Annotated in this window: 48 protein-coding genes and 1 riboswitch (2 of these 49 cut by a window edge); of the genes, 26 read left to right on the forward strand and 22 right to left on the reverse strand. The window is 65.0% G+C overall.

Features of this window, described 5'->3' with window-relative positions; genetic code table 11:
- The 3 genes in view from KXR83_RS03870 to KXR83_RS03880 are tightly spaced (at most 24 nt apart) and all read left to right on the forward strand, a layout consistent with a single transcriptional unit that may run on beyond the window.
- Nucleotides 1-148, forward strand: the 3' end of a protein-coding gene (locus tag KXR83_RS03870) for an acyl-CoA carboxylase subunit beta (protein WP_023961579.1). It extends 1481 nt beyond the left edge of the window; the window shows 148 of its 1629 coding nt (coding positions 1482-1629); its start codon lies beyond the left edge, outside the window; the stop codon is at nucleotides 146-148.
- Nucleotides 145-408: an acyl-CoA carboxylase subunit epsilon gene (locus KXR83_RS03875; RefSeq protein ID WP_437423671.1), complete on the forward strand. Its 264-nt coding sequence runs from the start codon at nucleotides 145-147 to the stop codon at nucleotides 406-408. Before KXR83_RS03870 ends, KXR83_RS03875 begins: the two co-directional genes overlap by 4 nt.
- Before the next feature lie 24 nt (nucleotides 409-432).
- Complete coding sequence (locus tag KXR83_RS03880) at nucleotides 433-1065, forward strand: Maf family protein (protein ID WP_437423672.1); 633 nt, start codon at nucleotides 433-435, stop codon at nucleotides 1063-1065.
- A 46-nt stretch (nucleotides 1066-1111) separates the two neighbouring features.
- On the opposite strand, the gene KXR83_RS03885 is transcribed toward KXR83_RS03880, so the two are convergent.
- From KXR83_RS03885 to KXR83_RS03895, 3 genes are read right to left on the reverse strand one after another with little or no spacing between them, the layout of a single operon-like run.
- Nucleotides 1112-2467, reverse strand: a complete 1356-nt coding sequence (locus KXR83_RS03885) for a hypothetical protein (RefSeq protein WP_437423673.1) — start codon at nucleotides 2465-2467, stop codon at nucleotides 1112-1114.
- A gap of 36 nt (nucleotides 2468-2503) precedes the next feature.
- Nucleotides 2504-3844, reverse strand: a complete 1341-nt coding sequence (locus KXR83_RS03890; protein WP_437423674.1) for a hypothetical protein — start codon at nucleotides 3842-3844, stop codon at nucleotides 2504-2506.
- Nucleotides 3841-5151 carry a glycosyltransferase gene (locus tag KXR83_RS03895; RefSeq protein WP_437423675.1) on the reverse strand — a complete coding sequence of 437 codons (1311 nt, stop codon included), beginning with the start codon at nucleotides 5149-5151 and terminating at the stop codon, nucleotides 3841-3843. The genes KXR83_RS03890 and KXR83_RS03895 overlap by 4 nt, the downstream gene beginning before the upstream one ends.
- 140 nt (nucleotides 5152-5291) lie before the next feature.
- Here KXR83_RS03895 and KXR83_RS03900 point away from each other — a divergent pair, with 140 nt between their 5' ends.
- Both KXR83_RS03900 and KXR83_RS03905 read left to right on the forward strand, forming a co-directional pair.
- Complete coding sequence (locus tag KXR83_RS03900) at nucleotides 5292-6569, forward strand: glycosyltransferase (protein WP_437423676.1); 1278 nt, start codon at nucleotides 5292-5294, stop codon at nucleotides 6567-6569.
- Nucleotides 6566-7441 carry a glycosyltransferase family 2 protein gene (locus KXR83_RS03905; protein WP_437423677.1) on the forward strand — a complete coding sequence of 292 codons (876 nt, stop codon included), beginning with the start codon at nucleotides 6566-6568 and terminating at the stop codon, nucleotides 7439-7441. Before KXR83_RS03900 ends, KXR83_RS03905 begins: the two co-directional genes overlap by 4 nt.
- Before the next feature lie 43 nt (nucleotides 7442-7484).
- Here the strand turns inward: KXR83_RS03905 and KXR83_RS03910 are convergent, their stop codons facing one another.
- Entirely contained in the window at nucleotides 7485-8342 is an 858-nt protein-coding gene (locus tag KXR83_RS03910; RefSeq protein ID WP_437423678.1) for an ABC transporter permease, read from the reverse strand.
- Nucleotides 8342-9340: an ATP-binding cassette domain-containing protein gene (locus tag KXR83_RS03915; RefSeq protein WP_437423679.1), complete on the reverse strand. Its 999-nt coding sequence runs from the start codon at nucleotides 9338-9340 to the stop codon at nucleotides 8342-8344. Before KXR83_RS03915 ends, KXR83_RS03910 begins: the two co-directional genes overlap by 1 nt.
- A gap of 52 nt (nucleotides 9341-9392) precedes the next feature.
- Here KXR83_RS03915 and KXR83_RS03920 point away from each other — a divergent pair, with 52 nt between their 5' ends.
- The 9 genes from KXR83_RS03920 to KXR83_RS03960 all read left to right on the forward strand — a co-directional run bounded on the left by KXR83_RS03920 (nucleotide 9393) and on the right by KXR83_RS03960 (nucleotide 19483).
- Nucleotides 9393-9734 carry a hypothetical protein gene (locus KXR83_RS03920; protein ID WP_437423680.1) on the forward strand — a complete coding sequence of 114 codons (342 nt, stop codon included), beginning with the start codon at nucleotides 9393-9395 and terminating at the stop codon, nucleotides 9732-9734.
- A gap of 210 nt (nucleotides 9735-9944) precedes the next feature.
- Nucleotides 9945-11387, forward strand: a complete 1443-nt coding sequence (locus tag KXR83_RS03925; protein ID WP_437423681.1) for a condensation domain-containing protein — start codon at nucleotides 9945-9947, stop codon at nucleotides 11385-11387.
- A 46-nt stretch (nucleotides 11388-11433) separates the two neighbouring features.
- Complete coding sequence (locus KXR83_RS03930; RefSeq protein WP_437423682.1) at nucleotides 11434-12891, forward strand: condensation domain-containing protein; 1458 nt, start codon at nucleotides 11434-11436, stop codon at nucleotides 12889-12891.
- Complete coding sequence (locus tag KXR83_RS03935) at nucleotides 12872-14215, forward strand: condensation domain-containing protein (protein ID WP_437423683.1); 1344 nt, start codon at nucleotides 12872-12874, stop codon at nucleotides 14213-14215. The genes KXR83_RS03930 and KXR83_RS03935 overlap by 20 nt, the downstream gene beginning before the upstream one ends.
- Before the next feature lie 112 nt (nucleotides 14216-14327).
- A complete protein-coding gene (locus KXR83_RS03940; RefSeq protein WP_437423684.1) occupies nucleotides 14328-15233 on the forward strand; it encodes a sulfurtransferase in 906 nt (301 codons plus the stop codon).
- Nucleotides 15230-15658, forward strand: a complete 429-nt coding sequence (locus KXR83_RS03945) for a SufE family protein (protein WP_023961605.1) — start codon at nucleotides 15230-15232, stop codon at nucleotides 15656-15658. Before KXR83_RS03940 ends, KXR83_RS03945 begins: the two co-directional genes overlap by 4 nt.
- Before the next feature lie 12 nt (nucleotides 15659-15670).
- Nucleotides 15671-17146, forward strand: a complete 1476-nt coding sequence (locus KXR83_RS03950) for a condensation domain-containing protein (RefSeq protein ID WP_437423685.1) — start codon at nucleotides 15671-15673, stop codon at nucleotides 17144-17146.
- A 198-nt stretch (nucleotides 17147-17344) separates the two neighbouring features.
- Nucleotides 17345-19132: an acetyl/propionyl/methylcrotonyl-CoA carboxylase subunit alpha gene (locus KXR83_RS03955; RefSeq protein ID WP_437423686.1), complete on the forward strand. Its 1788-nt coding sequence runs from the start codon at nucleotides 17345-17347 to the stop codon at nucleotides 19130-19132.
- 9 nt (nucleotides 19133-19141) lie between these two features.
- Nucleotides 19142-19483, forward strand: a complete 342-nt coding sequence (locus KXR83_RS03960; RefSeq protein ID WP_437424432.1) for a hypothetical protein — start codon at nucleotides 19142-19144, stop codon at nucleotides 19481-19483.
- A 119-nt stretch (nucleotides 19484-19602) separates the two neighbouring features.
- Here the strand turns inward: KXR83_RS03960 and KXR83_RS03965 are convergent, their stop codons facing one another.
- Nucleotides 19603-20163, reverse strand: coding sequence for a nucleotidyltransferase family protein (locus KXR83_RS03965; RefSeq protein ID WP_437424433.1), 561 nt, complete (start codon nucleotides 20161-20163; stop codon nucleotides 19603-19605).
- A gap of 441 nt (nucleotides 20164-20604) precedes the next feature.
- On the opposite strand from KXR83_RS03965, the gene uraD reads away from it, so the two are divergent.
- The 4 genes from uraD to KXR83_RS03985 all read left to right on the forward strand — a co-directional run bounded on the left by uraD (nucleotide 20605) and on the right by KXR83_RS03985 (nucleotide 23397).
- On the forward strand, nucleotides 20605-21144 hold the full coding sequence (gene uraD, locus KXR83_RS03970) for a 2-oxo-4-hydroxy-4-carboxy-5-ureidoimidazoline decarboxylase (protein WP_437423687.1): 540 nt from the start codon (nucleotides 20605-20607) through the stop codon (nucleotides 21142-21144).
- Nucleotides 21141-21467 (forward strand): hydroxyisourate hydrolase, encoded by a 327-nt coding sequence (gene uraH / locus KXR83_RS03975; RefSeq protein WP_437423688.1) that lies wholly within the window; start codon nucleotides 21141-21143, stop codon nucleotides 21465-21467. The genes uraD and uraH overlap by 4 nt, the downstream gene beginning before the upstream one ends.
- A 28-nt stretch (nucleotides 21468-21495) precedes the next feature.
- Nucleotides 21496-22404, forward strand: coding sequence for a factor-independent urate hydroxylase (gene pucL, locus KXR83_RS03980; protein ID WP_437423689.1), 909 nt, complete (start codon nucleotides 21496-21498; stop codon nucleotides 22402-22404).
- A gap of 96 nt (nucleotides 22405-22500) precedes the next feature.
- Nucleotides 22501-23397, forward strand: a complete 897-nt coding sequence (locus tag KXR83_RS03985) for a hydroxymethylglutaryl-CoA lyase (protein ID WP_437423690.1) — start codon at nucleotides 22501-22503, stop codon at nucleotides 23395-23397.
- A gap of 32 nt (nucleotides 23398-23429) precedes the next feature.
- Here the strand turns inward: KXR83_RS03985 and KXR83_RS03990 are convergent, their stop codons facing one another.
- The gene (locus KXR83_RS03990; protein ID WP_437423691.1) at nucleotides 23430-26810 is read right to left on the reverse strand and encodes a pyruvate carboxylase; all 3381 of its coding nucleotides are present in this window, start codon (nucleotides 26808-26810) and stop codon (nucleotides 23430-23432) included.
- Between the two features lie 203 nt (nucleotides 26811-27013).
- Nucleotides 27014-28507, reverse strand: coding sequence for an APC family permease (locus KXR83_RS03995; RefSeq protein WP_437423692.1), 1494 nt, complete (start codon nucleotides 28505-28507; stop codon nucleotides 27014-27016).
- Between the two features lie 125 nt (nucleotides 28508-28632).
- Between KXR83_RS03995 and KXR83_RS04000 the strand changes: the two genes are divergently transcribed.
- The 3 genes from KXR83_RS04000 to KXR83_RS04010 are packed head-to-tail and all read left to right on the forward strand — an operon-like array spanning nucleotide 28633 to nucleotide 33570.
- On the forward strand, nucleotides 28633-29991 hold the full coding sequence (locus KXR83_RS04000) for an 8-oxoguanine deaminase (RefSeq protein WP_437423693.1): 1359 nt from the start codon (nucleotides 28633-28635) through the stop codon (nucleotides 29989-29991).
- A complete protein-coding gene (locus KXR83_RS04005; RefSeq protein ID WP_437423694.1) occupies nucleotides 29991-30803 on the forward strand; it encodes an FAD binding domain-containing protein in 813 nt (270 codons plus the stop codon). The genes KXR83_RS04000 and KXR83_RS04005 overlap by 1 nt, the downstream gene beginning before the upstream one ends.
- A gap of 10 nt (nucleotides 30804-30813) precedes the next feature.
- Nucleotides 30814-33570 carry a molybdopterin-dependent oxidoreductase gene (locus KXR83_RS04010; protein WP_437423695.1) on the forward strand — a complete coding sequence of 919 codons (2757 nt, stop codon included), beginning with the start codon at nucleotides 30814-30816 and terminating at the stop codon, nucleotides 33568-33570.
- 61 nt (nucleotides 33571-33631) lie between these two features.
- Here the strand turns inward: KXR83_RS04010 and KXR83_RS04015 are convergent, their stop codons facing one another.
- From KXR83_RS04015 to KXR83_RS04050, 8 genes are all read right to left on the reverse strand, one after another.
- Nucleotides 33632-34282, reverse strand: coding sequence for a hypothetical protein (locus tag KXR83_RS04015; RefSeq protein WP_437423696.1), 651 nt, complete (start codon nucleotides 34280-34282; stop codon nucleotides 33632-33634).
- Nucleotides 34282-35988 (reverse strand): FAD-dependent oxidoreductase, encoded by a 1707-nt coding sequence (locus tag KXR83_RS04020; protein WP_437423697.1) that lies wholly within the window; start codon nucleotides 35986-35988, stop codon nucleotides 34282-34284. Before KXR83_RS04020 ends, KXR83_RS04015 begins: the two co-directional genes overlap by 1 nt.
- Nucleotides 35985-37526, reverse strand: coding sequence for a flavin-containing monooxygenase (locus KXR83_RS04025; protein ID WP_437423698.1), 1542 nt, complete (start codon nucleotides 37524-37526; stop codon nucleotides 35985-35987). The genes KXR83_RS04020 and KXR83_RS04025 overlap by 4 nt, the downstream gene beginning before the upstream one ends.
- Complete coding sequence (locus tag KXR83_RS04030; protein ID WP_437424434.1) at nucleotides 37523-38050, reverse strand: TetR/AcrR family transcriptional regulator; 528 nt, start codon at nucleotides 38048-38050, stop codon at nucleotides 37523-37525. Before KXR83_RS04030 ends, KXR83_RS04025 begins: the two co-directional genes overlap by 4 nt.
- A gap of 210 nt (nucleotides 38051-38260) precedes the next feature.
- On the reverse strand, nucleotides 38261-39499 hold the full coding sequence (locus tag KXR83_RS04035; protein ID WP_437423699.1) for an acyl-CoA dehydrogenase family protein: 1239 nt from the start codon (nucleotides 39497-39499) through the stop codon (nucleotides 38261-38263).
- Nucleotides 39500-39549: 50 nt separating this feature from the next.
- Nucleotides 39550-40122, reverse strand: coding sequence for a histidine phosphatase family protein (locus KXR83_RS04040; protein ID WP_437423700.1), 573 nt, complete (start codon nucleotides 40120-40122; stop codon nucleotides 39550-39552).
- Nucleotides 40119-40949: a CbtA family protein gene (locus KXR83_RS04045; RefSeq protein ID WP_437423701.1), complete on the reverse strand. Its 831-nt coding sequence runs from the start codon at nucleotides 40947-40949 to the stop codon at nucleotides 40119-40121. The genes KXR83_RS04040 and KXR83_RS04045 overlap by 4 nt, the downstream gene beginning before the upstream one ends.
- A 12-nt stretch (nucleotides 40950-40961) precedes the next feature.
- Nucleotides 40962-41198 (reverse strand): CbtB domain-containing protein, encoded by a 237-nt coding sequence (locus tag KXR83_RS04050; RefSeq protein ID WP_030171297.1) that lies wholly within the window; start codon nucleotides 41196-41198, stop codon nucleotides 40962-40964.
- Between the two features lie 40 nt (nucleotides 41199-41238).
- A riboswitch (cobalamin riboswitch) is annotated at nucleotides 41239-41368 on the reverse strand.
- A 107-nt stretch (nucleotides 41369-41475) separates the two neighbouring features.
- On the opposite strand from KXR83_RS04050, the gene KXR83_RS04055 reads away from it, so the two are divergent.
- The 4 genes from KXR83_RS04055 (at nucleotide 41476) to KXR83_RS04070 (ending at nucleotide 48474) form a co-directional block, all read left to right on the forward strand.
- Entirely contained in the window at nucleotides 41476-46065 is a 4590-nt protein-coding gene (locus tag KXR83_RS04055) for an ATP-dependent helicase (protein WP_437423702.1), read from the forward strand.
- A gap of 94 nt (nucleotides 46066-46159) precedes the next feature.
- On the forward strand, nucleotides 46160-46774 hold the full coding sequence (locus KXR83_RS04060; protein WP_437423703.1) for a TetR/AcrR family transcriptional regulator: 615 nt from the start codon (nucleotides 46160-46162) through the stop codon (nucleotides 46772-46774).
- Between the two features lie 63 nt (nucleotides 46775-46837).
- Nucleotides 46838-48049: a thiolase family protein gene (locus tag KXR83_RS04065; protein ID WP_437423704.1), complete on the forward strand. Its 1212-nt coding sequence runs from the start codon at nucleotides 46838-46840 to the stop codon at nucleotides 48047-48049.
- A 14-nt stretch (nucleotides 48050-48063) separates the two neighbouring features.
- Nucleotides 48064-48474, forward strand: coding sequence for a Zn-ribbon domain-containing OB-fold protein (locus KXR83_RS04070; RefSeq protein WP_437423705.1), 411 nt, complete (start codon nucleotides 48064-48066; stop codon nucleotides 48472-48474).
- 18 nt (nucleotides 48475-48492) lie between these two features.
- Here KXR83_RS04070 and glpD read toward each other — a convergent pair whose 3' ends face one another.
- The gene (gene glpD, locus KXR83_RS04075) at nucleotides 48493-50238 is read right to left on the reverse strand and encodes a glycerol-3-phosphate dehydrogenase (protein ID WP_437423706.1); all 1746 of its coding nucleotides are present in this window, start codon (nucleotides 50236-50238) and stop codon (nucleotides 48493-48495) included.
- A gap of 195 nt (nucleotides 50239-50433) precedes the next feature.
- Here glpD and glpK point away from each other — a divergent pair, with 195 nt between their 5' ends.
- Nucleotides 50434-51921 carry a glycerol kinase GlpK gene (gene glpK, locus KXR83_RS04080; protein WP_437424435.1) on the forward strand — a complete coding sequence of 496 codons (1488 nt, stop codon included), beginning with the start codon at nucleotides 50434-50436 and terminating at the stop codon, nucleotides 51919-51921.
- Between the two features lie 22 nt (nucleotides 51922-51943).
- On the opposite strand, the gene KXR83_RS04085 is transcribed toward glpK, so the two are convergent.
- From KXR83_RS04085 to KXR83_RS04105, 5 genes are all read right to left on the reverse strand, one after another.
- Nucleotides 51944-53254 carry a hypothetical protein gene (locus tag KXR83_RS04085; RefSeq protein WP_437423707.1) on the reverse strand — a complete coding sequence of 437 codons (1311 nt, stop codon included), beginning with the start codon at nucleotides 53252-53254 and terminating at the stop codon, nucleotides 51944-51946.
- 96 nt (nucleotides 53255-53350) lie between these two features.
- Nucleotides 53351-53953 (reverse strand): DUF3558 family protein, encoded by a 603-nt coding sequence (locus tag KXR83_RS04090; protein ID WP_437423708.1) that lies wholly within the window; start codon nucleotides 53951-53953, stop codon nucleotides 53351-53353.
- A gap of 572 nt (nucleotides 53954-54525) precedes the next feature.
- Nucleotides 54526-56097: a DUF222 domain-containing protein gene (locus KXR83_RS04095; protein WP_437423709.1), complete on the reverse strand. Its 1572-nt coding sequence runs from the start codon at nucleotides 56095-56097 to the stop codon at nucleotides 54526-54528.
- A 76-nt stretch (nucleotides 56098-56173) separates the two neighbouring features.
- Nucleotides 56174-57355: a PLP-dependent aminotransferase family protein gene (locus KXR83_RS04100; protein WP_437424436.1), complete on the reverse strand. Its 1182-nt coding sequence runs from the start codon at nucleotides 57353-57355 to the stop codon at nucleotides 56174-56176.
- Nucleotides 57356-57501: 146 nt separating this feature from the next.
- Nucleotides 57502-57671, reverse strand: partial view of an NAD(P)H-quinone dehydrogenase gene (locus KXR83_RS04105; RefSeq protein WP_437423710.1) — the 3' end only. Its footprint extends 1249 nt past the window's final position; the window shows 170 of its 1419 coding nt (coding positions 1250-1419); its start codon lies beyond the right edge, outside the window; the stop codon is at nucleotides 57502-57504.

Below are 57671 nucleotides of genomic sequence, written 5' to 3' on the forward strand. Positions count from 1 at the left end.
GAACCCGTACGTGGCAGCTGAACGCGGCTACGTCGACGCGGTCATCCCGCCGTCGCACACCCGCGGTCAGATCGCCACGGCGCTCAAGCTCCTCGAGCGCAAACTCGTCAACATGCCACCGAAGAAGCACGGGAACATTCCGCTGTGAGTGCAGACAACACGCCAGAGACGAACGCTGCGGACGGCACCAGTGATGCCGCTGCGGCTCGGCCTTTCCTGCGAATCGTCAAGGGGAATCCATCGGATGCCGAGATCGCCGCGGTTGTCGGTGTTTTCGCCTCGGCAGGAGGTTCGGGTGTGGAAGAGGACCCGGGGCCACGCAACCTGTGGGGCACCCCGTCCGACCGGCTGCGTGCCGCCGGCGGTCTCGCTCCCAACGCTTTTCCGAACCTGGCCTTCGGTTACTGAGCGGATGCACACGGGCGGGCGCCGATGACCCGGGTGGTCCTGGCATCGGCGTCGCCCGCACGCCTGCGGATCCTGCGGGCCGCCGGTGTCGATCCACTGGTCGAGGTCTCGGATGTCGATGAAGATGCGCTGATCGCCCAACTCGGCGACACCGCATCTCCCTCCGACGTCGTAACGACCCTCGCGAAAGCCAAGGCGGACGATGTCGCCGCCCGTCCGAGCATCTCCTCGATCGACGACGCGGTTGTCATCGGGTGCGATTCGATGCTGCACCATCGCGGCATCCTCTCCGGCAAACCTCACACTCCCGATGTGGCTCGCGCTCAATGGCTTTCGATGCGCGGCTCGGTTGCCGACCTGTTGACAGGCCACTGTGTGCTCCGGATACGCGCAGGCTCGGTGGTCGCGGAGGCTGTCGCGTTCGCGGGCACCACGATTCGTTTCGGTTCGCCCACCGATGAGCAGGTGGACGCATACGTCGCCACCGGCGAACCGCTGGCAGTTGCCGGCGCATTCACGCTCGACGGGCTCGGGGGCTGGTTCATCGACGGTGTCGACGGCGACCCGTCGTCGGTGATCGGAATCAGTCTGCCGTTGGTTCGAACCCTGCTCGACCAACTCGGGGTCAGCGTGACCGACTTGTGGTCGCCACGTTGACGATTCCGACCATGCGGCGCCCATAGGGCTCAGGCCCCCGCGAGCACTACCAGAAGGTGTACGACAGGCCCCACGAGCTGAGCTCCTCACCGATCTGCGTCCGGAGTGTGCCGACATCGCCGAAGTGGTCCGGGTGGATACCGAACACCGTGATGGTCACCTTGTCCCCGTATTCCACCGCCCACGCCGCCACGGCGGGACCTTGAGCACGTCGGTTGGCAATCGGCCGACCGCGGACGATGGCGCGGATTCCGAACGATTCCGCGGTCTCGGTACCGAGCCGGAGCGCGCTGGGCGGCACCAGCCCTAGATTCGAGACGGTGGTGTCGGGGCCGGGCACCGACTGCATCAACTTTCCGATCAGCCGTCCCGGCAGGAGCCGGACGACCGGTTGCATGTTGTCGGCCATCTTGTCCGACTCGGCATCGGCGTAGTCGATGAACGCCTGCTTGCTCAATGCCCGGATGTCGGCCAGGCCTCGCTGGGGGCTGACCGGTCCGTCGATCCGAATCCACACGCCGCCCGAGGCGTTGGCCCGTTCGTCTCCGGCTTCACGTTTGCTGACCGCCATGCACACCCGGAGCTGTTCGGCCACCGGAAGTTCCGTCCGCTGGACCAGTCCGGCAAGTACGGCCGTGAACAGGCTGTTGGTGGTCCCTCCGTGCTCTCGTGCGATGCCGGCCCACCGCTCGCGATCCACATCGAGGATCACCAGGGTGGTGTCCGGGCCGGGCGCATCCGGTGATGTGTTGGTCGACGGCGCTGCACGTCGCGACGGGCTCGGCGTCTTCGTCTGATTCCGCAACGCACCGCCGAGAATCCTGAGCGCCCTGGCCGCAGCCAACAGCTGGCCGGCGGCATCCACCACGTCCGCTCGACGGCCACTGCGGCCCCCGGTCTCCGCATCCGTGGGCAACCGATTCTGCGACGTGCCCGCCTGGGCCGCCGCCAGTGCCGCATAAACCCCCTCGCCGTCAGAGATCATGTGTGACACCAGCAGTGACAGCACCAGCTTGCCCGACCGGGTCCGCGCGGCGTCCAACCTCCAGCCCCGGCCCGCTGCGGGCGCGAGTTCGCCCTCACGCACTCGCGTGTCTAACCAGGAGGCGATGTCGTTGTCCCCGATCGGCTTGTCGTCGATCACCACGTCCGGGACGTCGTCGGCCCGAACCCACCGGTCACGTGCGAACGGAACTGTCGCACAACGCACTTTGCGGTTGAGCGGGCCTGCCGACAGCTGATCTCGCAGCCGTAGCACCTCTGCGACGCCCGGGTCGGAGGTGAACACCCACAGGAACTGGATCGGCGCGCTGAGCCCGAAGAGCCGTTCGGCGAGATGGTAGGACTCGTCGGGTCCGGTGACCCGATCGAAACCACCGACGAGACGTTCGGTCGTCGTCATTGTCGCGCCCTCTCGTTGTCCTGGATCATGTGCCTGTCACCACAGCCGAAACGGCACACCCCACGCCCAGAGTTCCTCTGCGAGAAGGCGGCCCAGTTCTGCGCTGTCGGCGATGTGCATCTCGTCGAACGCCGCAACGGAAAAGTTTGTGGTTCCGCCGTATTTGAGTAGCCATGACTGCACGCCGTCGCCGAAGCGGTAGGGCAGTGCCGCATCCACTCCCTGCGCGATCCCCCGGAAGGCAACCCCTGATGCCGCCACCCCGCCGACGTCGGTGAGCTCTGAAGTGAACGCTCCGAGGTTGGAGGCCACCGCGTCGGGCATCCCATCGCCACTGCTCACCACCTTGATGATCAGCGACGAGGGCAACAACCACATCAGCGGCTGGAGATGGATCATGGCGGGTCGACGACCGGCCCCCAGGCCGGTGAACGCGGCCTTGCACTGTTGCCGGATGTGACCCAGCGTCCCGCCGGGAACAGGTTCGTCGGCGAGTGTCACCGACACACCCGCAGTCGCGTTCGCCCGGTCGTCACCGTCTGTCCGCTGACTGACGGGAATGCCCACCTTGACCGGGACACCGAGTGGGGCATACCCGCTCGAACGCAACACTCCGGAGATCACGGCGATGAACAGCGAGTTGGCCGTACCGCCGTGCTCGGCAGCGACTTTGTTCCACACGTCCGAGTCGACACTCACCGTCGACCAGGAGGCGTGCGCACGGGGCGCACGTTCGTGCATAGGCGGGCGCGGCTCTCGGTCGATCGCCGGGCGCTTGCCGAACATCGATGCACCGCCGGCCGCGGCTGCGCGCATCACTCCCCCGATGGCCGAACCGATGTCGGACAGCAGATCCACGCCGTCGTCGATCAGTTGCCGACGTGGACCGACGGCAGATACCCCTGAGCACAACGGTTCTGGCCTGCGGTCAGTGAACGCGTCGACAGCCGCACCGACCATGTTCTGTCCGTCGGTGACAAGGTGAAGAGCGGTCAGCGACAACGCAAATCCGCCCTGTTCGGTGAACACCCCACGTAGCTGCCACGGTGGCCCCGCCAGCGGGTCGAGTGGCACCGACTCGAGTTCGGAATCCGCCCAGGCCCCCACCAGGTCCGAGTCGATCGGCGTGACATCGATGATCACATCAGGGTGCGTGTCCGCCCGCACCCATCGCGGGCGGACACCGGGCAACCCGGAGACGGCCACGAGTCGGTTCAGCGGGCTCGATGCCAGATTCTTGTTGATCGCGGCCAGAGCCTCCCGGCCCGGCGGCCGGTCGAATGTCCAGACGAGCTGCAGCACCACGGACCAACCGAGTTCCCGATGGAGAAACCAGTACGTGAAGTCCCCGGCCTCGAGCCGGCGCGTACTGGTCATCGACTCGTCACCACGGCCGGCGACCAGTCGGCGACCGATGCCTCGATCAAATCAGCTGCAGCCGTCGCTGCCTTCTCCGGCGAGATGAGTTGTGCAGCCATTTCGTTCGCGCGCCTGGTGTACTCCGGATCGAGGACCGTACGGAGCCGATCCTCCAGCGAGTGCGCATCCAACTGCGACAGCGTCATCGCGGCACCGACCCCGAGACGCTCGAGTTGAGCGCCCCAGAACGGCTGATCCGAACCCACCGAGCAGACCACTGCAGGTTTCGCCGCGCGCAGCGCGGCCGATGTGGTTCCAGCTCCTCCGTGGTGGACCACTGCCTTACACGCGGGCAACACAGTCCGGTGGTCGACTTGTCCGACGATGCGCACGGTGTCGTCGGAACTCACGTCGAAGTCGTTCCACCCGGCACTGACCACGGCGCGCTCACCCAGGCCCCGGCACGCCCGTCCGATTGCCGTGACCAATGCATCGGGATCCTCCACCGGCATACTCCCGAACCCGAAATAGATCGGTGATGTGCCCTCCGCCATCCAATCCCGCAGTCCCTCATCGTCTTCCGACCGTCCGCAGCCGCTGTCCTCCAGACCGACAAAACCCACCATTGGCCGGGCGGAGCCCCACTCCTCGGCGAGGTCTGCACAGAACAGCGGGTCGTACGCCTGTATCTCTCGTGCCCCGTAATTCGTCATCCGACTCGGTAGGTCGCTGCCCGCGCTTGCCATACCCATACGGGCACGCTCCCGGTTCTCCCGCTTGCGCGTCAGGCCCCAGAGCGCGGCGTCGACCATCTTCCAGCTGACCCGGTTGACCAGCGGCGCCAAGGAGAGCGGCGCTCCAGGAAACGGTGAGAAGTACGAGTTCGACCGCACCGGCGCGTGGTGCAACGAAATGAGTGCTATGCCATGGTGTTCGGCGAACAGCAGAGCGACCTGTTCGGTGGTGAACCCGGTGACGATCGCGTCGGCCCCTTCACTCAACTCGGCCATCGCGTTGATCATCTCCACCCAACCGACGTCACGTAACTCGTTGAACGCCTTGAGTCGTGCGACCGGTCCACCCGACCGCACCCGGGTGCGCACCAGCTCGGATTTCATGTGCGCACGGGTGTCGTAACCGAACGGGACAACATCCACCCCGAACCCGGCTGCGAACTCGACCAGATTGGGTGGTGCAGCAAATGTGACGACATGACCGCGACGCTGCAACTCGGCACCGATCACGGCCGCGGGCTGGATGTCACCACGCGTGCCACTGAGCGCGAACAGCAGCCTCACGTCCCACTCCGCATCAGTTCCATGCATACCGATCGTAGGGCAGCGGCAACGCTTGCGCAGCGCCAGAAGACCGGCGTCACATCATCTGCGCGCACGGTAAGTCTGCGTGGCGCTTACGATTTGCCGAACCCACGCCGCCCCCCGATACTGTGCGGACGAGGAGGACCATGAAAATTGTTCTGTCCTGCAACGGCAGCCGGGGTGACGTGCAACCGGCGATGGCACTGGGTTCTGCGCTGGCACACCGAAACCACGAGGTGACCCTGGCCGTTCCACCCAATCTGGTGTCATGGGCGGCCGATTCCGGCCTCGCCACCCAGCCATGCGGTATCGACACCGACGAACTCCTCGGATCAGATCTCGTGACCAGAGACCTCAAATCATCGAATCCCGCGAAACGCCTTCGAGCCGTGTCCGAGATTACGCTGCGCGGCGGAAGTCGGTTACAGCATGATCTGCATGCTGTGGGACAGGGTGCCGATGTGATCATCGGCGGCAGCGCGGGCCAGGAGCGCATCCTCAATGTGGCCGAATCCCTCGGCATTCCGTATGTGCCACTGCACTACTGCCCCATGCGCAAGAACTCGGTGGTCTCCCCGGTCCCTTGGCTACCGCCCTCGATCACGGCGCACAGCTGGACGCTCATCGAGCGCATACTCTGGCACACGAGCGCTTCCACCGAGAACGAGCTGCGCAGTGAGCTGGGGCTCGGCCGCGCGAAGACTCCAACCGCATCGCGCATCGCCGGGCAGGGCATGCCTGAACTGCAGGCCTACGATCCGCTCCTGTTCCCCGGCCTCGGCGACGAATGGGGGCGGAGTCGACCTCTTGTGGGCTTCCTCGAGTACCTGCCTTCTCGGCCAAAACTGCAGAGCGACTGGACACATCGCTCGCTCGTCGACTGGCTCGATGCCGGCCCGGCGCCGCTGTATGTCGGCTTCGGCAGCATGAAGATCGGTGACCCCAGCATCATCGAACACGCAGTCGTCGCGACCGCCGAACGACTGGGGTTACGTGTCCTGCTCGTCGCCGGGGGCAACCATTTCTCCATCGACCCTGCCGACGACCGCTTCTTCGTGACGTCCACCGTCGATCACAAGACCGCGCTTCCTCGATGTACTGCAGCGGTTCATCACGGTGGAGCGGGGTCGACTGCGGCTTCTCTGCGTGCCGGATTGCCCACCGGCATCTGCTGGTTCGGGGCCGATCAGCCCATGTGGGGGCAACAACTCACCCGGTTGGGTGTCGGGGTGTCCACGCCGATCTCGCGCATCGGCTCCGACAAGCTGACGTCTTTGGTCAGTGCCCTCATCGAACCGGCCCGACGCACAGCTGCCCAAGCCATGGCCACCTCGATGATCAAGCCTGAGTGCGCCGCAGCTTCAGCGGTCACGATCATCGAGGAAACAGTCAGCCCGCACCTATCGAACAGAGGAACCAGATGAACTCGAAGATCCTGTCCGTTGTTGTGCCGGCGTTCAACGAAGAGGAAGCGATCGGGCCATGCCTCGACAGCCTGATCGGCCAGCTCGACTTCATCCGCGAGATCATCGTGGTGGACAACAACTCCACCGACAAGACCGTCGACATCGTGTTGTCGTACGCGCAGCAGATCCCAGAGATCTTCCTGATCTCCGAACCGCAGCAGGGTCTGGTGTACGCACGAAACACCGGACTGGACAGAGCAACCGGAGAAGCGATCGCACGGATCGATTCGGACACGATCACACCTCCTCACTGGGCACGGACCGTCGTGGAGTTCCTGCAACACGACACCGAACAGCGTTGGGCCGCACTCTGCGGTCGGGGTGAGGCGTACGGACTGCCGTACGGTGACGCTGTCGAACGCCTCAAGAACCGGTTCGATCCACTCCGCGGTCGTCGTCGACGCCGGCATTCGGTGAAAGACGTACCCGTTCTGTACGGCTCGAACATGGTGGTGCGGCGCGAGACCTGGTACCGGGTACGCGATCTGGTGAGCATGCGCCGAGACGTCTTCGAAGATGTGGACACCGGGCTGTGTGTGCAAGCGGTCGGCGGCAGGAACGCCTTCCTACCCGACATCACCGTCGGGGTCTCACCACGACGGATGGAGTCGAGCATCCCGGCTTTTGTCCGATACATGAGCTACCTGCCACGGACCCTGTTGCTACACAATCGTTATGGGTTCGCCGCCGCGGCCGTGTTGGTCTATCTGCCCTGCGTGACCCTCCTCCACGCCGGCCGACTGCTGGTCATCCGAACCTATGACAAAGAGTCGGACACCTTCGCCGCAAAGCATCTGCTACGACCGGTCACCGATCGGATCGCGCCGTGATCGGCGACCGCGGCCCATTGCTGTCCTGAATGCCTACGGACGCTCAGGTTTTCACCATGTAGACGCGCAGGGTCAGCGGGGCGAAGACCATCAACACGATGAATGCCCCGGCGAGCGCCCATGCGATCTCCGGGCCGAAGTGCCCGTCGACCGCGAGTTCACGGACTGCGGTGACCAGGTGAGAAACCGGATTGACCGACGCGAACGCCTGCATCCACCCGGGCAGGGTATCCACCGGCACAAGAGCGTTGGACACAAACGTCAGCGGCATCAGCACCAGCATCGAGACCCCCTGAACCGTGGACGCCTTGTTCATCAACACCCCCATCAGCGCAAAGATCCAACTGAGTGCAAAGGCGACGACGATGACCAGCACACATCCGGCAAGCAGTCCCGCAATGCTGCCGGGCCGGTATCCCATCGCCAGCCCCACGAGCACGGTCACCCCGGTGGCGATGACATATCGCACGACATCCGCGAGCAGTGATCCGGCCAGCGGTGAGATACGAGCGATGGGTAGGGATTTGAAGCGGTCGAACACGCCCTTGTCGAGGTCCTCCCGTAATTGCACACCGGTGGTAACCGATGCCGCCACCGCGACCTGCACCAGCACTCCCGGGATCAAGATCGGCAGGTAGGCGGGAACGTCTCCGGCGATGGCACCACCGAAGATGCTGGAGAAGAGCACCGTCAGGACGATCGGCAACACAACGACGTCGAACAACTGCTGTGGGTTGTGTTTGAGTTTGAGCAGACCACGACGGGCCATCGTCAGTGCCTGGGATACCGACTCGGAGAACGACACGTGGTCGGCGATCACCCGGTCGGCCAGCAGTGCCGCGACCTTGGGGTCATATCCCTCGACGCAGATCGTGCCGCGCGTGGATGTCTCCGGCCCCATCAGGCCGCGTCCTTCCCCTGGTCCGGTGTCGCTTGTCGGCCGACGTGCGGGCCTTTTGCCTGTTGATTCCCGGTGATCGCGAAGAAGACCTCATCGAGACTCGGCCGCTGTACGGTCATCTCACGCACGCCGACCCCTGCCGCGCGCAGCGCGAAGAGCACCTCGGGTACAGGCTCCATGTCGGCGACCGGTACTGCCACGGACGTACCCGCGATGCTCACCTCCGCGTGGGTGATGGCCCCGACGATCCGGGCAGCGTCCGAAACGGTTGTCGCGTCGATCAGATGGAGCATCAAGGTGGAGGTACCGACCGCCGCTTTGAGGTCGTCGGCCGTGCCATCGGCGACGAGGCGACCGTTGTCGATGACCGCGATACGGTCGGCGAGCTGGTCGGCCTCCTCGAGATACTGGGTGGTGAGCAAGACGGTGGACCCCCCGGAGACGAGTTCCCTGATCGTCGACCACATCTGAGCCCGCGTGCGGGGATCCAATCCGGTGGTCGGTTCGTCGAGAAAGATGAGCGGCGGCCTCGAGATGAGGCTTGCGGCAAGATCGAGTCGCCGTCGCATGCCGCCGGAGAAGTGTTTGAGGGTACGGTCGGCAGCATCCTGGAGACCGAACTCAGCGAGCATCTCGTCGGTCTTGTTCGTGGACTGGGTCTTCGACAAACCCAGGAGTCGACAGAAGATGTTCAGGTTCTCCGCGGCGGTCAGATCCTCGTCCACCGACGCATACTGCCCGGTGACCCCGATCAGCGACCGCACCGCGTTGGCTTGTCGGACGACGTCGAATCCGAACACCTGCGCCCGCCCCTCATCTGGCCGCAGCAAGGTCGCAAGCATGCGAACGGTGGTGGTCTTCCCAGCACCGTTCGGACCCAGCACTGCGTAGACCGTCCCGGCCGGCACCGTTAGATCGATGCCGTCGACCGCATGGAAATCGCCGAAACTCTTCTTCAGACCGGTTGCCTCGATGGCCAGACCAGAACCGACTGCCATAGCGATCTCCCTCATCTGACAGTTGTTGGTGCGTCACTGTTGGTGCATCACGATGATCGCGTTCACGGACAACCTGTTTCGCCGATATCCGGTTTCACCGATGCGGACCAACAGATCGGCAGAACACCGTTCACGAAATCTGTTCCGGCACAGCATCGAGCCGCAGCGCACCCGAGCTGAACCTGAAGGACGAGTAGGGCTGCTATGCGCACCCGCCTGTGACGAACATAGCCTTGTCGAACATCCGGTGGCAACCGCTGCGATGACGCGCGCTTGCGCCATCGTCGAATTCTGCGTCGTCGATAAAACACTGTCCAACAGTGCATTTCACAAGCACGACACACCAGCGACACGTGGTAGCAAAACGATTGGCACGAACTTCGGTCCTGCGTGACGAACACCACGTCCTTTTGCCGAGGCAAAGACCCATATCCAGTCCTAGTGTTGAGGAGCGCAGCGAATACTCCCGCGCATCCGGCGCAGTGCGGCGCCGCCCACCTCTCCTTCTTCCCGCGGGTTCCCCTGTCGTGCGTGATCATCCCGAATCGGATACTGCAACATGGAATTCACTGAGCTGGCTGATTACCACCTACCGTCCGGGCGGGTGACCGAATGGACTCCGAGCACCGAGGGTGACGGCGAGTGTTGGGCGGTCGACAACCGGCCGCTGACCTACGTCCACGAGCACCACGTTGCCCGGGGGCTGGCGTGTGAGACGCGTGCGGTTGACGAATCATCTTGGCTGGGTGGCGTTTTCGAGATTCACGAACGCTACGACGAACGGGCGCTCGCCCGTACCCTGCGTAGCTGGATGCTCCGGCACGAAGCCCTCCGAACCACTGTGGCCACCGTCGTCGACACGACGGGTGCCATCTCGATGACCAGGCTCACCAACGCCGGATGCGTTCTCGACATGCGACCACGGGTGGCCGGGCCCATCGACTCATCCGCAATCCACGACCACCTCACAGGCCTGTTCGATTCGCGGATCTCGGCGCTGCGTTGGCCGCACTGTCTCGTGGCTTCCATCACCGAGGTCGAGGGCGCCCTGCAGGGAGACCGATTCGTCCTGGTGTTCGCGGCCGACCACTCGGTGATGGATGCCTACTCGATGTTGTTGTCCATCAATGAAATACAGCGCTTGTACGCGTTCGAGCTACGCGGGGCAGAGCACCAGTTGCCGCAGATCGGCAGCCACATCGACTTCAGTGTCACCGACCGGCTCGCCGGAGGATGTCTCACCACCGATCATGTGGCGGTACGAGCATGGGACCGTTTCCTGGGCGACGGCACCGGCGCGTTCCCGGCCTTTCCTCTGCCCGTCGAGGCCGCAGGCGCACCGCACGTCACCGACTGTGACATCGCGGACCGGCCACAGGCGGGCACGTCGTCATGGCTTCTGTCGAACGAGACTGCCGCGGTGGTGAACGCGCACTGCAGACGACTCGGGTTCACACTGCAATCAGCCGTCCTCGCTGCACTTGCGACCACCACCCGCGAACTCACCGGCCTCAACACCCTGCGTTTCACCATGCCGGTGCACACGCGTCACGAGTCGCAGTACGCCGAGTCGGTGGGCTGGTACGTGGGCATCATCCCGGTCGAGATCGACATCACCTGTGCACAATCGTTCGCCGACTGCATGTCCGCCGCCGCGGCGGCAATCACCGAACGCAAGGATTTGTCTCGCTACCCGTACCCGCGGGTGGCCGAGTTGCTCGAGAACCGGGCCGTTCCGCGCTTCGTCGTGTCCTACCTCGACGTGCGATTCGTTCCGGGGGCGCACGATTGGGTGCGGTGGCGTGCGCACACGCTGCGCAGCGCGGCCTATTCCGGGGACGAGGTCTACCTCTGGATCTCCAGGACACCCGAGGGGCTGAACATCTCGGCTCGCTACCCGGCCACCGATGTGGCTTCTACAAACGTGGCGACCTTCATCTCGGGTCTCGGTAACCAGTTGGCGGAGCTGACCCAGGAACACCGGTTCCACGCCTCCGCACCTGCCCCGTTCTCCCTGACGTACTCGGAGGACAAGTTCCCCGCGTAGCCCAGTCCCGTCGAACACATCTCCCTCACAGACAAGGAGCCAGGACGTGATCCTCACCGCGATGGATTGGTGGACGCCTGCCCCCGGCGCATTGCTGGAGTGGCACCCGAGTCCGGCGTCGGCGGCGCGAGCGGTGGCCGCACCGACCGCGCCGGGCCCAATCACGTTCTTGCAGGAGAACCACCTTCGCAGTTGCCAGGCGACCGCCGCCGCGGGTGGCGAACACAACGCGTATCTGGGAGCAGCCACCGAAGTGGACGGCCCGATCGACCTTGCGGCGCTCAGTCGGGCCCTGCGCACTCTCACCCTTCGGCACGAGGGACTGAGGACCTGGTTCCGCACCGACGCCACGCAGATCACGCGCATGCTGGTGGAGCCCGACGCGGTCGAGTTCGAAGCGCACAGCGTGGGCGACTTCACCACCCAAACCGAGTTCCGGCGGTACATCCACGCCAGACTCGGCGCCGAGGCCATCTCCACGAGTTGGCCAGGTTTCGCGTTCGGGGCCATCAGCAGACCGGGCGGTTTCACGATGTACTACGGCTGCGACCACGCCCTGTCCGACGGCGCCTCACAAGCACTCGTGCTCGACGAGATCGCCGAACTGTACGAAGCCGAGAAGAACGGGACCGCGCTGCCCCCGCACGTCAGCGCAGCCACGGGGAGCTTTCTCGACTACGCGAGCCTGCAGAACGACGTCGCCGCACGGTTCACCGACGAATCACCGGAGGTCGCGGAGTGGGTGGACATCTTCACCTCCCACGGCGCCGCGATGCCGCGGTTCCCACTCGACCTCGGGCTCGAGCCCGGAGAAACCGCGCCGGTGCGGCCGATCGAGTTCGACCTGCTCGGCGCCGCAGGCGCCGATCGGTTCGAACGCGTGTGCAGACAGTCCGGCGCAGGTGTGATGGGCGGAATATACGCAGCCGCAGCGATAACAGCACTCGAACTCACCGGCCGCACAGACTACTTCGCCATCGCCGTCTTGGGCACCAGGTCGAGCGAGTTCGCGCTGTCACAGGGATGGTTCTGCAACTTCGCACCGGTTGCGTTCGACGTGGCGTCCGCTGGTTCGTTCACCGAGGTCACCGCGGCGGCCCACGCCGGCCACGTGAGGGCAAAACGTCTCTCGTCTGTGCCTCTGCCCGTGGTCATCACCGCACTGTTACGTTCAGGAGTGGATCCCCGTGATGTCGCCGGGACGCCGAATCTCCTGTCGTATCTCGACTTTCGGCGGTTTCCGGGCGATGGCCGGCCCGCGCACGATCGTGGCGTCATATTCACCGGCGAGGGTCGCACCTCGAACGCATCGATGTGGTTCAACCGCGACCGCAGACGGCTCTACCTCGGACTCCAGACCCCCGACACAACAACGGCGCAGCTCGAGATCAAGCGATATCTGCAGCGCCTGTGGGAGGTGATCGACACCGTCGCACGCGAGGGTGACTACGCTGTTGTGAGTACCCCCGTCGAGGAGCTTGCGCTTGCACGTCACCACGATTGACCGCTACTCGCCCGACCCCGGTGTCCTCCTGCGGTGGTCGGTGGACAGCTCCGCGGATCGCGTGGTCGCCTCCGCGGTGCCGCCCTCGTTCAATCAGACCTTTCATCTCGCCGGCGCGGAAGACGGAACCATCTGGCTGGCAGCAGCTTTCGATGTCGATGGCCGAATCGACACCAAAGCGCTTGAGCGGGCGTACCGTCTCCTGATCGCACGGCACGGCACCCTGCACAGCGGGTTCGTCCGAACCGACGGCGGGATAGGACGCGAACTGCACGACGCGTCGCATCTCTCCCTCGTGGCGCGCGCCGGGATCGAGACGACGTCGCCGGCCGATCTCCGCGATCTGCTGTGGAACTCACTCAACGATGCCTGCCACCCGTTCGGCTTTCCGGCCTACCTCTTGGCAGCCATCGACCGCGCCGACCGCTCCACGGTGTTCTGCGGATTCGACCACTCCCACGTGGACGCCTACTCGATGTCGATCATCGTGGGCGATCTGCACCAGCTCTACCACGCAGCCAAGGCCGAACCGGGTGGCTTCATCGCCGACGAGATGCCGATGGCCGGCAACTTCGTCGACTACTGCGCCGCGGAATCCGATGCGGCGCCCATCGGCCGGTCCGACCCCCGCATGAGGGCGTGGCTGGCGTTCTTCGACGAGCACGAGAACACCGCCCCGTCGTTCCCACTCGACCTCGGACTGCTCCCGGGTGAGAAGGCGCCGCAGGCGGTCGACCTACGTCATCTGCTCGGACCCGAGGCCACCGACCGCTTCGACAGCCGGTGTCGGAGCGCCGGGGCGAGCACTTTCGCCGGAGTGCTCTCGGCGATGGCACAGACCGTCCGCGGGCTCGGTGGCGGACCGAAGTTGTCAATGCTCTTCCCCGTACACACCCGACGCTCAGAGCCGTGGCAGAACGCGGTCGGATGGTTCACCACCAATGCACCACTCGAGGTGGTCGCGACCGAGAAATTTGAAGATACCGTCGCCCGCACGGGGCCCGCGTTACGCGCGGCGGTGAAGTTGGGTGAGGTGCCGGTGCCCCAAGTGCTCGAGGCGACCGGCGGTATCCACCGCCGTCGCGATGACATCTTCATGGTCTCGTACGTCGACTACCGGAGACTGCCCGGCTCGGGCACACACGAGGAGATCGGGGCAACCCACATCTCGAATGTCACCACCGCCGACGACGTGCAGTTCTGGATCTCCCGCACAGATCGAGGGCTGGCTCTGCGCACGCGTTACCCGGACACCGAAACGGCTGTATCCGTCATGGGCACCTTCCTCGACGAACTGGGGCGCAGGCTCGCCACCGAGTGGTGACGCGTCCGGCATCAGGGTCCTGCACCCCGTCCACTGCGTCGGTGTTGCCGTCGGCACTACGCTCAGGGGGTACACCCGCACGCATCGTCCAGCCCGATTTGGAGCACCGCACGTGACCGTTGAGATCGACAACAATCCCGGCTTCGCCGACTACGTTCATCCAGAGCGTCTGGTGAGCACCGAATGGCTCAGCGCCCACCTGGGAACCAACGGCCTCAAGATCATCGAATCGGACGAGGACGTGCTGCTGTTCGACATCGGCCACATCCCCACCGCGCAGAAGGTCGACTGGCATCTCCACCTGAACGACCCGGTGACCCGCGACTACATCTCCGGCGAGCAGTTCGCAGAACTCATGCGCAGCAAGGGCATTCGCCGCGACGACACCGTGGTGATCTACGGCGACAAGAGCAACTGGTGGGCCGCGTACGCACTCTGGGTCTTCACCCTGTTCGGTCACGAAGACGTACGACTGCTCGACGGCGGCCGCGACGCCTGGTTCTCGGAGGACCGCGACATCACCCTCGACGTCCCGGTCTACCCGGAGTCCGACTACCCGGTCGTCGAACGAGACGACTCGCTGATCCGTGCGTTCGCCGGCGAGGTGCGCGGAGCACTCGGCACCGAACCACTGATCGATGTCCGTTCGCCGCAGGAGTACTCCGGTGAACGCACGCACATGCCCGAGTACCCCCAGGAGGGTGCGCTGCGTGGCGGACACATCCCCACCGCGGTCTCCATCCCGTGGGCCAAGGCGGCCGCCCCGGACGGCCGGTTCAAGCCGAAGGCCGAACTCGACGAGCTGTACGCCGACTTCAAATCTGACGAACCCACCATCGTCTACTGCCGCATCGGCGAGCGGTCGTCGCACACCTGGTTTGTGCTCACCCATCTGCTCGGGTTCGAGAAGGTACGCAACTACGACGGGTCCTGGACCGAATGGGGCAACGCCGTACGCGCCCCCATCGTGACCGGAACGGAACCCGGATCCGCCCCCTCGACAAGTGGCAAGAGGTGACGGCCGCCCTCGATGAGATCGCCGAGGACTTCTCAGCGCTCACCGACTCCGAGAAGATCCAGCTGCTGCTCGAGTTCTCCGACGAACTCCCCGAGCTGCCGGACGATCTCGCCGAAGCGGCGATGGAACCAGTACCCGAATGCCAGTCGCCGCTGTTCCTCTCGGTGGACGCGAGCAACCGCGATTCGGTGCAGCTGTACTTCAGCGCGCCGCCTCAGGCGCCGACGACACGAGGCTTCGCGTCCATCCTGTACCAGGGCCTCAACGGTGCCGGTGCTGACGAGATCCTCGCCGTACCAGGCGACTTCTACACACGGCTGGGACTGGAATCGGCGATCAGCCCGTTGCGACTGCGCGGGATGTCGGCCATGTTGTCGCGGATCAAGGCACATCTGGGCCCGTCGAGCCCGGTGCCGGGACGATGAGATCGCGTTGTCATGAAGTTCATCCAGATGATGGATCAGCCCGTCGAACCTGGCGGGCTGGTCGAGTGGTCGCCCTTCACCGAGGGTGGATTTGCGCAGTGGACGGCTGATTCGCGGCCCACGTCGCACAACCACGAGCAGCATCTGCGCGCCGCGTTCGACTACCGGCTACGCACCAAACGTGAGGGCGGCCGCGAATCGTGGCTGGGGCTCGCGATCGATTTCGACGAGCCCATGTCGGTACCCGCCATCCGCGCCGCATTGTCGACCTGGATCGACAGGCACGAGGTCCTGCGCAGCCATGTGGTCATCTGGGCCGACCGCCTGGCTCGGCTGACCACCCCGCCCGGATCGGTGAAGCTGAAGATGGGGCGGGTGGGTTGGTACGGCGAACCCGGCCCCCTGCTGGATCAGCTGGCAGGTTCCTTCGACCGAGCCACCGCGCCGCTGCAATGGCCCGCCTACATCTTTGCCACCGTTGCGCGCGAGGACTCGTTCACGTTGCTCTTCGCGGCCGACCACTCACTGGTGGATGGCTACTCCCTGATCATGGGCCAGTACGAACTCGTAGCGCTATACACCGCGCACCGGCGCAAGGTGGAGCCCGACCTGCCGCCAGTGGGGTCGTACGTGGACTTCAGTGCCCATCAGCGGCGAGAGGCAGACTCGGCAGGCGCCGAGCACGAGGCCGTTGCGGTGTGGGCCGACTTCCTGCGCGACTCGGGCGGGGAACTGCCCCGGTTCGAGATCGCCGACGAGGGCGGGACGGCGGTCGAGGCCCCGACCCCGTCACCACAGCCGGGTACCGATCTGATCCCGCAGGGTTCGATCACGGCGGATCTACTCGACGACGAGCAGACCAACCGGTTCACCGCGGTGTGCTCAGCGGCGGGCGGCTCGTTGCTGTCCGGGGTGATGGCGGCCCTGGCGATCGTCTATGCCGAGCTCGGCGGTGGCCCGGTGTTCCGGTGTGTCATCCCCCGGCACACGCGCTCTGACCAACAGTGGTTCGGGGCACTCGGCTGGTTTGTCGCCACGGTCCCCTTTCGTCTCGACACCTCAGGCGCCACCGATTTCGGACAGATCATCGCCCGGGCGGCCGACGAGATGCGGCGCGTCCGCAAAGCAGGGAACCTGCCCTACCTGCGGGTCGGCGAGATCCTGGGACACACAGGCGACACAGACATCCCCGACCCCAGATTCGTCGTCTCGTTCATCGATCTGCGTTTCGCCCCCGGACACGCTGAAGCCGACGCCGGGCGGGCAAGGGTGCTTCGCAGCCACAATTACTCGAACGAAGAGGTGTACATCTGGGTGCACCGCACTGCGTCGGGCATCCGGATCTCATCGCGGTTCCCGGCACAAGGCCGCACCCACCGGCAGGTCGGACGTTATCTCGGTGCCTTCGGAGACTTTCTCAAAGGGGTCGGCAATCGCAGCACGTACGGGCCGCAACCGGGCGACCCCGAGCACGAATCGGCGACTTGAAAAACGTTACCGGCGAGTAGGTATCGGTGACCGAACGAGCGATCTGTGGGCCAGCAGTCGTGCCTGTTCGGCGGGGTGCTTAGACTCCATCTAGTGCCGTCCCCCACATCCCGCGGGAAGGCACGCCCACGTAACAACACATCGAAATCCGAGACAGTGTCACCGACGCGCATCGACCAGCGCCCAACAGGAGATCAAGTGCCAAGTCACGCCAGCACAGCACTCACGAAAGTCCTCATCGCCAACCGGGGCGAGATCGCGGTTCGGGTCATCCGGGCTGCCAAGGACGCCGGATTGACCAGCGTCGCGGTGTACGCCGAACCGGACGCCGATGCTCTGTTCGTGAAGCTCGCCGACGAGGCTTTCGCACTGGGCGGTCAGACCTCGGCCGAGTCATACCTGGTTTTCGACAAGATCCTCGACGCCGCGGCCAAGTCCGGTGCCGACGCGATCCATCCCGGCTACGGCTTCCTCTCGGAGAACGCCGACTTCGCCCAGGCTGTCATCGACGCCGGGCTCACCTGGATCGGGCCGTCGCCCCAGTCGATCCGCGACCTCGGTGACAAGGTCACCGCGCGTCACATCGCACTGAAGGCCAACGCACCGATGGCCCCGGGTACCAAGGACCCTGTCAAGGACGCGGGCGAGGTCGTGGCCTTCGCCGAGGAGCACGGTGTTCCCGTCGCCATCAAGGCGGCATTCGGCGGCGGCGGCCGCGGCATGAAGGTCGCCTACACGATCGAAGAAATCCCTGAACTCTTCGACTCGGCCACCCGTGAGGCAGTTTCGGCATTCGGTCGCGGCGAGTGCTTCGTCGAGCGCTACCTCGACAAGGCCCGCCACGTGGAGGCCCAGGTCATCGCCGACCAGCACGGCAACGTGATCGTTGCGGGAACCCGCGACTGCTCGCTGCAACGCCGCTTCCAGAAGCTCGTCGAAGAGGCGCCCGCACCGTTCCTCACCACCGAGCAGCGCGAAAAGATCCACTCCTCGGCCAAGGCCATCTGCAAGGAAGCCGGCTACTACGGCGCCGGCACGGTCGAGTTCCTCGTCGGCGCCGACGGTCTGGTGTCGTTCCTCGAGGTCAACACCCGTCTGCAGGTCGAACACCCCGTCACCGAGGAAACCGCCGGCATCGACCTCGTCCGTCAGCAGTTCCGCATCGCCGCAGGCGAAAAGCTGGAGTTCACCGAGGATCCGACCCCTCGCGGTCACTCGTTCGAGTTCCGCATCAACGGTGAGGATGCCGGCCGCGGCTTCCTCCCGGCTCCCGGACCGATCTCGGTCTACAAGGAGCCGACCGGCCCCGGCGTCCGCGTCGACTCCGGTGTTGTCGAAGGCGACGTGATCGGCGGCGGGTTCGACTCCATGCTCGCCAAGCTGATCGTCACCGGTGAGAACCGTGAGCAGGCGCTCGAGCGGTCACGACGCGCGCTGGCCGAGTTCCAGGTCGAAGGTCTGGCGACGGTCATCCCGTTCCACCGCCACATCGTGTCCAACCCGGCCTTCATCGGTGACGGCGAGGGCTTCGACATCTACACCAAGTGGATCGAGACCGATTGGGACAACCCGATCGAGCCCTACACCGGTGGACAGCCCATCGAGGACGACGACAACGAGCCCCGCAAGACAGTGGTGGTCGAGGTCGGCGGCCGGCGCCTCGAGGTGTCGCTGCCGGGCGATCTGGCCCTGGGCGGCGGCGGATCCAATGGGGTCTCCACGAAGAAGCCCAAGGCACGCACCCGCGCCAAGGGCGGCAACGCCGCTGTGTCCGGTGACGCCGTCACCGCGCCCATGCAGGGCACCGTCGTCAAGGTCTCGGTCACCGAGGGCCAGGAAGTCGCCGCGGGCGATCTGGTTGTCGTTCTCGAGGCCATGAAGATGGAGAACCCGGTCACCGCCCACAAGGACGGTGTCGTGACAGGCCTGGCCGTCGAGGCCGGCGCGGCGGTCACCCAGGGCACGGTCCTGTTCGAGCTGAAGTAGGCGTACGCCATCGAGGCTGTCGAGATCAACGCCGGCGCGTGGTACCTGCGGGCGTTGCGTGACGATGATCGGGTGTCGGATCGGCCGGCGCTGGCGCTGGCCGGTGTCACCGACCCCGATCACGTCCGCGCCTGCGAGCGCGGCTGGGACGAGGAAACCCGCTTCACCTGGGCCGTGTGTGAGCCGACCACCGGTGAGATGCTCGCCGAGGTCGCCATCGAGCCCCAGGGCACCGGTAACTCAGCCCGATTGACCGGCTTCGCCCGGGACGGCTACGACGAACCGCTTGCGGCAGCACGGATCGTGGTGCAGCGCTTCGGTGAAGGCGCGCTGGGCTACACCTTCGACTGACCCGTTCCACAGAACCCGCAGAACCTCCAGAAAATTCGCGCCACCTCCTCGCATTCGCGCCGGTTGCAACCGGCGCGGCCGCAGGCAGGTGGCGCGAATTTTGTGCGCAGCACCCCGCTTCAGACGTCCGGACGGTCGTGATCCAGCCCGGTGCCGAGGTCGGTGCAGTCGACCTCGATGACGTCGGCACGGGCAGCGAGATAGGGTCCCGCGCCACGGTCCCCCGACAACGACTCCAGGACCCCTTCGAGGTGGTCGGCCCCGAGGTAGACCGGATGTCCGGCAGACCCCGCGAATCCGGCTCTGCCCAGTCGGTCGGGCCGGGGACCGCACGCGTTCAGAAGTCGCCGCACCTGCTCGCCGGTCACGTCTGGGATGTCAACAACATGTAAAACCACTCCGACGAGATCGGGGACGTCGGCGGCCTCCAGAAGGGCCGTGCGCACCGACTCGCTCAAGCCCATGCACCAGTCCAGCACCTGTACTGCCCGCGCTCCCCTGGGCATCTCCGGGGCAGCGGCACCGATGGTGACGAGCACTTGTCCGCATCCGCCATCGCCGAGCGCGTCGACCCCGGCACGCAACCAGTCACCCTGGTGCGCAAGTATTTTCGGCATCCCGTATCTCGTGCCCGCGCCGGCGGCCAACAGCACCCCGACCACCGTTCCATGTTCTGTCATGCTGCCGGGGTCGGCGCCCGCACCCGAGGGTGCTGCCGCGTCACCGGCGTCTCCGGTGGCAGTCTCGCCCGCCGTTCGCTCCACCGGTCCACCTCCTCCGGGCCTGACGGCCGTGGATATATCGGTTCTGCTCGCCGAGCGGACGAGCAGACTTCGCGAGATCCTCATGGGTAGCGATGGCACGCGGCCGGATGGCGGTGCCCACGAGACCCACATGACCATCTCACCAGAGGTACCACCGAAATGAGCACCGACTCCGAGGGCGGATCGACCCGGCCCGCCGCTGCACCAGGGCCGAAGAAGAAGCGGCCCGATTCAGCCGCTTTCAGGACGTGATGGGCTGAACAGGCACAGACTTCCACCATTGATGTGTGCAACAACCAGAGGGGGCGCTGCGATGAAGCAGCAGCGCCACATGAAAGCGGAGAGGACGGACCTGACGTGCGACGAGTTGACTGGCGAGGACTCGAGAGTTTCAACGAGTTGCGCGAGCGCCAGGCGATCCACGCCCTCTACCAGTGCTGCACGTCCTGTATCTGGGCGATCCGGGTGGCGGGGGGCCGGCCGTTCCAGGACGAAGAAGCCCTCTACAACCGCTCGGATCTGATCCTGGCCGAGTTGTCCGAGGCCGACCTCGACGAAGCGCTCGACGGGCACCCCCGGATCGGTGACCGGCCGACGAACTCGTCGTCAGCCCGTGAGCAGTCTGGGGTCGCCGGTGCAGACGAGGCAGTTCTGGCGGAGCTCAAGCGGTGCAACGCCGAGTACGAGCAGAAGTTCGGCCACGTGTATCTGGTCTTCGCCGATGGGCGACCCGCCACGGAGCTGCTGGCAATTCTGCACGAACGCATGAACAATGATCCGGTAACCGAAAGGCGGGTCATGCGAATGGAATTGGCGAAGATCAACCGTCGGCGGCTGCGACTCATGTTGGAGCCGGCGATCAAATACGTCGACGAAGGAGAGGATGCCGCGTCGTGAGTGATCTCAGCACCCACGTTCTCGATGCGGTCACCGGTAAGCCGGCCAGCGGTCTCACGGTCATCCTCTTCGATTCGGATGGCGCCGAACTCGTTTCCAGCACAACCGATTCCGATGGACGGATCGGATCGCTCGTCGGTGGCGGGCTCACCGAGGGCGTCTACCGTCTGCTTTTCGACACCGGCAAGTGGTTCGCGGACAACCACCTCGAGGGCTTCTATCCGGAGGTGTCGATCACGTTCTCTGTCACCGATACCACCAGGCACCACCACGTACCCCTGTTGCTGAGTCCGTTCGCCTACTCGACGTACCGCGGCAGCTGACCGATACAAAGGAGAAGACACAGAGCTCATGGGCATCATCCTGGGTGAGAACCAGTACGGCAAAGCCGAGAACCGGGTGGTGCGGATCTATCGCGACACCCCCAGGCACGAAATCAAGGACATCAACGTCGGCAGCGCGCTTCGCGGCGACTTCGCCGCGGCCTACACCGACGGTGACCAGCGGAAGGTGCTGCCCACCGACACGCAGAAACAGACCGCCTATGCCTACGCCAAGGAAAAGGGCATCGAGTCGATCGAGAAGTACGCGCTCGAACTCGCCCGCCATTTCGTGGACGACTTCGAACCGGTGTCCGGGGCGCGGATCGAGGTCGAGGAGTACGCCTGGGAACGCGCCGTGGTCGACGGAGCCGAGCATGACCACACCTGGGTCCGTAAGGGCCAGGAGACCCGGACCGCAGACATCACCGTGGATGGCAAGGGCGATGCCCAGCAGACGTGGGTGATCGGGGGCCTCAAGGATTTGGTCGTGCTGAAGTCGACCGGCTCTGAATTCCACGACTTCCTCGAGGACGAATACACCATCCTCGAACCGACCACCGACCGGGTGATGGCCACATCGCTGGTGGCCAAATGGCGCTTCACCACGACCGATGTCGATTGGGAGGCGGTGTACCCGGCCATCAAACAGATCATCATCAACCGCTTCGCGACGGTGCAATCCCTTGCCCTGCAACAGACCCTCTATGAGATCGGCAAGACGATCCTGGAGACCTACGACGTGATCGCCGAGGTGCGCCTATCGGCTCCCAACAAACACCACTTCATCTACGACCTGTCCCCGTTTGGACTGGAGAACAACAAGGAGGTCTTCAATGCCGACGACCGTCCGTATGGCTTGATCCAGGGCACAGTGACCCGCGACGACGCGCCGGACGCAGGTCCGGCGTGGAACCCGCAGATGGCGTGGCTGGGCTGAGCCCACTCAGGCCGGGCCACCTCCTCCCTGGCCGCCGATCCGTCTGATCGACGGGGCGGTGTCTGCCACGATCGGCGCATGGGCTCGAATGGATTAATGAACACGGTGCAATTGGTAGAAGTGAGTCCGCGCGACGGACTGCAGAACGAGAAGACCGTGTTGTCGGTGGACGACAAGGTCGAACTGATCAACCGCAGCGTGGCAGCCGGAGTCCGGCGCATCGAGGCCGTCAGTTTCGCCAATCCGAAACGCGTCCCCCAGATGGCCGGCGCCGAGGACGTGATGGCGCAGCTGCCCCGCGGCAACGGTGTGTCGTACATCGGACTGGTACTCAATCGTCGCGGCCTGGACCGGGCGTTGGCCGCGGGGGTCGACGAGATCAACGCCGTGGTCGTCGCGACCGATGAGTTCAGCATGCGGAACCAGGGTTGCACGGTGGCAGGGGGCATCTCGGCCTGGGAGCACATTGCCGCCGATGCCCGCGCCGCCGGAATCCCCAGCACAGTGACCATCGCGGCGTCGTTCGGATGTCCATTCAGCGGCGAGGTCGACCCTGCGTGGGTCATCGAGGTGGCACAACGTGTGGTGGCCGCAGGCCCCGACGAGATCGCGTTCGCCGACACGATCGGGGTGGGTGTCCCCTCTCAGGTGCGCGCGCTCGCAGCCGGTGCGCAGAGCGCCGCTCCGGACATTCCGGTGCGCTGGCACTTCCACAACACCCGTAACACCGGCTACGCCAACGCCCTCGCCGCTCTGGAGACCGGTGCGGCAGCTCTGGACGCGAGCATCGGCGGGTTCGGCGGCTGCCCTTTCGCCCCGGCGGCCACGGGCAACATCGCCTCCGAGGACCTCGTCTACGCGCTCGACCGCTCAGGCGTCCACACCGGCGTCGACCTCGAATCGCTTGCCTCCACAGCGACTTGGCTCGGTGCCCGGTTGTCCAAAGACGTTCCCGCACAACTCGGCCGGGCAGGCAACTTCCCGCCCACCTGAGGCTGCGGGTGCCCGTCTCCTGCGATCGAGGACTACTCCAGTTCCACCAGCAGGTCTCCGCCTTCGACTTGGGCGACCGTGCTGATGGCGATGCGTTTGATGGTGCCGCCGGTGGGGGTGGTGATGGCGGCTTCCATCTTCATCGCCTCGATCGAGCCGATGGTGGCGCCGGGTTCGATGTGTTGTCCGGGTTCCACGACGGTGGTGACCACCCCGGCGAACGGGGCGGCGATGTGTTTGGGGTTGCCGGCGACTGCTTTTTCGGCGACGAGGACGTCGACTTTGAGGGAGCGGTCACGGACCTGGACCGGCCGGAGTTGGCCGTTGAGGATGCACATCACCGTGCGCATGCCTCGTTCGTCGGCCTCGCTGATCGCTTCGAGGCCGATGAGTAGTTCGACGCCGGGTTCGAGTTCCACCCGATGCTCGTCGCCGTACCGCAGGCCGTAGAAGAACTGGTTGGCCGACAGGCTCGAGGTGTCGCCGTACGCGGTTTGATGCTCTTCGTAGTCCTTGGTCGGGCCCGGGAACAGCAACCGGTTCAACGTTTGTCGTCGGGTAGCGCTGTCGCCGTCGAGGGCCGCCTCGTCCTCGGCAGACAGGTCCGTGACCGGTTTGGCCGGGGCCCGCCCCGCCAACGCCCGAGTACGTAAGGGTTCAGGCCACCCGCCGGCAGGTTCACCGAGCTCACCGCGCAGGAAACCGATCACCGAATCAGGAATGTCATAAGACGCCGGATCCTGCGCGAAGTCATCAGCACTGATCCCGGTGCCCACCAACGCCAACGCCAGATCCCCGACCACCTTCGAAGACGGGGTGACCTTGATCAGGCGACCCAACATCCGGTCCGCAGCGGCGTAGGCATGTTCGACCTGTTCGAACCGATCCCCCAACCCCAACCCGATGGCCTGCTGACGCAGGTTCGACAACTGACCACCAGGAATCTCATGGGTGTACACCCGGCCCGTCGGGGCCGGGAGCCCGGACTCGAACGGCGCGTACACCTTCCGCAAAGCCTCCCAATACGGCTCGAGCTCACACACCGCGGCCAGGTCCAGGCCGGTGTCGTACTCGGTGTGCGCGGCCGCGGCCACGATCGCCGAGAGCGCCGGCTGCGATGTGGTGCCGGCCATCGCCGCACTCGCACCATCGACCGCGTCCGCGCCGGCCTGCCACGCCGCCAGATACGTCGCGAGCTGCCCGCCCGGGGTGTCATGGGTGTGCACGTGCACCGGCAGATCAAAGTTCGAGCGCAACGCGGACACCAGGGTCGCGGCCGCGGCCGGGCGCAGCAGTCCGGCCATGTCCTTGATCGCCAAAATGTGGGCGCCGGCCTCCACCAACTGCTCAGCCAAACGCAGGTAATAGTCCAGCGTGTACAGGTTTTCGGCCGGATTCGACAGATCCCCGGTGTACGACAAGGCGACTTCGGCGATCGTGGTGCCGGTCTCGCGGACCGCGTCGATCGCCGGCCGCATCTGATCCACATTGTTCAAGGCGTCGAAAATTCGGAAGATGTCGATACCCGTCGCGGCGGCCTCGGCCACAAACGAGCGGGTCACCTTTTGCGGATACGGGGTGTACCCGACCGTGTTCGCCCCCCGCAGAAGCATCTGCAGGTTGATGTTGGGCATCGCTTCACGTAACTGCGCCAACCGATCCCACGGATCTTCCTTCAAGAACCGCAACGCCACGTCATAGGTGGCCCCACCCCAGCACTCCACCGACAACAACTGTGGTGTCATCGCCGCCACATACGGGGCGATCGCGACCAACCCGGTCGTGCGAACCCGAGTCGCCAACAACGACTGATGAGCATCACGGAACGTGGTGTCAGTAACCCCCAACGCTTTCGACGCCCGCAGATCCGCCGCAAACCCCTCCGGGCCGAGCTCGAGCAAACGTTGCCGGGACCCGTCGGCCGGGGAACTGATATCGATATCGGGGAGTTTGTCGCGTGGATAGACCGTCGCCGGACGTTCCCCGTGCGGCTTGTTCACCGTCACATCGGCCAGATAGTTCAAGATCCGGGTGCCCCGGTCCGCCGACACCCGCGAGGTCAGTAGCTGCGGGCGTTCCTCGATGAACGACGTGGTGACATTGCCGGCCCGGAAATCGGGATCGTCCAACACTGCTTGCAGGAACGGCACATTGGTGGCCACACCGCGGATCCGGAACTCGGCCAACGCCCGCCGCGACCGCGCCACCGCCGTCTCGAAATCACGGCCCCGGCAGGTCAGTTTGACCAGCATCGAATCGAAATGCGCGCTGACCTCCGCACCCAACGTCGCCCCACCATCCAGACGTACCCCCGCCCCACCCGGGGTGCGGTAGGCGGTGATCCGGCCCGTGTCCGGGCGGAAACCGTTCGTCGGGTCCTCGGTGGTGATCCGGCACTGCATCGCCGCGCCGCGGATCGTCACCGCTTCCTGGGACAACCCCAACTCACTCAACGTCTCGCCCGCGGCGATCCGCAACTGGGACTGCACCAAATCGACGTCGGTGATCTCCTCGGTCACCGTATGTTCGACCTGGATCCGGGGGTTCATCTCGATGAACACATGGTTGCCGTCGCGGTCGACCAAGAACTCGACCGTGCCGGCACACGTGTAACCGATCTTTTGTGCGAACGCGACCGCGTCAGCGCAGATCTTTTCCCGCAGGCCTGGTGGCATGTTCGGTGCCGGCGCCAGCTCGATCACCTTCTGATGGCGCCGCTGCACACTGCAGTCCCGCTCGAACAGATGCATCACGTTGCCATGCTGATCAGCCAGGATCTGCACCTCGATATGACGCGGGGCGATCACCGCCTGCTCCAAGAACACCGACGCATCACCGAACGCCGAATTAGCCTCCCGGGCAGCAGCTTCGATGGCCTCCCGCAGACCGTCGATGGTCTCGACCCGCCGCATCCCACGGCCGCCGCCACCAGCAACCGCCTTCACGAACACCGGGAACCTCATCGACTCGGCCGCCGCCATCAACTCATCAACATCCACCGATGCCTCACTCGAGGCCAACACCGGCAGACCCGCCTCCCGAGCCGCAGCGATCGCCCGAGACTTGTTACCCGTCAACTCCAAGATGTCGGCAGACGGACCCACAAACGTGATGCCCGCATCAGCACAGGCCGCCGCCAGATCCGGATTCTCCGACAAGAACCCGTACCCCGGATAGATCGCGTCAGCACCCGCACGCCGCGCCGCTGCGATGACCTCCTCGACCGACAAATACGCCCGCACCGGATGCCCCGGCTCACCGATTTGATAGGCCTCATCAGCCTTCAAACGATGAATCGAATTGCGATCCTCAAACGGGAACACCGCCACCGTGCCCGCACCCAATTCATAGGCAGCACGAAAAGCACGAATCGCGATCTCGCCCCGGTTGGCCACCAACACCTTGCGAAACATCAACGCACCTCCACATCGCCCACGAAACCATCACTCCACCATGACGACCCGACACCAGGTGCGGATAGTCGCGAATTGCGACCGGGATGGAGCTTCACGAATCCTAGGGGCGGCCGAAACCTCACAGCGCCGGACATGGCATCTGTGCGTAAGACGAAACCCGGTATGCACCTGCGGGGGTGGCCAGGGGACGAACTCGTCGTTCACTTCCGGACAGGTTCGTCCTCGAGCGACGAGTCGGTGTCATAGAAGCCGCCGGGGCGGTTCTCGTACTTGTTGACCGCCCACGTCACCCCCCACAACACGACGCCGAGCAGCAGCATCACACCGGCGATCTTGTACTGGATCATCTGCGCGTCGGTCCTCGCCCACGGGCCGGCGAGGAACAAACAGAGCACGGCACCGAGCACGGGCACCCACACCGGGGCCCGGAAGAACGCCTTCACATCACCGCGCTTGAGGACGAGGCACGCGATGTTGACCACAGCGAAGACACAGAGCAGCAAGAGGCCGGTGGTGCCGGACAGCGCACCCACAACGGAGTTCTCCGACAGCTGGTTCACCACGATGATCAACACGAACGAGAGCAGCGTGGTGAAGATGATCGCCGTCCACGGTGAACGACGGCCCGGCAGCACCTTGCCGAGCCCACGGGGCAGCACTCGCTGGTTGGCCATCCCGTAGATGAGGCGGCTTGCCATCAGCATGTTGATCAGCGCGGTGTTGGCGACCGCGAACACCGTCAGATACGGGAAGATCTCTTCGATCGGGACCGACGGCGCGCCCAGTTTCACCACCGACAGCAGGATGCCCTCGTCGGAGTTCTCCGGCTCGAAGTCCAGCGGGAGCACCGCGATGACCGCGACCACCACCAGGACATAGATGAGACAGGCGATGCCGAGACCGGACAGCATCACCTTCGGGAAGATCTTCTCCGGGTTCTTCGTCTCCTCGACCATGTTCACCGAGTCCTCGAACCCGACCATTGCGAAGAAGGCGATGGTGGTCGCGATCGTCACCGCCAGGAACCAGCCCTTGTCGTTGGCGTCTTCGAAGACCACCAGGTTGCTGATGTCACCGTCTCCGGTTCCCCGGCCGGCGGCGACGAAGCCGATCACGATGACGATGATCAGGGCCAGCATCTCGATCAGCGTGAGGATCACGTTGAACTTCACGGATTCACCGACGCCGCGCAGGTTGATCAGGGCCAGGACGATCATGAATGCCAGCGCGACCACGAGTTGAGCAGTGGTCCCGGTCGGCACGTCGAACCAGCCGAGTCCGTTGGCGTCACTGAATGATTCGTTCAGCCCGGCCAGGAGGTTGGCGGCCACCACGTTCGACGACGTGGATGCGCTGGTGATGCCCGAGCACACCACCGCGAACGCGACCAAGAAGGTCAAGAAGTGGATACCGAACGCCTTCTGTGTGTACAGGGCGGCGCCTGCACACTGCGGGAACTTGGTGACCAACTCGAGGTAGGAGAAGGCCGTCAGTGTCGCCACGGCAAAGGCGAGGATGAACGGCAGCCAGGCCATACCGCCGACGTTGTCGATCATGCTGCCGGTCACCGCGTAGACGCCCGCACCGAGGATGTCGCCGACGATGAACAGCAAGAGCAGCTTGGGGCCCATCACCCGTTTGAGTGCGGTCGGTTCGCTCTTTTCCGGAGCGGGATCAACAGTCGTAGCCGTCATCGTCAACCATCCGTTCGCCGGGAATTGATTTCACTCAGCCTCTACCCCATTCGTCCGGCCCGCAAGTGGTACCGCCCAGCTCGAATGTCATTTTTCCGTAACGCTTTCGCCGTAGCGTGGCGAGCATGACCACCGTCGTCGAGAACGCCTACGTCATCACCATGGACGCCGACCACCGTGAGATCGCCTCCGGGTCCGTTGTATTCGACGGCAATCGGATCACGGATGTCATCGACGGCAAGGTCGATCCAGCGGTGGCAGACGGAGCCGAGATCGTCGACGGACGCGGCTGCATCCTCGCCCCGGGCCTGGTCAACACCCATCACCACCTCTATCAGTGGCTGACTCGCGGCCTCGCCGCTGATCACACCCTCTTCGAGTGGCTCACCACGCTGTATCCCGTGTGGGCGGGCATCGACGAGAAGGCCGTGAACGTGGCCGCAACCGGCGCGCTCGGATGGCTGGCCCTCTCGGGGTGCACCACCAGCACCGACCACCACTACGTCTTTCCCAAAGAGGGTGGCGACATGTTGGCGGCCGAGATCATCGCGGCGCAGACCGTCGGCCTGCGTTTTCACCCCACGCGTGGCTCGATGGACCTCAGCGAGAAGGACGGTGGGCTGCCCCCGGACAGCGTGGTCGAGACCATCGACCAGATCATGTCCGCCAGCGCAGATGCGATCGACCGCTGGCACGACCCAGGTCCCGATGCGATGGTGAAGATCGCTCTGGCACCGTGTTCACCGTTCTCGGTGACTGCCGACCTGCTTCGCGCCTCTGCCGAACTCGCCAGAGAGAGGCGAGTACGTCTGCACACACATCTGGCCGAGACGGAGGACGAGTCCGCCTACACCGCAGACCGTTTCGGATGCACACCGATCGAGTACATGGAAACGGTCGGCTGGCTGGGCCCTGATGTCTGGTTTGCACACGGGGTCCACTTCGACGACCACGCGATCACAACCCTGGCGACCTCCGGGAGTTCGGTGGCGCACTGCCCGTCGTCCAACGGCCGCCTCGGTGCTGGAACCGCCCGCGCCCGTGATCTTTTGGCGGCAGGCGTCCCGGTCGGCCTGGGTGTGGACGGCGCGGCCTCGAACGAATCCAGCCGCATTCTCGAAGAAGCGCATCAGGCGGTGTTGATGGCGCGTGCCACCGGCGGACCGACGGCACTCACCACTCGACAGGCACTCGAGATGGCCACATTGGGCGGCGCGCGTGCACTGGGTTGCCAGGACAGTATCGGGTCCATCGAATCCGGCAAGCTCGCCGACATGGTGCTGTGGCGACGGGACGGCCTGGGGCACGCCGGTATCGCAGACCCTGTCGCCGCCCTCGTTCTCGGCGCGGTTCCCCCGGTGGAACGTCTGTGGGTGAACGGGAAGACCGTTGTCCGGGCGGGGGAATTGACCACCATCGATGCCGAGGCAATCGCCGCCGAGGTGGCGGCCGCGCACGACGTCCTGATCGCGAAGGCCGGCTGATGGACCTGCACTCCGTCGATTCCGTTGTGGTGCCGCGGAACCGCGCAGATCTCGCCGGCCTGTCCACCGCCGACGGCCTGATGGCCGGCGGCACTTGGCTCATGAGTGAACCGCAGATGCACCTGCACCGGCTGGTCGACCTGCGGGGACTTCGATGGCCAGACCTCACGATCGCGGAGGACGGCCTCGACATCGGCGCCACCTGCACCATCGACACGTTGCAGTCCACCGCCTACCCCGGTGACTGGGTGGCCACCACGGTGTTCCGCCAGGCCGCGCGGGCGTTGCTGGCCTCGTACAAGATCTGGAAGAGCGCCACCGTCGGCGGCAACATCTGTCTCGGGTTTCCGGTGGGTTCGATGATCTCCATGTTGTCGGCGCTGGACGCGGAGCTGCTGATCTGGAAGGCGGACGGGTCCGACCTCCGATGCACGGTCCCCCACTTCGTCACCGGCAACTCCACCACGATCCTCGACGAGGGAGATGTGTTGCGCTCGGTGCGGATTCCCGCCTCCGGCCTCCGCCAGCCGACCGTTCTGCGGAAGGTTGCCCTGTCCCCTCTCGGCCGGTCCGGAGCCGTGGTCGTCGGGCGACGGACACCGGATGGCGTGGTGATCTCGGTGACGGCGGCGACCGATCGCCCGTATGTGGTGATCACCGACTCCTTGGACCCCGAAGCCGTGGCAGCACAGGTCGATACCGCTGTCCCGGCCGCCGCCTATTACTCGGATGCCCACGGGGCGGCCGATTGGCGCCACCAGGTCACCGGAGTGCTCACCCGGGACGTCGTCGCGCACTTGGCCGGACTGTGAGGAGCGGGCTGTGAAGATCAATGGTGAAGACGTGGCCGCCACGCCCTCGGCCGGACAGTGTCTACGAACGTTCCTGCGTGACCAAGGTGAGTTCGGGGTCAAGAAGGGTTGCGACGCAGGCGATTGCGGCGCCTGCTCGGTACTGATCGACGGAGAGCCGCACCATTCGTGTCTCATTCCGGCGTTCCGGGTGATGGACTCCGAGATCACCACGGTCACCGGGCTCGGTACGCCGGAGAATCTGCATCCGGTACAACAGCGGTTCGTCGACGCCGCCGGCTTCCAGTGCGGCTTCTGCACCGCCGGAATGATCGTCACCGCAAGCACTTTCGACAAGGAGCAGCGAGACGACCTGCCGAACAGCCTCAAGGGCAACCTGTGCCGGTGCACCGGATACCGAGCGATCCGCGACGCCATCGACGGCGTGGTCGGCACCGAGAAGGTGTCGCCGGGAGATTCCGGTCCATCGATCGGCCGCTCGGTGTCGGCTCCGGCCGCACCACGCATCGTCACCGGGACCGAGCCGTACACGATGGATGGATTGCCCCACGACGTCGGCCACATCTCGGTGCTCGGTAGTCCACATGCGCACGCCCGCATCCTGTCCGCCGATACCTCGGCGGCCGAGCAGATGCCCGGAGTACGAACAGTTCTGACGTACCTCGACGATCCGGGGGTGCCGTTCTCGACTGCGCGCCACGACCATCGCCACGACGACCCCGACGACGGATATATTTTCGACACCACGGTGCGTTTCATCGGGCAGCGCGTGGCCGCAGTGGTCGCCGACTCGATCACCATCGCCCGTCGCGCCGCCGAACTCATCGTGGTCGAGTACGACGTGCTGCCCGCCAACTTCGATCCGGCGGTGGCCACCGATCCCGCGACACCGACGGTGCACGGTGAGAAGGGGCCCGATTCGCGGATCGCGGACCCGGCCCGCAATCTCGTCGCCTCCGTCGACGGCACGGTGGGCGACATCGATGCCGGTCTTGCTCAGGCTCGCGACAACGGGGGCGCTGTGGTCTCGGGTACCTGGCAGACGGCCCGCGTCCAGCACGCCCACCTCGAAACCCACGGCGCAGTCGGTTGGCGAGATGATGACGGCCGGGTGGTGGTGCGGTCCAGCACGCAGGTGCCCTTCCTGGTTCGGGCCGAGCTGTGTCACATCTTCGGATTGCGCGGCGACGACGTACGCGTGTACGCCGCTCGGGTGGGTGGCGGTTTCGGGGGCAAGCAAGAGCTGCTCACCGAAGATGTGGTGGTGCTCGCGCTGGTGAAGACGGGCCGCCCGGCGGTATACGAGTTCACGCGCACCGAGGAGTTCACCCGCGCACCGTGCCGCCATCCGATGCGTGTGGGGGTGACGGCGGCGGCAGGCGCCGACGGAATCCTCACCGCGCTGTCGGTGTCCGTGCTGTCCGACGCCGGCGCCTACGGAAACCACAGCAGCGGGGTGATGTTCCACGCCTGCAACGAGACCATGGTGCTCTACCGCTGCCCCAACAAGCACGTCGACGCACAAGCGGTGTACACCAACAACATTCCGTCGGGCGCTTTCCGCGGCTACGGTCTGGGCCAGGTCGCGTTCGGCATCGAGGGCGCGATCGATGAACTCGCGGCGCAACTGGGCATCGACCCGTTCGAGATGCGCCGTCGTAACGTGGTCGTCCCCGGAGACGAGTTCGTTGCCTGGGAGGTCGAAGAGGGCGACCTCGAGTTCGGGAGTTACGGTCTCGACCAGTGCATCGATCTGGCCGAGCAAGCGCTGATCGCGGGGCGTGCTGACCCGGTCAGGGCGGGCGAGGACGTGGCAGGCCGGCCCGGGTGGCACATCGGCGAAGGTATGGGGACGGCGATGATCGCCACCATTCCGCCGCGTGGGCATTTCGCCGATGTCTCGGTCACGCTGACCGACGACGGCACGTACGTCGCCGCGGTCGGCACCGCAGAGTTCGGAAACGGAACCACCACTGTTCACAGCCAGATCGCGTCGTCGGCGCTGGGGTGTTCACCGGGTCAGATAGTGATCAGGCAGGCCGACACCGATGAGGTCGGCTATGACACAGGCGCCTTCGGATCAGCCGGAACAGTGGTCGCCGGCAAAGCACTCGGACTCGCGTGCGCTCAGCTGCGCGGCGAGATCCTCGCCATTGCAGCGCGGGCACTCGACACCGATGTCGCCGAGTGCACCCTCGGACCGCAAGGCGTGCAGGCGGGCGCGGAGTTCATCGACCTCGCGGGGATCGTCTCCGTCCACGGAGGGCCACTGCGCGCCACGAGCACTCAGAACGGCACCCCGCGCTCGATCGCGTTCAACGTCCACGCGTTTCGTGTTGCGGTCAACTCCGCCACAGGTGAGGTGCGCATCCTGCAGTCGGTGCAGTCCGCGGACGCCGGAGTGGTGCTCAACCCGCAGCAGTGCCGGGGTCAGGTCGAAGGTGGTGCGGCACAGGCGATCGGCAGTGCCCTGTACGAGGAGATGATCCTCGACGAGGGCCAGGTGCTCACCCAGGTGTTGCGCAATTACCACATTCCCCAACTCGCCGATGTGCCGGAGACCGAGGTGTACTTCGCCGACACCTACGATTCGATCGGCCCACTCGGCGCCAAGTCGATGAGCGAGGCGCCCTACAACCCGGTGGCCCCCGCGCTCGAGAGTGCGATTCGCAACGCGGTGGGCGTCCGGGTGTACGAATTGCCGATGAACCCGTCACGGGTGTGGCGGGCCATCAGCAACGGTCAGCCACACCAACCCGGGTCATGACCGCCTACCCGGTCCTTTACCGAGGCCGACCAGGCTTTGCGCTCACCGCGCGGGCTCTGCTCTAGTTGGCTAGCCGGGTAGCCGGCCCTGTCTCCATGCGGCCGGAGACGATCTGGAGTCCGTGGTGGGTCCCGGGTTTCAGCCATTGCGACAACGTCGGGCCCTCGGAGAGCACGGTGACCCGGGCATAGCGCGCTTTGCCGGTGAGCTTGGACCCGGCCAGCAACAGGGCACCGTCCACCGGCTGGGCGAACCCGAGACCGCCCTTGATCGGGAATGTCGGGCCACGGCCCTCGGATTGTGTCTGGACGGTCCAGTCCGGGCCTCCGGCACCAGAACCCGCGAGTACGTCGCCCGTGAACTCGGCCAGTACCTTCGGCAGACTCCAGTGCTCACGCCCGCCATGGACCGAGGCCGCGGAGTCGACGGCGATGAACGGCACCGACATTCGCGGCAGCGCGCCGAGCCCGCCGCCGGGTCGTCGCAGTACCGGGCTCGCCAGGATCTCCCGGTACGGACCCACGGGCGAATCGAGATAATCGACGACCATGCCGATGGTCATCGGCAGGACAGAGCCCTTCGGGCCGATGGCCTTGGCCTGCTCGGTGCTCCGATGCCACCACAGGGTGGCGCGCACCGCAGCCGGCCACGGCGGCGGCGAACTGATCGGCACGTCTCCTGGCTCGATCGCCGACTCGGCAACACTCCACATCAGCATGCCCCTTTCGCGGGCTCCGGCATCGTGACGAACAGGGGCAGGCGCAGTGCTCCGGGCGCACTTTCGGGAACCACCGGCGATCGTGGCGCCGTGGCAGCAACGCGTCGGTACGGCTCACCGAGGCCCGGGCGCTTGTCCTGCTCACCCTTGTTGGGCCACATCGCGATCGCTCGTTCGGCTTGAGCGGTGATCGTCAGCGACGGATTGACACCGAGGTTCGCGCTCACCGCCGAGCCATCCACCACGTGCAGACCCGGATGCCCGAAGATGCGGTGGTAGGGATCGACGACACCGTGGTCGGCGTCGGCGCCGATCACACAGCCACCGAGGAAGTGCGCGGTCATCGGGATGTTGACCACTTCGGCGATGGAACCACCTGGGTCTCCGTCGATCTTGTCGGCAAGCAACCTGATGGCTTTGTGGCCCTGGGGTATCCAGGACGGCGGCGGATCACCCGCTCCGCGACGACTGGTCAGCTGCCGGCCGAAAATCGTCCGCTTGGAGCCCAATTCGAGCGAGTTGTCGTCGGTTTGCATCACCAGCGCGATCACCGTCTTCTCTGACCAGTGCCGCACGGACAGACTGCGGAAGAACGCTGCCGGGTGCCGCAATGCCACCCCGATGGTCTTGAACACGCGCGGGACCGGCCCGCCGCCATCGGACAGCACGGTCTGGAGCAAGCCGATGGCGTTGCTGCCCTTGCCGTATCGCACCGGTTCGATGTGGGTGTGGTCGTCGGGGTGGAACGACGACGTGATGGCGATGCCCTGCGTGTAGTCGACTTTTCGATCACGAGCTGTCGCGGCCAGCACTGCCTCGCTGTTGGTGCGGACCACCGACCCGAGTTGCTCGGACAGCTCCGGCAGCTCGCCGGTCTCCTTCATGGCCAACAGCAACTTCTGGGTGCCGTATGTGCCTGCAGCGAAGACCACCTGACCGGCGAAGATCGATGTGTCCTTGCGCCGTAGTTTGGCACCGGTGCGGCGGGTGACGATTTCGTACCCGTCGGCGGAGGGCCGTACTGCCCGCACGGTGGTGAGGGGCAACACGGTGACGCCCGCGTTCTCGGCGAGGTGCAGATAGTTCTTGACCAATGTGTTCTTGGCGCCTACCCGGCAGCCGGTCATGCAGGAGCCGCACTCGGTGCAAGCTGTGCGTTCGGGCCCGGCCCCGCCGAAGAACGGGTCGGCCTCTCGCTCGGTGCCGTTGCCGAAGAACACGCCGACCGGCGTGGTGGTGAACGTGTCCCCCACCCCCATGTCGTCGGCGACCTCGCGCATCACCTTGTCCGCCGCCGTCACCAGCGGGTTGTCCACCACCCCGAGCATGCGACGAGCCTGGTCGTAGTACGGATTCAGCTCGTCCTGCCAGTCGGTGATGTGCCCCCACTGCGGGTCTTCGAAGAAGCGCTTCGGTGGTTGATAGAGCGTGTTGGCGTAGTTCAGCGACCCGCCGCCCACTCCCGCGCCGGCCATCACCAACACGTCAGGTAGGAGGTGGATGCGTTGCAGCCCATAGCATCCCAGCCACGGCGCCCAGAGATACTTGCGCAGTCGCCAGCTCGTCTTGGGCAGCTGATCGTCGGTGAACCTGCGGCCCGCCTCGAGCACGGCCACCTTGTAACCCTTTTCGGCCAGTCGTAACGCGGCCACCGATCCGCCGAAACCTGATCCGACAACCACCACGTCATAGTCGTTCATGCCGGCTCACTTTCGCGGGGTCGAGGCGCGGGCACCGTGCCGCGGCCGAGGTCGTAGTCACTCAGATCAGCCGAGCGCAACGCTTGTCGGAACTCCCACGTGAACGTCGGCCACATGACCGAGTTCCGACCGTTCTTGTCGAAGTACCAGCTCGAACAGCCGCCCGAGTTCCACACCGTGCCCTCGAGTTGTTCGTCGATTCCCTTGTTGTACTCGGCCTGCTTGCGCTGGTTGACGTTCAGCGATGCGATGTTGCGAGAGCGCATCTGGGTGATCGCCGAGCTGATGTACGCGGCCTGCGACTCCAGCATGAAGACGATGGAGCTGTGACCGAGGTTGGTGTTCGGCCCGTACATCAGGAACAGGTTAGGGAAGCCGTGAACGGTGGTGCCGCGATAGGCATTCGGACTGCCGTTCCAGGTGTCGGCAAGGGTGCGCCCGTGTTCGCCGTAGAGCACGCTGGCCACCGGCGGCTCGGTGGCGGTGAACCCGGTGCCGAACACGATGGCGTCGACCTCGTGTTCGCGGCCGGCACCGTCGACAACGCCGTTGGCGGTCACCGCCGCCATGCCGGTGTCCACGAGGGTGACGTCTTCGCGCGCAAGCGTGGACAACCAGGTGTTGCTGAGCAGCATTCGCTTGCAGCCGATGGTGAACTTCGGCGTCAGCTTCTTACGCAGCACCGGATCCTTGACCTGCTTGCGCAATTGACTCTTGGCCAAGAGCTTGAACAGCGGCAGCAGAAACGTGAACTTCGCCAGGGCGACGACGTAGGCCTCGCGGTAGAAGTACAGACTGTTGCGTGCGAATCGCTGGGTGAACGGCGCCAGGCGATACAGCGTGCGTTCGAGCTTGCCGATCTGCCGGTCGAGCCGCGGGATGATCCAGGCGGGCGTCCGCTGAAAGACCGTCACATGCGCTGCAGGACCGGCCAATTCAGGTACGAACTGGATCGCCGAGGCTCCGGTCCCGACAACGGCGATGCGCTTACCCGCCGGATCGAAGTCGTGGTTCCAGGTGGCGCTGTGGAACATCGTCCCGGTGAACTCGCCGATGCCGGGGACGTCGGGAAAGCTGGGATTGGAGAGCGTACCGGTGGCGGCGATCAGGACCTGCGCCTCGATCTGCCCGCGCGAGGTCGACACCGACCAGCGCGACTTGTCTGCGTCCCACCGTGCGCCGAGAAGTTCACACTCGAAGACGGTGCGATCGCGCAGACCGCGCTGGTCCGCGACCGACCGCAGGTACGCGAAGATCTCCGGCTGGCGAGCGTAGTTGTGCGTCCACTCCGGGCTCTGGGCGAACGAGAACGAATACAGATTGCTCGGCACGTCGCATGCGGCGCCGGGGTACGTGTTGTCTCGCCACGTCCCGCCGACATCGCTTGCGCGCTCGATGATCAGGACGTCGGCCGCAGGGGTGTCGGCGAGAATCTTGTGTGCGGCAGCCAGGCCGGCGAAGCCGGTGCCGACGATCAACGTGTGCACGTACGCCGGAAGATCTTGCTGCTCGATCGCATCTGAACTCAGCGCGGTCATGTGGTGGTCACCATTGCCTCCCATATCGGTATCAACCGCTTGCGGAGCTCACGGTCGGACTTCTCGTTGCGGAACAGTGCCGAGACCGCCAGTCCACGGGCGAGTTCGACACTGATCTCGATGGCCTCTGGCGACATCCGGTCACCGAAGATTGCGGCGCCACCGGTGTGGATGGCCTCGTTGACCCGCGCCTCGAGCGGCAGCACAGCTGCATGCAGCGCAGGGTCGGTCCGGGCTGCGATCCACAGTTCGAGGGCGGCGTAGAAAAGCGGGCCCGAGAAGGCGTCGAGAAATACCTCGACCCCGGGAGCCTCGCCACTCGCATGAGCTCCGAGCATTTCATCCAGCCGCTGTTCCACCAGGTGCTCGACGGCCGCCACGACCAATGACTCCTTGGTCGGGAAGTGGTGCAACTGGGCGCCGCGGGATACACCCGCACGGCGAGAGATCTCCTGGGTGCTGGTCCCGGAATAGCCGTTGTCGACGAGGCACGAGATGGCTGCGTCGAGCAGTCGCGCCCGCATCTGCGAAGTGCGCTCGGCCTGGGTTCGACTCTGCGACGGAGCCTGGCCGTTCTCCTCCGTCACGCGTGTGTTGGTCGCCACATCGGTGAGGTTAGCGAAGAATTAAGAAACAGTCCAGTCTGTTTGTAAGTTGGTCGCACAACTGGAGAAGCCCACCTCCGGACCCGAGTTCTTCAATTCCCGGGCGGAGGTGGGCTTGGTCCAGAAGAACTAACGCGCCAAGACACCCTTGGCAACGTGGGTGATCTGCACTTCGTTGCTGCCTGCGTAGATCATCAGCGACTTCGCGTCACGGGCCAGTTGCTCGACCCGGTACTCGGCCATATAGCCGTTGCCACCGAACAACTGCACGGCTTCCATCGCGACCTCGGTTGCCGTTCGCGACGAGTAGAGCTTCATCGCCGACGCCTCGGCGAGGTCCACCGGCTTGCCCGCCTGCGATCGTTCGAGAGCATGAAACACCATGTTCTGCACATTGATCCGGGCGACCTCCATCTCGGCCAGCTTGAGCTGGATGAGCTGTAGATCGGCAATGGGCTTGCCCCACAGGGTGCGCTGCTTGGCGTATTCGACGCAGAGTCGCTGGCACTCGTTGATGATGCCGAGCGACAGCGAGGCGATACCGACACGTTCGAGCACAAATCCGGCCTTGGCACCCTCGCCGCCGCCTTTGGCACCGACCTCCTCCGTCTCGCCGAGGAGCCGATCCTTGTCGAGCTTCACGTTGTCGAAGAACAGTTCGCCCGTGGGCGACGACATGATGCCCATCTTCTTGAACGGCTTGCCCTGGGTGAAGCCCTCCATGCCCTTGTCGAGGACAAAGGTCAAGACCTTGCGCTGGCGCCGCTCGACCGACGAATCACCGTCGTCGAGCTTGGCGAAGACCACCGCGGTGTCCGCGAACGGGCCGTTGGTGATGAATGTCTTCTGACCGTTGAGGATGTAGTTGTCGCCGTCTCGCCGGACGGTGGTCTTCATCCCACCCAATGCATCCGATCCGGAATCCGGCTCGGTGATCGCCCAGGCGCCCACCTTGTTCATGGTGACCAGGTCGGGCAGCCACCGCTTCTTCTGGGCGAGCGTGCCCTTGGATCGGATCGTCGACGGGGTGAGTCCGAGACTCACACCCATGGAGGCGACGATGCCCAGGCTCACGCCCGACAGTTCGATGTTGAGGATGGCGCCCATCGATGTCATCCCCGCGCCGCCGCCCGAACCCGTCTTGGGCTCGGCTTCCCCGCGGGCCACCGCTTCATCCCTGGCGAACTCCTTGTCCAAGGCATCGGTCGCCATCGCATCCACGCCGAAGGTCTTGAGCAAGTTCCGGATGATGTCGTAGGGCGGAAGGACGCCCGTCTCGAGCTCATCGATGTGCGGACGGATCTCCTTGTCGATGAAGCCGCGCACGGCATCACGCACCATCAGATCTTCTTCGGACCACTCGTACATGCAGATTCCCCTCGGATGTCGACGTTCTTTACCAACACTAGAATCCGAGATCACTTTTCGAGGCGGTTCACCGATTCCCGAACGCCCGGCCGCAGACGCCAGCGGCCACCGCGACGACGTAGGCGGATCACATCTGCAGGCTGGACCTCGATGCCGAAGAAGTCCGCTCCGATCGCAGCCGCGACAATGCCCTGCGCGGTACCGCCGGCGACGACCACTGCGACATCGTCGCCGCCTCGGTCCTGTAGCCACTCAGCAAGGCGCCCAACAAAATCGACTACACTCTCGCCGCCATGCGGCGCCGCTGCCGGGTCGGCGAACCACTGACCGAGTTCGACGGGATCGACCTGATCGGGCCGCAGGCCGGCCCACCGGCCCAGGTCGATGGCCCGCAGTCCCGGTTCCACGTCTGCGTCCTGCGCGCCCATCAACCTCGCCGTGTCGCGTGCAGAAACATCTGGAGCAACAACGACTTTCGCGCCCGAGTGCAGGCGCAGACCCGTGGCATCGGCCTGTCCGCGGACGTCCAGCGGCTCGTCATGCGAACCGAAGGTCAACGTGGCGTTCGGGCCCGTTCGTGCGGCCACGATCACTGTGAGATCCAGTGGGGGTACGCCCGTCATGTCGGGCGGGCTCCGCCTTCCGCCCCAGCGCGAGCACCCGCACCGGCCCCGCGAGCGGTCCGTTTACCGATCCAGTTGAGCGACAGCGCAAACCCGAGGCCGAGTACCGCCCACAAGATGACCTGGTTGATCACCGAGTAGTACCGGAAGTCGCCGAGCAGATCGGCCGGGAACCCCGGGAAGACCATCGACTGACCGTCCATGAGTGGGCCCGGCACCTCGTCGAAACTCGGCAACACAACCACCGTGACAGCGATCGCGGCCAGATACGCAACGCCTGCCACCACTGCCGCGTACAAGCCGCCGATCTTCGGTGCCAGCCAGAACGCCAGCACCGCTGCGGCGATCATGAAGCCCACCGACAGCAGCAGGATCGTCAGGTACGCGCCACTGCGCGATCCGATCGTGTCGTCATCACCCACCGCGGGCGGATTCGCGGGGTACGCGCTGAACGGGATGAGATACACCGCGACGAATCCGCAGACTGCGAGCAGAGCTGCCACCGTCCGTGGATCGATTGTCGGGTACCGCCGGCCGACGTAGGCCCACACAACAGTGAAGGCAACGGCGAAGAACGCCCCGATGATCAGGCCGAACACCACCGACCCCACACCGGCGCCGAAGTTCTGCTGCACGGTCCGGGAGAACAACTCGTGGTCGTGCGTGTGAGATCCGCCGGTCAGCTCGAGTTCGGCGTGCGATCGGCCTTCCTCATATCCGACGGCACGGTCGACGAGGGGCTCGATGTAGATCCGGGCGAAGACAAACGCGACGATTCCGGCGACCAGACCTGAGAGCAGTCCGGCGCCGATGAACTTCTTTTCCACGTGTTCGCCTGCTCAGTGGCAGGGGAAGCCGAGGAAGTGCCGGGCGTCGTGGATGTACTCGTGGACATGGGTGTCGCTGCCGAACACCGACACCGCGCCCTGGTCGAAGCCGAGGAAGTAGTAGGCGAGAGACGCGACCATGGTGGTGGCGGTCAGCCAGAGTGCGGCGTTCACGACCGACACATCCGGGACCGCGACGGCCAACGTGGGGGCACTCGAAACCGGTTGCGAGACCGAAGAACTCGACATTGATATCTCCTCTCGCGGGATGCGCGCCCCGCGTCGACCTGGTGGGTGTCGTGCCCCGGTCCCCTGACTTGCGGCTCCACCCCGGTGGGTTGAGATCAGCTCACAGTGGCGCGACCGCTCCGGATTTGCACCGGATTTCCCGTTCGCACGACGTGCGCTGACTCTATTCCGCGGCGTTTTGCCCGGTCAACACCGACCCGCCGAATGATTGCCCGTCTGCAGTCACCCGGTCGGCGGCTTCTCCCGACATGTCAGACCCGTCATGGATCATGGAGCAATGGCCGCCCGCAAGTCCCCCACCTCGGTATCCGGCGTGCCCAGCGCCCAGCAGGTGTTGGCGCGCTTCACAGCGCCGACTCGTGCCTGGTTCGACGCGGCCTTCCCCGCACCCACATCGGCACAGCTCGGGGCATGGAACTCCATCGCGGACGGCCAGAACACCCTGGTCGTGGCGCCCACCGGCTCGGGCAAGACACTGTCGGCATTCTTGTGGGCACTCGATCGTCTGGGCGCCGACCCCACTCCCGACGGCGCCAAGTCCGCCGGCACACGCGTTCTCTACGTGTCACCACTGAAGGCCCTTGCCGTCGATGTCGAGCGCAACCTACGCGCACCCCTGATCGGGATCACCCGGGCCGCGCAGGAGCTGAACCTGCCTGTCCCCCAGATCACGGTGGGCGTGCGATCGGGCGACACCCCGGCCGCGCAGCGCCGTCAGTTGCTCCGGACGCCACCCGACATCCTGATCACCACCCCCGAATCCCTCTTCCTGATGCTCACGTCGTCGGCGCGCGACACCCTCACCTCGGTGCAGACGGTCATCGTCGACGAGGTGCACGCCGTGGCGGGCACCAAGCGGGGCACACATCTGGCGTTGTCGCTCGAACGTCTCGACGCCCTGCTCGAGAACCCGGCACAACGCATCGGGTTGTCGGCGACGGTCCGGCCACCCGAACGTGTCGCGGGATTCCTCTCCGGCAGCCGGCCCTACACGATCGTGCAGCCGCCGGCGTCCAAGACGTTCGACCTCTCGGTCGACGTCCCTGTCGCGGACATGACCAACATCCCGGTGATCGCCGGCGGCGACGAGATCGACGACGAGGCCTCCGCTCCGGCCGCCGGATCGCTGTGGCCGTATGTCGAGAGCTCGATCGTCGACCTCATCGAGAAGAACCGATCCACCATTGTCTTCACCAACTCCCGCCGCCTGGCCGAGCAGCTCACGGCCCGCCTCAACGAGGTCCATGCCACCCGGCTCGGGCAGGCACCGGAGCCCGCGTCCAATCCGCGGGTGCCCGGCGGTGCGCCGGCTCAGGTGATGGGCAGTGGCGCCAGCAAAGGTGCCGAGCCCCTGCTCGCTCGGGCCCACCACGGCTCGGTGAGCAAAGAGGTACGCGGACAGATCGAGGACGACCTCAAGTCGGGCCGCCTGCGGTGTGTGGTGGCCACGAGCAGTCTCGAACTCGGCATCGACATGGGTGCTGTCGACTTGGTCATCCAGGTGGAGGCTCCGCCGTCCGTAGCCAGCGGCCTGCAGCGGATCGGTCGTGCCGGGCACCAGGTGGGCGAGATCAGTCAGGGTGTGCTGTTCCCCAAGCACCGCACCGATCTGTTGCGGTGCGCCGTGGCGGTCGAGCGGATGACCGACGGACTCATCGAAGAGTTGGTCGTTCCTGCAAATCCGCTCGACGTACTGGCGCAACAGACCGTCGCGGTGTGCGCGACGGGCAGCATCGACGTCGACGAGTGGTACCAAACCGTCCGTCGCAGTGCGCCTTACGCCACGCTGCCCCGTCCGGTCTACGACGCCACCCTGGATCTGCTGTCCGGCCGTTACCCCTCCGACGAGTTCGCCGAACTGCGACCGCGAGTGGTCTGGGACCGCGCCAAGGGCACGATCACCGGACGTCCCGGTGCTCAGCGTCTCGCGGTCACCTCTGGCGGCGCGATCCCGGACCGCGGGCTGTTCGCCGTGTACATGGTGGGCGAAAAGCAAACGCGGGTGGGCGAACTCGACGAGGAGATGGTCTACGAGTCCCGGGTGGGCGACGTCTTCGCCCTCGGCGCGACCAGCTGGCGGATCGAGGAGATCACGCACGACCGGGTGCTGGTCACCCCGGCGTACGGACAGGCGGGCCGGCTGCCGTTCTGGCACGGCGACAGCATCGGCCGACCGGCCGAACTCGGAGCCGCCATCGGTAAGTTCGTCGGCGAGCTCAGCAGCACGGACAAGATGGCCGACCACGCCGAGCGCCTCGGCCTCAATGCCTTCGCCCGAGACAATCTGGCGCAGCTGATCTCCGAACAGCAGGCGGCCACCGGCCACCTGCCCACCGACCGCACGTTGTTGGTCGAACGCTTCCGCGACGAGCTCGGCGACTGGCGGGTGATCCTGCACTCCCCTTATGGCCTGAGGGTTCACGCGCCGTGGGCGAGTGCCGTCACCGCACGTCTGCAGCAGGACTACGGCATCGACGGGGCGGTCTCGGCCGCCGACGACGGCATCATCGTCAGACTCCCCGACACCGACGACCAGCCACCCGGTGCGTCGTTGTTCAGTTTCGAGCCCGACGAGATCGAGCAGATCGTCACCGAGCAGCTGGGCGGCTCGGCCATGTTCGCCTCACGGTTCCGCGAGTGCGCTGCCCGGGCACTGCTACTGCCCCGGCGCAACCCCGGCAAGCGTGCGCCGCTGTGGCAGCAACGTCAGCGCAGTGCCCAATTGCTGGATGTGGCAAGGAAATACCCGCAGTTCCCCATCATCCTCGAGGCGTTCCGCGAATGTCTGCAGGACGTGTACGACCTGCCGGCCCTTGTCGACATGCTCACGCGTATCCAGAATCGGCGTCTGCGGGTCATCGAGGTCGAGACCGAGACGCCGTCTCCGATGGCCTCCTCGTTGCTGTTCGGCTACGTGGGCGCGTTCATGTACGCCGACGACGCCCCGCTCGCCGAGCGTCGCGCCGCCACCCTGTCCCTCGACACCGCGCTGCTGGCGCAGCTGCTCGGGCGCGTCGACCTGCGAGAGTTGCTCGACCAGAACGTCATCGCCGACACCGAGGCCAAGCTCCAACGCCTGCATCCGGACCGGCAGGCGAAAGATGCCGAGGGCATTGCCGACCTCTTACGCTGGCTCGGTCCACTCACCGCAGACGCTGTGGCACTTCGCTACACCGGCGACGATTCACGCCAGCTGCTCACCGAGCTGGTCGGCGCCGGCCGGGCCATCGAGGTCTCCCGCGGCGGAGACATCGTCTGGTTCGCCGCCGCCGAAGATGCCAGCCGGTTGCGGGACGGGCTCGGGATCCCGCCACCGCAAGGCCTTCCGATGGCGTTTCTCGACCCTGTCGACGATCCGCTCGGCGACCTCGTCGGCCGGTTCGCGCGCACCCACGGCCCGTTCGTCGCAGCTGATGTCGCGGAGGCGCTGGGACTGGGCGTCGCTGTTGTGCGAGACACCCTGGTCCGGCTGGCCGGCCAGCGACGGGTGGTCGAAGGCGACTTCCGGCCCGAACCCGCCGGCACCCTGCGCAGCGGCGAGCAATGGTGCAACACCGAGGTCCTGTCCGGATTGCGCCGGGCCTCGCTCGCGGCGAGCCGGGCGGAGATAGCTCCCGTCAGTCACCAGACCTACGCGCGATTCGTCACCGGCTGGCAGCACGTCACCGACCGCACGCGTCTGCGCGGCATCGACGGGGTGTCTGCGGTGATCGACCAGCTGGCCGGGGTTCCCATCCCGGCGTCGGCGTGGGAGTCACTGATCCTGCCCGCCCGGGTGTCCGACTACCGGCCCGACATGCTCGACGAGCTCACTGCAGGCGGCGAGGTGCTGTGGGCCGGGCACGGTCGGTTGTCCGGCTCCGACGGCTGGATCAGTCTGCACCCCGCCGATCTCGCCGAGGACAGCCTCCCCGCGCCCACCGAGATCGACATGGGCGATCTGCACCAGCGAGTGCTGGACCAACTTGCTCCGGGCGGCGCCTTCTTCTTCCGGCAGTTGAGCGACTCGCTGTCCGTCGACGGTGTCGCGCCGCTGGGGTCGGACCTCGAGATGGCCTTGTGGGACCTGGCGTGGGCGGGTCGCATCAGCAACGACACGTTCTCACCGGTACGCGCTCTCCTCGGACCGGGCCGTAAACCCGGGGCCGTCCGGGGCGTACCGGCTCACCGCGGGCGGCGCAGATTTGCGCGCACTCCCCGTACTGCGCCGATGTCGATGACGGGGCGATGGTTTGTCCTGCCCCCGCCGCTGGGCGACCCCACGTTGGCCATCGCCGCGCAGTGCTCGACGCTGCTGGACCGCTATGGCGTCGTCACCAAGGGAGCGGTGATGACCGAAGGAGTAGAAGGGGGCTTCTCGCGTGTCTACAAGGCCCTCACCGGGTTCGAAGACAGCGGCAAGGTGCGCCGCGGCTACTACATCGACGGACTCGGCGGTGCGCAGTTTGCCGCCACCACCACCGTCGACCGACTACGCGACGAGGTAGAAACCATCGGTCAGTCCGCCATCGCCCTCGCCGCGACCGACCCGGCCAATCCGTACGGTTCCGCACTGGGCTGGCCGCCACAGAAAGAAGGCCATCGCCCCGGCCGCAAGCCGGGTGCGCTGGTGGTGCTGGTCGACGGCGACCTCGTGCTGTTCGTCGAACGCGGCGGAAAAACAGTGCTCACGTTCAGCGAGGACTCCGACAGCCTCGCCGCAGCCACCTCTGCTCTGGCACGGGTGGTCATCCGAGGACAGGTCGATCGGCTGTATGTGGAGAAGGTCAACGGAGAACCCGTTCTGACCGGTGACCTCGCCGAGCATCTCCGGGAAAGCGGCTTCTCGGCCACGCCTCGCGGCCTGCGGCTGCGCCGCACCGGATGACAACTCGCATGCGGAAGTGGCCGGTGATGCACGTGCTACCGGGTCGGGCGTTTTAGGCTGTACCCGGGCCGGGACGCACCACTGAAGGATGACCATGACGCAACAGGCAACGACAACTGCAGCGGCAACGCTCAGTTCGGAGCTGCCCGCCTGGCAGCAGGCTCGCCGCCTGCGGATCATCAAGGCTGCCAATGCCGCCCTCAAAGAGCAGGAGTACGAACAGATCCAGATCCGCGACGTGGCCAATGGAGCCGGCGTCGCATTGGGCACGCTGTACCGGTACTTCTCGTCCAAGGAGCATCTCTACGCCGCGGTACTGCTCGATTGGGCGGCACCCGCCTATGCGAGGTCGGGCGAGGAATTGTCCGAGCACCAGATCCGCGCGAAGATGAACGCCGTCATCTCGTCGTTCGAGCGACGACCGCACTTCTTCAAGGTGCACGTCATCTTGCAGTCCAGTGCCGACCCCAACGCGAAGGCGTTGCTTGCGCAATTCTTCGAGGTCTGCCAGCACACGTTGGCCGACGACTTCGCGCGATTGGGACCCGAGGCAGCCAAGGATGCGGCGATCATGCTGTGGTCGATCATCAACACGGTGCTCACCGGGACGGTGTACAACGAGGGATCCATGGACGACGTCTACCGCCTGTGCAATCGCTTCATCGACTTCCTGTTCGGCGCGCCCGTCGACCCCTCCCTTGAAAACTAGATTCGAGTTCTAGTACGTTTGCCGGAAGACTTCCACCTTCCGATCTGACGCGCAGGAGTATCCATGGGTTTTCGGGGCGATGCCGCAGTGGTCGGTTTCCAAGAGCTTGCGCCGCAAAAGGTCTCGACTCGTACGCCGCGCTTCACCTTGGAGCAGTGGGCAACGCTGGGCGCGGCTGCGATCGCTGATGCGGGTCTCACCGGTGTAGAGATCGACGGAATCGTCACGTCCACACTGCTCGAGTCCGAGATGTTCGTACCGTCCACCATTGCCGAATACCTCGGTGCGCGAATCAACTTCGCGGAGACCGTCGACCTCGGTGGCGCGTCGGCCGCGGCAATGGTCTGGCGTGCTGCCGCCGCCGTGGAACTGGGTATCTGCCAGGCTGTTCTGTGCGTGATCCCCGCTGACTACGGGGTGCCGTACAACGAGAAGAAGCCGCTGCCCGACAGCCTGACCGACATCCTGCTCTACGGCTCGTCGTCGAACCGGTTCGGCTCACCGCAAGCAGAGTTCGACATCCCGTTCGGCAACCTGGGCCAGAACGGCCCGTATGGCCAGATCGCGCAGCTGTATCGATCGGTCTACGGCTACGACGAGCGAGCGATGGCCAAGATCGTGGTGGATCAGCGCGTCAACGCCAACAACACTCCCGATGCGGTGTTCCACGACAAGCCGCTGACCATCGAGGACGTTCTGGCGAGCCCGATGATCGCCGACCCGTTGCGTCGGCTCGAGATCGTGATGCCCTGTTCGGGCGGCGCCGCGGTTCTGGTGACATCGGCCGACCTGGCCCGTCGGAGCAAGAACCGCCCGGTGTGGATCAAGGGTTTCGGCGAGCACGTCGCGTACAAGACACCGACGTATGCCGAGGACCTCTTGGAGAGCCCGATCGCCCGAGCCGCCGAAACAGCGTTCGACATGAGCAGGCTCAACCGCTCCGACATGGACATGGTGTCGATCTACGACTGCTACACCATCACCGTGTTGATGAGCTTGGAAGACGCGGGATTCTGCGACAAGGGCAAGGGCATGGAGTTCGTGAACTCGCACGACCTGACGTTCCGGGGCGACTTCCCGCTCAACACCGCGGGAGGACAACTGGGTTTCGGTCAGGCCGGCCTCGCGGGCGGCATGCACCACGTATGCGACGCGACGCGCCAGATCATGGGTCGTGCGGGTGCGGCCCAGGTGCCCGACTGCAACCGGGCTTTCGTCTCCGGCAACGGCGGCGTGATGGGCGAACAGACCACACTCGTACTGCAGGGCGACTAGGAAGAGATGACCTCATGACGTTCGCCAAGCCGATGCCGGTGAAAACCCCTGTGAGTGCCCCTTTCTGGGAGGCACTGTCCGAACACAAGATCCGGATCCAGTACTCGCCCTCGTTGGGTCGGCACGTGTTCTATCCCCGGATCTTGGCGCCGGGGACGTTGGCCGATGATCTCGAGTGGAGAGAGATCTCCGGCCTGGGAACGCTGTACACGTTCACCATCGCGCGTAAACCGGTCTCTCCGCACTTCGCCGACTCCGTGCCGCAGCTACTCGCCGTGGTGCAGTGGGACGAGGGACCGCGGGTATCCACCGAGTTGGTCAACGTCGACCCCGCAGAGATTCACATCGGTATGCGGGTCAAGCCGGTGTTCTTCGACTACCCCGATGACGACGTCACCTTGTTGCGGTACGAGCCCGCCGACTGACGTCGTGGCGGCAGGCGGTCAGTCCGGGACCGGCACAGGTTCGAGCAGTTCGGCGCGCGACTCCGGCGCGGCGGCACGCAGGGCATCGGCGGATTCGTCATCGGGTTGCCGCTGCGATGCCACCTCCGCCTCGACACGCGCGAGATAGGTCTGCACCTCGAAGTCGGTACGGTCGCTGTCCCAATCAAGCAGTGGCGCAACGAGATCGGCAACCTCGCGTGCGCTCTTCACACCGCGGTCCGGGTATTCGATGGCAATCCGTGTCCGACGGGCCAGCACGTCTTCGAGGTGCAGTGCGGCTTCGCTGACCACCGCGTAGACCACTTCGACCCGCAGATACTGGGGCGCGGCGGCCAAGGGTTCGAGAAGGCTCGAGTCCTTCTTGGCGTAGGACAACACCTCATCGATCATCGACCCGTAGCGGTTCAGCAGGCGCCGGATGCGGTAGGGATGCAGGCCGAATCGCTGCCCGAGCTGATCGCACTGGTTGATCAGGGCGTGGTAGCCCTCGGCCCCGACCAGCGGAACCTTGTCGGTGACCGACGGTGCGACCCGCACCGGGATGAAGTCGGTGATCGCGTCCACCGCGTCGGCGGCCATCACCCGGTAGGTGGTGTATTTCCCACCGGCGATGGCGACGAGGCCAGGCGCGACCTCGGCCACCGCGTGTTCGCGGGACAGCTTCGACGTCTCGTCGCTCTCGCCCGCCAGCAGCGGCCGTAGGCCCGCGTAGACGCCTTCGATGTCGTCGTGGGTCAACGGCGTGACCAGCACTTCGTTCACCTTCTGCAGGATGTAGTCGATGTCCGCGCGGGTTGCCGCGGGGTGCGCGAGGTCGAGATTCCAGTCGGTGTCGGTGGTCCCGATGATCCAGTGCGTCTCCCAGGGGATGACAAACAGCACCGACGTGGTGGTGCGCAGGATGATGGCCGATTCGCTGACGATGCGGTCCCGTGGGACGACGATGTGGACGCCCTTGGACGCGCGGACCCGAAATCTCCCGCGCTGCTTCGACAGAGCCTGGATCTCGTCGGTCCAGACACCGGAGGCGTTGATCACGCAGTGGCTGCGGATGTCGGCGGTCTCACCGGTCTCGGTGTCGCGCACGCGGACTCCGCTCACCCGGTCGGCCTCGCGCAGGAAACCCGTGACCTGGGTGGAGGTTCGGATGACGGCGCCGTAATGCGATGCGGTGCGGGCCACTGTCAAGGTATGACGTGCGTCGTCGACCACGGTGTCGTAGTAGGTGATTCCACCGGTGAGCGAGTTGCGTTTGAGCGCAGGGGCAATCCGCAGCGCGCCCGACCGCGACACATGACGTTGTCCTGGAACGGATTTGGCTCCACCGAGTGAGTCGTACAGGAACAGGCCGGCGGCCACGTACGGCCGTTCCCAGACACGGTGACTCAGTGGGTACAGGAACGGTAGGGGCTTGACCAGGTGCGGCGCCAGCGTGCTCAGCGACAGCTCGCGTTCATGGAGCGCCTCGCGCACCAGGCCGAACTCGAGTTGCTCGAGGTATCGCAATCCACCGTGGAACATCTTCGACGAGCGGCTCGACGTTCCCGAGGCGATGTCGCGGGCTTCCACGAGGGCCACGCGCAGACCGCGGGTCGCGGCGTCGAGCGCAGTGCCCGCACCGACGATGCCACCGCCGACCACCACCACGTCGAACAGCTCTGTGGACAGCCGTTGCCAGGAGTTCTCCCGGTATCGAGGGCCCAGGTCGGACGGTCGATCGGGGTCGAATGCCGCTGCGCTCATCGCTATCTCCTCTGGTCACGGGTCGATCACCTGCCGCCGCGAACTCCGAAGCGGGGCGAACCGGCCGGACTACCGCCGACAACGCTACCCGCTGGTAACCGGTCCGCCACCGCAAGCGGTCCGGCCGTGTCCAAGTAGACAATCTGCGCGGATGGTCATGCGAAACTCGTTCCTGTGAGCAAAAGCACCGGTTACATCGCTTCCATCGATCAGGGCACCACCTCCACCCGCTGCATGATCTTCGATCACGCCGGGCGAGTGATCAGTTCTGAGCAGATCGAGCATCAGCAGATCTTCCCGAAGTCCGGTTGGGTGGAGCATGACGGCGCGGAGATCTGGCGCAACGCCCGGCGGGTGACCGCGGCCGCGATGGCCGCCGAAGATCTGTCCACCGCGGACATCCACGCCGTAGGCATCACCAATCAGCGTGAGACGACGCTGCTGTGGGATCGCGCGACCGGTGAGCCGATCTACAACGCCATCGTGTGGCAGGACACCAGGACCGCGGCACTCTGTGAGAAACTCGGCGGCGATCACGGTGCCGCCCGGTATCAGGAGCGCACCGGCCTCCCCCTGTCCACCTATTTCGCCGGGCCCAAGATCCGCTGGATTCTCGACAACGTCGATGACGCCCGCCGACGTGCCGAGGCCGGTGAATTGTGTTTCGGCACAATGGATACCTGGCTGGTGTGGAACATGACCGGAGGTCCAGACGGAGGTCGCCACCTCACCGATGTGACCAATGCGTCGCGGACCATGCTGATGGACATCGAGACCCTGCAGTGGGATGAGGAGATCTGTGCCGAGATGCAGATTCCGATGAGTCTCCTGCCCGAGATCTGCAGTTCGTCGCAGGTGTACGGACGGGTACGCGAGCGTGGGGCCCTCGCCGACGTGCCGATCGCGGGCATCTTGGGCGATCAGCAGGCTGCGACGTTCGGCCAGGCGTGCCTGGAGCCCGGCGAAGCGAAGAACACCTACGGCACAGGCAATTTCCTCCTCCTCAACACCGGCGAGGAGGTCGTCCGAAGCAGCCACGGATTGCTCACCACCGTGTGCTACAAGATCGGCGACAAGCGGCCCGTGTACGCCCTGGAGGGCTCGATAGCCGTGACGGGTTCGCTGGTGCAGTGGCTGCGGGACAATCTCGGACTGATCAGTGCCGCAGGCGAAATCGAGACGGTGGCGCAGACCGTGGAGGACAACGGCGGTGCCTACTTCGTGCCCGCCTTTTCCGGTTTGTTCGCTCCGCGTTGGCGGCCCGATGCCCGGGGCGTGATCGTGGGTTTGACCAGGTACGTGAACAAGGGCCACATCGCGCGGGCGGCCTTGGAGGCCACCGCGTTTCAGACCCGCGAGGTGATCGAGGCCATGCAGGCCGACTCCGGCGTCGAGTTGTCGACCCTGAAGGTGGACGGAGGCATGGTGGTCAACGAGCTGCTCATGCAGTTCCAGTCGGACATCCTCGGCGTTCCCGTGGTACGTCCGGTTGTCAGCGAGACCACGGCTCTCGGTGCGGCGTATGCGGCCGGATTGGCTGTGGGCTACTGGGGTACCGAGCAGGACATCCGCGACAACTGGATGCAAGACAAGTCCTGGGAACCGTCCATGGCAGTAGAGGACCGGGATCAGCGATTCTCCGAGTGGAACAAAGCAGTCGAGCGTAGCTACGACCTGGCCTGACCTCAGGTCCTGTCAGGTTCTGTCAGGTTCCGTCAGTGGTGTCAGGGTCGTTCGCGTTGGGGCTGTCCGCTCCCGGATTCGTACCTGTTCCCGGCACCGCGGTCGAGTCGGCCTCGCCCGGCCTGGCCCAGTCGCCGAGGACGGGTGGTCCCACCAGCGGAAGACGCCCGATGATTTCCTCGGCGTTCTCGCGGGTGTGCAGGTAGGAAGGTGCGCGGTGTTCGCCTTCTTTGTCTCTGCCCGCGCCCCGTCCGGCTGCGCCCGGCGGGATCATCGGTGAACCGCCACGAGTCGACGTGGTCGGGCCGGATCCTGGCATGGGCCCGCCACCGGCGGTTGGCGTCGCGAGGGGCGTAACCGAGCGTGCGGCAAGCGATTTCGGGTCGGCACCGGCGCCGACTCCGCCACCTGCACCGTTTGCTCCGAGTCCTCCGCCGCCGCGCGCTCCAGTCCCAGTCCCCCCACCTGTTCCTGCGCCCGCAGTCCCCGGCCGGGTCCGAGCGGAGTTCGTCGCAGCGCCGGTCGCGCCGGCCCCGTTTACTTGTCCGGCGATCGGCGACCCGAAAGCCCCGTTGAGCGGACCTGGTGTTGATCCGCCGGCATGTGCAGGCTCGGTTTGGCCCACGTCACCGAGTGAGAGTGGTTTGTCTTCTACCGGGTCGCCGCGGAAGGTTTCTTGTCCACCGGTGGGGCTTCCAGGCCCAGCGGGACCTGCTGCGCCCGCTGTGTTGTTGGCGCCACCAACTCCTCCGAGTAGCCCTGAGTTGTCGCCGCTGCCCGAACCGCTGCCGTTGAGGCCGGCTGGATGGGTGTTGATCGGTTGGAAGTCGGCCCCCAGCTGTGGCAGAGGTACGCCGGTGTATTCGGGTAGCGAGCCGTTGGCGCCGATGACCGGGTTGCTATAGATGTCGGTCATCGTGGTGGCCAGTTCGGATTGTTGCAGTACCTGCCGAGCGACACTGGCAGCATTGCCGCCGTACTGGGCGTCGAGGTCGGCGACGCTGCCCTGTGTCTGCGACAGGATCTTTGAGATGGCCGAGATCTGGTCTGCTATCTGCATTCCCACCGATGCGGAGTCGTCCATGTGGCGAATCGCATCCATCGTCGCGTGCCGCGAGCCGGTGACCGACTCACCATGGAATTCCCCTTCCGGATACAGCCGCCCCAGCGTGGCGTAGTAGGTGTCCGACGCTGCCCTGATCCTCGCCGCGATCAACCTGATCGCCTCAGCGTCTGCTTCCGCCGAACTCGGCGCCATGCTCGCGCACACCGACCGCATCTCGTCGATCGCATGCCCGAACCAGTCCGTCTGCCCAATTGGCTTAGGCGCCATGAACTCCCCCGATTTACCTAGTCAGTACCCTCCCCGGCACCTCGCTGCCATGGAGTCTAAGACAATGTCGGCTACTCGTAGCCCGCGCTGCCGACCTCAGATAGGGATCTTGTCGATATATGCGCGCGTGAAGTCCAAAACCATCTGACACGCGTCCATTGTTCTCGCCTCGGGCCCAGCCGACGTAAGGATGTTTGTTACCACACCCGCTGAATACGACTGCACGTAAGTCGAACATGTCCCGCTGTGGTCCTTCAATCCGAAAACACCGACCGTTCGACCGCCGATGACGACGTCAGGCCGCCAGTCGAGTTCCGGCGTGTGCTGTTTATAGATGTCCAACGACGCCGAATTGGCGACCACTTGGCCGAACCCGAATTCTTGCGGCATGAACCAGTGACAACCCCGCGTTCCCTGGCCGTCCACCTGCGCGGCGTCCTCTATAACTGCGTAATCAATATTGAATCTTTCCAAATCAGCCGCTGCAAACGCAGTGCACGGTTCGTAAGGAGTTCCGTCGTTCGCGGCATTCGTCCTGTTAGGGAACCTACTTTCGAAAGGCAGGGGAATCGGTGATTCCACAGCGTCTTTCACCTGTCCCTGCTCGCCGGCTGGAACCGCACGGGTAGACGAATCATCAACCGCGCATCCGCACGCCAACCCGACGATAACTAAACCAATTGCAATAAGGCGAATCAACGGACCACGTCGTTCGAGTTTTGATCATCAACAGATTGGAGAGCACTTCGCGAGCTTCGGCAGACGGAGGCGTGGCTTCTCAGATACTTAGCCTCAGCATCGATAGCTTGAACGAACGAGCTATCGCCCCCATGAACAATGGCTCGCAGATTCTCAAGAAGTCCGTTGCCCTCTTCGCACTGCCCTGCCCAGTTTTGGACTAGGACCGCACGAAGGAGCGATTGTTGCTCCTCTAAAACCGTCGCGAACGCCTCACCTGCTCTAGCTAGCTCTTCCCACTGTGTATCGGTGAACTTCACTTCGTCTGTCACAGATCACTCCCCCGTTAGACCCCTCGCTCGGGGTTAGACGTTAACCGGTCCTGGCTGGTTCCGTCCGATCCGTCCGAGCTTTGGTGGCTGGACCGCCGTGTTCGGCTGGTCGTACTCGCTTGGCTGTAGCCAGGTTGTCGAGCCCTTGGCCATCGAATGGCCGCCGCCCGTCGTTTCGCACGACCCGCACGGGTACGCACACCAACAACTTGGCGATATCCAGCGCCAATCACACCCGTCGTAAACCACCCCCGGTCGCCGCTACTGCTCCGGCTGCTCGACCGAGGTCTCGCAGCCATGCGTGTGGTCGTCTTGGCTCGCCACCGACTCGGCCCGGTTGTGTTGGAGCTGCATACGTTCTTCACGTTCGTTGAGTGCCTGTTGGCGTTCGGCGATGATGTTTTGCCATGCCGTTTCGATGGTGTGGTCGGTGTGGTGGGCCCGGTTGATGCGGGGTTGTTGGTCGGGGTCGATGTATTTCGGTGGGATCCACGCGACTCGGCCGGCGTCGGGGCCGTCGGTGACCATCACCGTCTGCCATTGATCCTCGCCGGGTCCGATCATCGCGTGATGTGGAATGCACGCCGGGGCCAGTTCGTCGATGTCGGTGTGTCCGCCATCGGCCCAGGCGGTGGTGTGATGAATTTCAGTCCAGGAGATCGGGTTACGGCAGCCGGGACTGGTGCAACCTCGGTCTTTGGCGAACAACGCCATCCGCTGACCTTGCTGGGCAGTGCGTTTGGCCCGAGCAAAGTAGAGGACGTCGGCGGAGTGGTTGGCGAACACCGCCAACGACCAATCCGCCCGAGCCGCCAACTCCAAGGCATCCTTCACAGGAAGATCCACCCCGGAGGCGGTGTGGGCGATCCCGGCGGCCTCATCAAGCTGCTGCTTGGTCATCGTGACAATTACCTGCACCGGCAGGCCACGATGCGAAGTCCCCAACAACTTGTACTCCAGAATCGTCTTCAAAATTGCCTTGAACGCATCGTGCTGACGCTGCGCACGCGAACGGGTGTCACGCCCGACCGCGGCCTCAATGATCGCTGGATCCATGCTCGGGTCGTCGACGGCGCCGGCCGGTGAGTTGGGGTCGTCAGGGTTGTTCATCCCGGGTGCTGCCCACACATCCATCACCGTCCGAAACAGCGCCAACGTTGCTGGGTCGAGGTTGCCACTGATTTTGGCCATCATGTCCAACCCTTGGGGACCGTCGGACAAACCCCGGTTGCGTTTGCGGTCAGTGTCGTCAGTGAGTGTCCCGTCCGGATCAACCCGCGCCAGGACTTCCCGCCCGCACACTTCAAGCTCAGTCGGAGTCAATGTGCGGGCGTTGTCGGTCATCCACGCATCGACCACGTCATACACTTCCGGCGCCGATTTGTGCGGAATGCGGTCGCGGACTTTGAGCATCACATCCATGTGCGCCAACCCAATCGCACCCTCGGCCAACGCTTCCGCAGCAGCCGGACACTTCGGGGGCAACGGCTGCCCCTGCATCGACAACAACACACCAGCAGCATCAAGTGCCTTCAGCCGCGACGAGGCATCACCACGAGAGACCCGCAGTTCACTCATCACAAACCGATGCAACGTCGAATGACCAGCCTTACGAAACAAGCCTCGATCATTCACCTCCTGCAACCGCTTGAGACCCTGAAACGACAGTGCCCGAACAACTCTCTCGTTCACCCGCACCAACTCAGCAACCTGCACATCACCAACATCCGCCGATGACGCACCAGCAATCCGCTGCAGCAGAACATCAAGATCTCGATACAACCCCACCAAGACCGGCATTGGAGGTGGATCCACCGTCACCGAATCACTCATCGAAAAGCCCCCCAGCCTGTCGAACGCTTAGGGCAATTCTAACAGCGAATTCCAATATTGTCGAACATGTGTTCGATTACTGGACAGGTCGCACCGACTCATACGCGACCGCCAACCGCCGCACCCCTTCGGCCAATTGATCAGCAGGAAGAGTGGCGAAACTCAGCCTGAGACAGTCCCCGAAGTCGGCGTCCACAGCAAACGCGGCGCCCGGGACAAATGCCACGCCGGCATCCACCGCAGCAGACAACAATTCCGTTGTATCGATTCCGGGCAATCTAACCCAGCAGAACATTCCCCCCTCCGGAGCCGTGAACTGAGCCGCCTCGCCAAAGGTCTGCTGCAGCGATTCGGTCAAAGCGCCTGCCCGAGAGGAATATTCGGAGCAAACACCGGCGATGTGCCCGGAAAGCCACTCTCGGTCGGCCAGCAGATCCGCGACCATCAACTGACTGAAGGTGGACCCACACAGATCAGCCCCCTGGCGCAGTCGCTCCACCAATGCGACCACTTCGGGCGGGCCGCTCATCCATCCCACCCGCAGAGCAGGCGCAAGGACCTTGGATGCGGTGCCGAGCAGAACCACCCGATCACTGTGCGCAGCAATCGGTCTCACCTCCGCGCCCGAGAAGCGAAGCTTGCCGTACGGATCGTCTTCCACCACTACGAAGCCGAACTTGTCGGCCAATCGGGCGAGCTCCACCCGATTCTCATCAGACGCGCTCACACCGCCAGGGTTGTGGAAGTTGCTGACTGTGTGAACTATTCGCGGACGCTCGCCGTATTGCAGCCATCCCCTGAGTAAGTCGACATCGATTCCACTCGGTGTGATGGGCAAGGCACGAATCCGCGCCCGCACCGATTGGAACACCTGGAGAGCGCCCACGTAGACAGGGTCGTCCACGATGACCAGATCACCTGGATTGACCAACGCGTGCGCCAGCAAGAACAGCGCCTGTTGCGATCCGTGCGTCAGCAACACCCGTCTAGGGTCATCAGTGTCGATGTATTCGGCGACAACCTCGCGACACGACGACACACCGGCGCTCACGGTGTACTGCAGGGCGGTCGAGTCGGCGATGATTCGGGCGGCCGACTCCGCGATCCGTTGCGCAGGAATGAGTTCCGTTGCCGGAAGGCCGCCCGCCATGCTCAGCACATTCGGCTGTTCGGTGAGCTTGAGCAGGTCACGGATCGCCGACCCACGCACATTGGCGAGTGCGTGCGACGCTTCGTACCGAGCACTGAGGACAACCATTCGATTCACTCCAACACATTCTGAAAATTACAAGGACAGAAGGTGATGAGTGTGGTCACCGAGCAGGGCACGTCAGGTCAGCGCCCATACCGTACGTTAGCGGGCGTGACCGAAATGTGAAACCAGTTTCTCAACCAGTGAGACAGCTAGTCGAGGTCGTCGTGTCGAACCAACTGGCGCGCCGCCTCGGTCACCGATCCGGACAACGACGGGTACACCGAGAACGTCGCCGCTAAGTCACTGACCATCAGCTTGTTCTGCACCGCCAGCGCGATCGGCAAGATCAACTCTGACGCATTCGGGGCCACCACCACGC

Source organism: Williamsia muralis, assembly GCF_051487485.1.
GTDB classification, from domain to species: Bacteria; Actinomycetota; Actinomycetes; order Mycobacteriales; family Mycobacteriaceae; genus Williamsia; species Williamsia muralis_B.

Coding starts and splice junctions, on each gene's coding strand:
- KXR83_RS03880 (WP_437423672.1), top strand. CDS start 433: ATGACCCGGGTGGTCCTGGCATCGGCGTCGCCCGCACGCCTGCGGATC.
- KXR83_RS03885 (WP_437423673.1), bottom strand. CDS start 2,467: ATGACGACGACCGAACGTCTCGTCGGTGGTTTCGATCGGGTCACCGGA.
- KXR83_RS03890 (WP_437423674.1), bottom strand. CDS start 3,844: ATGACCAGTACGCGCCGGCTCGAGGCCGGGGACTTCACGTACTGGTTT.
- KXR83_RS03895 (WP_437423675.1), bottom strand. CDS start 5,151: ATGCATGGAACTGATGCGGAGTGGGACGTGAGGCTGCTGTTCGCGCTC.
- KXR83_RS03900 (WP_437423676.1), top strand. CDS start 5,292: ATGAAAATTGTTCTGTCCTGCAACGGCAGCCGGGGTGACGTGCAACCG.
- KXR83_RS03905 (WP_437423677.1), top strand. CDS start 6,566: ATGAACTCGAAGATCCTGTCCGTTGTTGTGCCGGCGTTCAACGAAGAG.
- KXR83_RS03910 (WP_437423678.1), bottom strand. CDS start 8,342: ATGGGGCCGGAGACATCCACGCGCGGCACGATCTGCGTCGAGGGATAT.
- KXR83_RS03915 (WP_437423679.1), bottom strand. CDS start 9,340: ATGGCAGTCGGTTCTGGTCTGGCCATCGAGGCAACCGGTCTGAAGAAG.
- KXR83_RS03920 (WP_437423680.1), top strand. CDS start 9,393: ATGATCGCGTTCACGGACAACCTGTTTCGCCGATATCCGGTTTCACCG.
- KXR83_RS03950 (WP_437423685.1), top strand. CDS start 15,671: ATGAAGTTCATCCAGATGATGGATCAGCCCGTCGAACCTGGCGGGCTG.
- KXR83_RS03965 (WP_437424433.1), bottom strand. CDS start 20,163: ATGACAGAACATGGAACGGTGGTCGGGGTGCTGTTGGCCGCCGGCGCG.
- pucL (WP_437423689.1), top strand. CDS start 21,496: ATGGGCATCATCCTGGGTGAGAACCAGTACGGCAAAGCCGAGAACCGG.
- KXR83_RS03985 (WP_437423690.1), top strand. CDS start 22,501: ATGAACACGGTGCAATTGGTAGAAGTGAGTCCGCGCGACGGACTGCAG.
- KXR83_RS03990 (WP_437423691.1), bottom strand. CDS start 26,810: ATGTTTCGCAAGGTGTTGGTGGCCAACCGGGGCGAGATCGCGATTCGT.
- KXR83_RS03995 (WP_437423692.1), bottom strand. CDS start 28,507: ATGACGGCTACGACTGTTGATCCCGCTCCGGAAAAGAGCGAACCGACC.
- KXR83_RS04000 (WP_437423693.1), top strand. CDS start 28,633: ATGACCACCGTCGTCGAGAACGCCTACGTCATCACCATGGACGCCGAC.
- KXR83_RS04005 (WP_437423694.1), top strand. CDS start 29,991: ATGGACCTGCACTCCGTCGATTCCGTTGTGGTGCCGCGGAACCGCGCA.
- KXR83_RS04015 (WP_437423696.1), bottom strand. CDS start 34,282: ATGTGGAGTGTTGCCGAGTCGGCGATCGAGCCAGGAGACGTGCCGATC.
- KXR83_RS04020 (WP_437423697.1), bottom strand. CDS start 35,988: ATGAACGACTATGACGTGGTGGTTGTCGGATCAGGTTTCGGCGGATCG.
- KXR83_RS04025 (WP_437423698.1), bottom strand. CDS start 37,526: ATGACCGCGCTGAGTTCAGATGCGATCGAGCAGCAAGATCTTCCGGCG.
- KXR83_RS04030 (WP_437424434.1), bottom strand. CDS start 38,050: ATGCGGGCGCGACTGCTCGACGCAGCCATCTCGTGCCTCGTCGACAAC.
- KXR83_RS04035 (WP_437423699.1), bottom strand. CDS start 39,499: ATGTACGAGTGGTCCGAAGAAGATCTGATGGTGCGTGATGCCGTGCGC.
- KXR83_RS04040 (WP_437423700.1), bottom strand. CDS start 40,122: ATGACGGGCGTACCCCCACTGGATCTCACAGTGATCGTGGCCGCACGA.
- KXR83_RS04050 (WP_030171297.1), bottom strand. CDS start 41,198: ATGTCGAGTTCTTCGGTCTCGCAACCGGTTTCGAGTGCCCCCACGTTG.
- KXR83_RS04055 (WP_437423702.1), top strand. CDS start 41,476: ATGGCCGCCCGCAAGTCCCCCACCTCGGTATCCGGCGTGCCCAGCGCC.
- KXR83_RS04060 (WP_437423703.1), top strand. CDS start 46,160: ATGACGCAACAGGCAACGACAACTGCAGCGGCAACGCTCAGTTCGGAG.
- KXR83_RS04065 (WP_437423704.1), top strand. CDS start 46,838: ATGGGTTTTCGGGGCGATGCCGCAGTGGTCGGTTTCCAAGAGCTTGCG.
- KXR83_RS04070 (WP_437423705.1), top strand. CDS start 48,064: ATGACGTTCGCCAAGCCGATGCCGGTGAAAACCCCTGTGAGTGCCCCT.
- glpD (WP_437423706.1), bottom strand. CDS start 50,238: ATGAGCGCAGCGGCATTCGACCCCGATCGACCGTCCGACCTGGGCCCT.
- KXR83_RS04085 (WP_437423707.1), bottom strand. CDS start 53,254: ATGGCGCCTAAGCCAATTGGGCAGACGGACTGGTTCGGGCATGCGATC.
- KXR83_RS04095 (WP_437423709.1), bottom strand. CDS start 56,097: ATGAGTGATTCGGTGACGGTGGATCCACCTCCAATGCCGGTCTTGGTG.
- KXR83_RS04100 (WP_437424436.1), bottom strand. CDS start 57,355: ATGGTTGTCCTCAGTGCTCGGTACGAAGCGTCGCACGCACTCGCCAAT.